Annotated in this window: 42 protein-coding genes (2 of these 42 cut by a window edge); 27 read left to right on the top strand and 15 right to left on the bottom strand. The window is 59.1% G+C overall.

The genetic code is table 11. The annotated features are described in order from the left end of the window. Window positions 1-267, bottom strand: the 5' portion of a protein-coding gene (locus BM275_RS14715; RefSeq protein ID WP_090522079.1) for a primosomal protein N'. Its footprint begins 1,956 nt before the window's first position; 267 of the gene's 2,223 nt are visible here — the first part of the coding sequence; it begins with the start codon at window positions 265-267; its stop codon lies off the left edge, out of view. 192 nt (window positions 268-459) lie between these two features. Here BM275_RS14715 and rpmE point away from each other — a divergent pair, with 192 nt between their 5' ends. The 3 genes from rpmE to BM275_RS14730 all read left to right on the top strand — a co-directional run bounded on the left by rpmE (window position 460) and on the right by BM275_RS14730 (window position 2,905). Then, complete coding sequence (gene rpmE / locus BM275_RS14720) at window positions 460-672, top strand: 50S ribosomal protein L31 (protein WP_014821726.1); 213 nt, start codon at window positions 460-462, stop codon at window positions 670-672. A gap of 20 nt (window positions 673-692) precedes the next feature. Further along, window positions 693-1,487 (top strand): thermonuclease family protein, encoded by a 795-nt coding sequence (locus tag BM275_RS14725; RefSeq protein WP_023446115.1) that lies wholly within the window; start codon window positions 693-695, stop codon window positions 1,485-1,487. 149 nt (window positions 1,488-1,636) lie between these two features. After that, a complete protein-coding gene (locus BM275_RS14730) occupies window positions 1,637-2,905 on the top strand; it encodes a malic enzyme-like NAD(P)-binding protein (protein WP_014821724.1) in 1,269 nt (422 codons plus the stop codon). 63 nt (window positions 2,906-2,968) lie between these two features. Here the strand turns inward: BM275_RS14730 and BM275_RS14735 are convergent, their stop codons facing one another. Next, window positions 2,969-5,401, bottom strand: a complete 2,433-nt coding sequence (locus BM275_RS14735) for a penicillin-binding protein 1A (RefSeq protein WP_090522024.1) — start codon at window positions 5,399-5,401, stop codon at window positions 2,969-2,971. 180 nt (window positions 5,402-5,581) lie between these two features. On the opposite strand from BM275_RS14735, the gene BM275_RS14740 reads away from it, so the two are divergent. From BM275_RS14740 to hemE, 11 genes are all read left to right on the top strand, one after another. Further along, the gene (locus BM275_RS14740; protein ID WP_090522026.1) at window positions 5,582-6,646 is read left to right on the top strand and encodes a pilus assembly protein PilM; all 1,065 of its coding nucleotides are present in this window, start codon (window positions 5,582-5,584) and stop codon (window positions 6,644-6,646) included. Then, complete coding sequence (gene pilN, locus BM275_RS14745; protein WP_014821721.1) at window positions 6,646-7,218, top strand: type 4a pilus biogenesis protein PilN; 573 nt, start codon at window positions 6,646-6,648, stop codon at window positions 7,216-7,218. The genes BM275_RS14740 and pilN overlap by 1 nt, the downstream gene beginning before the upstream one ends. Next, window positions 7,215-7,838 (top strand): type 4a pilus biogenesis protein PilO, encoded by a 624-nt coding sequence (gene pilO / locus BM275_RS14750; protein WP_090522028.1) that lies wholly within the window; start codon window positions 7,215-7,217, stop codon window positions 7,836-7,838. The genes pilN and pilO overlap by 4 nt, the downstream gene beginning before the upstream one ends. Continuing rightward, window positions 7,835-8,362 carry a type 4a pilus biogenesis lipoprotein PilP gene (gene pilP, locus BM275_RS14755; protein ID WP_003301042.1) on the top strand — a complete coding sequence of 176 codons (528 nt, stop codon included), beginning with the start codon at window positions 7,835-7,837 and terminating at the stop codon, window positions 8,360-8,362. Before pilO ends, pilP begins: the two co-directional genes overlap by 4 nt. A gap of 53 nt (window positions 8,363-8,415) precedes the next feature. Continuing rightward, window positions 8,416-10,491 carry a type IV pilus secretin PilQ gene (locus BM275_RS14760; protein ID WP_042926346.1) on the top strand — a complete coding sequence of 692 codons (2,076 nt, stop codon included), beginning with the start codon at window positions 8,416-8,418 and terminating at the stop codon, window positions 10,489-10,491. Between the two features lie 5 nt (window positions 10,492-10,496). Beyond that, window positions 10,497-11,042, top strand: a complete 546-nt coding sequence (gene aroK, locus BM275_RS14765; protein ID WP_031298066.1) for a shikimate kinase AroK — start codon at window positions 10,497-10,499, stop codon at window positions 11,040-11,042. A gap of 23 nt (window positions 11,043-11,065) precedes the next feature. After that, on the top strand, window positions 11,066-12,169 hold the full coding sequence (gene aroB / locus BM275_RS14770; RefSeq protein ID WP_090522030.1) for a 3-dehydroquinate synthase: 1,104 nt from the start codon (window positions 11,066-11,068) through the stop codon (window positions 12,167-12,169). Window positions 12,170-12,179: 10 nt separating this feature from the next. Continuing rightward, the gene (locus BM275_RS14775; protein WP_090522032.1) at window positions 12,180-13,820 is read left to right on the top strand and encodes an AAA family ATPase; all 1,641 of its coding nucleotides are present in this window, start codon (window positions 12,180-12,182) and stop codon (window positions 13,818-13,820) included. Between the two features lie 173 nt (window positions 13,821-13,993). After that, window positions 13,994-18,442 (top strand): glutamate synthase large subunit, encoded by a 4,449-nt coding sequence (gene gltB / locus BM275_RS14780; RefSeq protein ID WP_090522034.1) that lies wholly within the window; start codon window positions 13,994-13,996, stop codon window positions 18,440-18,442. A 107-nt stretch (window positions 18,443-18,549) separates the two neighbouring features. Next, window positions 18,550-19,968: an FAD-dependent oxidoreductase gene (locus tag BM275_RS14785; RefSeq protein ID WP_003283491.1), complete on the top strand. Its 1,419-nt coding sequence runs from the start codon at window positions 18,550-18,552 to the stop codon at window positions 19,966-19,968. Window positions 19,969-20,107: 139 nt separating this feature from the next. After that, window positions 20,108-21,172 (top strand): uroporphyrinogen decarboxylase, encoded by a 1,065-nt coding sequence (gene hemE, locus BM275_RS14790; RefSeq protein WP_023446025.1) that lies wholly within the window; start codon window positions 20,108-20,110, stop codon window positions 21,170-21,172. Between the two features lie 56 nt (window positions 21,173-21,228). Here hemE and BM275_RS14795 read toward each other — a convergent pair whose 3' ends face one another. After that, complete coding sequence (locus BM275_RS14795) at window positions 21,229-22,494, bottom strand: MFS transporter (protein WP_090522080.1); 1,266 nt, start codon at window positions 22,492-22,494, stop codon at window positions 21,229-21,231. Between the two features lie 190 nt (window positions 22,495-22,684). On the opposite strand from BM275_RS14795, the gene BM275_RS14800 reads away from it, so the two are divergent. Then, on the top strand, window positions 22,685-23,584 hold the full coding sequence (locus tag BM275_RS14800) for a LysR family transcriptional regulator (protein ID WP_044315415.1): 900 nt from the start codon (window positions 22,685-22,687) through the stop codon (window positions 23,582-23,584). Between the two features lie 61 nt (window positions 23,585-23,645). Here the strand turns inward: BM275_RS14800 and BM275_RS14805 are convergent, their stop codons facing one another. After that, complete coding sequence (locus tag BM275_RS14805) at window positions 23,646-24,071, bottom strand: hypothetical protein (RefSeq protein ID WP_044315407.1); 426 nt, start codon at window positions 24,069-24,071, stop codon at window positions 23,646-23,648. Window positions 24,072-24,346: 275 nt separating this feature from the next. On the opposite strand from BM275_RS14805, the gene BM275_RS14810 reads away from it, so the two are divergent. Both BM275_RS14810 and BM275_RS14815 read left to right on the top strand, forming a co-directional pair. After that, window positions 24,347-24,835, top strand: coding sequence for a DUF3015 domain-containing protein (locus BM275_RS14810; RefSeq protein ID WP_044315408.1), 489 nt, complete (start codon window positions 24,347-24,349; stop codon window positions 24,833-24,835). 67 nt (window positions 24,836-24,902) lie between these two features. After that, on the top strand, window positions 24,903-26,753 hold the full coding sequence (locus BM275_RS14815) for an Lnb N-terminal periplasmic domain-containing protein (RefSeq protein ID WP_090522036.1): 1,851 nt from the start codon (window positions 24,903-24,905) through the stop codon (window positions 26,751-26,753). A 34-nt stretch (window positions 26,754-26,787) separates the two neighbouring features. On the opposite strand, the gene BM275_RS14820 is transcribed toward BM275_RS14815, so the two are convergent. From BM275_RS14820 to BM275_RS14835, 4 genes are all read right to left on the bottom strand, one after another. Beyond that, window positions 26,788-27,078: a hypothetical protein gene (locus BM275_RS14820; protein WP_090522038.1), complete on the bottom strand. Its 291-nt coding sequence runs from the start codon at window positions 27,076-27,078 to the stop codon at window positions 26,788-26,790. Between the two features lie 109 nt (window positions 27,079-27,187). Beyond that, the gene (gene trxC, locus BM275_RS14825; protein ID WP_041015153.1) at window positions 27,188-27,625 is read right to left on the bottom strand and encodes a thioredoxin TrxC; all 438 of its coding nucleotides are present in this window, start codon (window positions 27,623-27,625) and stop codon (window positions 27,188-27,190) included. A 62-nt stretch (window positions 27,626-27,687) separates the two neighbouring features. Next, the gene (locus BM275_RS14830; RefSeq protein WP_014821707.1) at window positions 27,688-28,965 is read right to left on the bottom strand and encodes a bifunctional O-acetylhomoserine aminocarboxypropyltransferase/cysteine synthase; all 1,278 of its coding nucleotides are present in this window, start codon (window positions 28,963-28,965) and stop codon (window positions 27,688-27,690) included. A 93-nt stretch (window positions 28,966-29,058) separates the two neighbouring features. Then, window positions 29,059-30,849, bottom strand: coding sequence for an SLC13 family permease (locus BM275_RS14835; protein ID WP_090522040.1), 1,791 nt, complete (start codon window positions 30,847-30,849; stop codon window positions 29,059-29,061). A gap of 420 nt (window positions 30,850-31,269) precedes the next feature. Between BM275_RS14835 and BM275_RS14840 the strand changes: the two genes are divergently transcribed. Continuing rightward, window positions 31,270-32,733: a site-specific integrase gene (locus BM275_RS14840; protein ID WP_045632897.1), complete on the top strand. Its 1,464-nt coding sequence runs from the start codon at window positions 31,270-31,272 to the stop codon at window positions 32,731-32,733. Window positions 32,734-32,986: 253 nt separating this feature from the next. Next, window positions 32,987-33,160 (top strand): helix-turn-helix transcriptional regulator, encoded by a 174-nt coding sequence (locus BM275_RS14845; RefSeq protein WP_082065062.1) that lies wholly within the window; start codon window positions 32,987-32,989, stop codon window positions 33,158-33,160. A gap of 260 nt (window positions 33,161-33,420) precedes the next feature. On the opposite strand, the gene BM275_RS14850 is transcribed toward BM275_RS14845, so the two are convergent. Then, on the bottom strand, window positions 33,421-33,747 hold the full coding sequence (locus tag BM275_RS14850) for a hypothetical protein (protein WP_139229576.1): 327 nt from the start codon (window positions 33,745-33,747) through the stop codon (window positions 33,421-33,423). Window positions 33,748-34,594: 847 nt separating this feature from the next. On the opposite strand from BM275_RS14850, the gene BM275_RS14855 reads away from it, so the two are divergent. Beyond that, window positions 34,595-35,269, top strand: coding sequence for a 3'-5' exonuclease (locus BM275_RS14855; RefSeq protein ID WP_045632900.1), 675 nt, complete (start codon window positions 34,595-34,597; stop codon window positions 35,267-35,269). Window positions 35,270-36,083: 814 nt separating this feature from the next. On the opposite strand, the gene BM275_RS22425 is transcribed toward BM275_RS14855, so the two are convergent. From BM275_RS22425 to BM275_RS22335, 6 genes are all read right to left on the bottom strand, one after another. Next, the gene (locus BM275_RS22425) at window positions 36,084-37,145 is read right to left on the bottom strand and encodes an RNaseH domain-containing protein (RefSeq protein ID WP_244153882.1); all 1,062 of its coding nucleotides are present in this window, start codon (window positions 37,143-37,145) and stop codon (window positions 36,084-36,086) included. A gap of 16 nt (window positions 37,146-37,161) precedes the next feature. Continuing rightward, complete coding sequence (locus tag BM275_RS22430; protein ID WP_090522044.1) at window positions 37,162-38,004, bottom strand: hypothetical protein; 843 nt, start codon at window positions 38,002-38,004, stop codon at window positions 37,162-37,164. Next, on the bottom strand, window positions 38,001-41,072 hold the full coding sequence (locus BM275_RS14870; protein ID WP_090522046.1) for an ATP-dependent DNA helicase: 3,072 nt from the start codon (window positions 41,070-41,072) through the stop codon (window positions 38,001-38,003). Before BM275_RS14870 ends, BM275_RS22430 begins: the two co-directional genes overlap by 4 nt. After that, window positions 41,056-42,093 carry a restriction endonuclease-related protein gene (locus tag BM275_RS14875; RefSeq protein ID WP_079329505.1) on the bottom strand — a complete coding sequence of 346 codons (1,038 nt, stop codon included), beginning with the start codon at window positions 42,091-42,093 and terminating at the stop codon, window positions 41,056-41,058. Before BM275_RS14875 ends, BM275_RS14870 begins: the two co-directional genes overlap by 17 nt. Window positions 42,094-42,111: 18 nt before the next feature. After that, complete coding sequence (locus BM275_RS22065) at window positions 42,112-42,945, bottom strand: hypothetical protein (RefSeq protein WP_128121602.1); 834 nt, start codon at window positions 42,943-42,945, stop codon at window positions 42,112-42,114. A gap of 163 nt (window positions 42,946-43,108) precedes the next feature. Then, complete coding sequence (locus tag BM275_RS22335) at window positions 43,109-43,468, bottom strand: hypothetical protein (RefSeq protein WP_176492302.1); 360 nt, start codon at window positions 43,466-43,468, stop codon at window positions 43,109-43,111. A gap of 314 nt (window positions 43,469-43,782) precedes the next feature. Here BM275_RS22335 and BM275_RS14885 point away from each other — a divergent pair, with 314 nt between their 5' ends. The 7 genes from BM275_RS14885 to BM275_RS14915 form a co-directional block, all read left to right on the top strand. Then, window positions 43,783-44,655, top strand: coding sequence for a tetratricopeptide repeat protein (locus BM275_RS14885; protein ID WP_079327642.1), 873 nt, complete (start codon window positions 43,783-43,785; stop codon window positions 44,653-44,655). 65 nt (window positions 44,656-44,720) lie between these two features. Then, a complete protein-coding gene (locus BM275_RS22070) occupies window positions 44,721-45,638 on the top strand; it encodes a hypothetical protein (protein ID WP_139229577.1) in 918 nt (305 codons plus the stop codon). 10 nt (window positions 45,639-45,648) lie between these two features. Continuing rightward, window positions 45,649-46,242 (top strand): hypothetical protein, encoded by a 594-nt coding sequence (locus tag BM275_RS14895; protein ID WP_090522048.1) that lies wholly within the window; start codon window positions 45,649-45,651, stop codon window positions 46,240-46,242. Between the two features lie 139 nt (window positions 46,243-46,381). Further along, complete coding sequence (gene recC / locus BM275_RS14900) at window positions 46,382-49,834, top strand: exodeoxyribonuclease V subunit gamma (protein ID WP_090522051.1); 3,453 nt, start codon at window positions 46,382-46,384, stop codon at window positions 49,832-49,834. Next, window positions 49,831-53,514: an exodeoxyribonuclease V subunit beta gene (gene recB, locus BM275_RS14905; protein WP_090522053.1), complete on the top strand. Its 3,684-nt coding sequence runs from the start codon at window positions 49,831-49,833 to the stop codon at window positions 53,512-53,514. The genes recC and recB overlap by 4 nt, the downstream gene beginning before the upstream one ends. Further along, a complete protein-coding gene (gene recD / locus BM275_RS14910; protein WP_090522055.1) occupies window positions 53,511-55,598 on the top strand; it encodes an exodeoxyribonuclease V subunit alpha in 2,088 nt (695 codons plus the stop codon). Before recB ends, recD begins: the two co-directional genes overlap by 4 nt. A 742-nt stretch (window positions 55,599-56,340) precedes the next feature. Continuing rightward, window positions 56,341-57,671 carry the 5' portion of a DEAD/DEAH box helicase gene (locus tag BM275_RS14915; protein ID WP_090522058.1) on the top strand. The gene runs 2,629 nt beyond the window's last position, so 1,331 of the gene's 3,960 nt are visible here — the first part of the coding sequence; its start codon is at window positions 56,341-56,343; the stop codon falls past the right edge of the window.

Genomic DNA, 57,671 nt, shown 5'->3' on the forward strand with positions numbered 1-57,671 from the left:
CGCGGTCCACAGGCAAAGCTTGAATAGCGGGGCGTGCAGGGGTGGTTTGCTATCCAGCAGTTCCAGGGCCGGCTTGAGCTTCTCCGCCGGCACTTCGCTGTGGTCGCTCAGCTCGACCAGAATGCCGACCACTTCGCGTCGACCGAATGGCACGCGCAGGCGTACGCCTGGTTGAAGAGCGGCGGGTGACACGCCAGCCGGCGGCAGGTAATCGAACAGGCGACGCAGGGGTGAGGGCAGCGCCAGGCGGAGGATGCTGGAAGACACTCGATGATCCTTGGTGATGTGCGGCGATGGTAAACGATGACGCGATTCGGCGTCGTCGCGAGCGCGCCAGCGGCTCAGCGCGTCTGTCGCCCGCGCTTGCATCACCCTAGCGCTCTGGTATGATTCGCGCCCTACTTCGTGCGGTACTCGACATAGGGTCGGGTGGCGGCACACAATCCTAGAGGATTCACCATGAAAGCCGATATCCATCCTAATTACGTCGAAATCGAGGCCACCTGCAGCTGTGGCAACGTCATCAAGACCCGCTCCACGCTGGGCAAGAACCTGAGCCTCGACGTGTGCTCCGAGTGCCACCCGTTCTACACCGGCAAGCAGAAGGTGCTGGATACCGGCGGCCGTATCGATCGCTTCAAGCAGCGTTTCGGTGTGTTCGGCGCCAAGTAAGCTGGCGTACCGGGAATCCAATGGGGTTTTCCGAGCACATGAAAAAGGCGTCCCTGGTGGGCGCCTTTTTCGTTTCCGTCTTCTGGCAAATTCAAGCGCTTGCCTTCTGCCCGTCGCCGGGGCGCTTGTCGACGCTGGAAGTGGCCCAAGTCGTTGACGGCGATACGCTGCGTCTGGTCGATGGTCGCAGCGTGCGGCTGATCGGCATCAACACGCCGGAGCTGGGGCGTGACGGGCGCAAGGCCGAGCCTTTCGCGCTGGCCGCACGGCGCCGACTGCAGGCATTGGTGCAGGCCAGTGACGGGCGGGTCGGTCTGGTCCTGGGCCAGGAGCGGCACGATCGCTATGGGCGCACGCTGGCCCATGCTTATGACGCGCAGGGACGTAATCTCGAAGCCGTGCTGCTTGCCGATGGCCTTGGCTTCATGGTCGCGGTGGCGCCGAATACACGGATGGTGGCCTGTCAGCAGCGGGCCGAGCAGCGGGCGCGGCAAAACGGTCTGGGTGTCTGGCGCGAGCTGAAGCCCGGCTCGCCGCAATCGTTGAGGCGTGGTGGCTTCGCGCTGCTCGAAGGTAGGGTCGAGCGGGTCGAGCGCAATCGTGGCGGCTATTGGCTCGAAATGGATGGTCCGCTGGTGGTGAACATACCGCCGCAGGCGCTTGACGCATTCGATGTCCGGACAATGACCGTACTTGCCGGGAAGCGACTCGAGCTGAGGGGCTGGGTGGTCGACCGCCGCGGACGGGTGGGGGCCGGGCAGGCCCGCTGGATGCTGCGCGTCACCCATCCGGCGATGCTGGAGTTGTCGCGCTGATCGGCTGTTCGTAACGGCGCGTGAATCTACCCGGAAAGTCGTAGCGGCTTGGGCTTGACAGTCAGCCGGCCCGCTGGCTTGTGAGTGCGCTTGTTCTTGGCGTATGCTCGACCGCCTGTCTGTCCCAGTAAAATAAGCGGAAATGCCACATGACTGACCTGAAAACTGCCGCGCTCGAATACCATGCCCAGCCCCGCCCAGGGAAATTGAGCGTCGAGCTGACCAAGCCCACCGCCACTGCTCGTGATCTTTCCTTGGCCTACAGCCCGGGTGTAGCTGAGCCTGTGCGCGAGATCGCTCGCGATGCGGAACTGGCTTACCGCTACACTGGCAAAGGCAACCTGGTGGCTGTTATCTCCGACGGCACCGCTATTCTCGGCTTGGGCAACCTTGGCCCGCTGGCTTCCAAGCCGGTGATGGAAGGCAAGGGCGTGCTGTTCAAGCGTTTCGCTGGCGTCGACGTATTCGACATCGAAGTCGATGCGGAAAGCCCGCAGGCCTTCATTGATACCGTCAAGCGCATCTCGATCACCTTTGGTGGCATCAATCTGGAAGATATCAAGGCGCCGGAGTGCTTCGAGATCGAGCGGGCGCTGATCGAGCAGTGCGATATTCCGGTTTTCCATGACGACCAGCATGGCACCGCCATCGTGACGGCTGCCGGCATGCTCAATGCGCTGGAAATCGCCGGCAAGACTCTCGAGCAGGCCAAGATCGTCTGCCTCGGTGCTGGGGCTGCCGCAACCTCGTGTATGAAGCTGCTGGTCAGCATGGGTGCGAAAATCGAGAACATCTTCATGATCGATCGCAAGGGCGTCATCCACGCCGGTCGTGACGATCTGAACCAGTACAAGGCTGTGTTCGCCCATGAAACCGACAAGCGCACTCTGGACGATGCGCTCGAAGGTGCCGACGTTTTCGTCGGCCTGTCAGGCGCCAACCTGCTGAGTCCGGAAGGTCTCAAGCGCATGGCGGCCAATCCGGTTGTCTTCGCCTGCTCCAATCCTGATCCGGAGATCAGCCCGGAGCTGGCGCATGCGACGCGTTCGGACGTGATCATGGCAACTGGCCGCTCGGACTACCCGAACCAGGTCAACAACGTATTGGGCTTCCCGTTCATCTTCCGTGGCGCGCTGGATGTTCGTGCCAAGCGCATTAACGAGGAGATGAAGATCGCGGCCGCCATTGCGCTGCGCGATCTCGCCAAGTTGCCGGTGCCGGCTGAAGTGGCTGCTGCGTACGGTGTGGATAGTCTGGAATTCGGCCGCGAATACATCATTCCGAAGCCAATGGATCCGCGTCTGATCACGTTGGTGTCTGATGCCGTGGCCAAGGCAGCCATCGAAAGTGGCGTGGCGACATTGCCTTATCCGTCGCATTATCCGCTGCAGTCGGTTAACGACGTTTTCAACGGCTGACCGCGCTGAAAAAACAAACCCCGCCAAGGCGGGGTTTTTTGTTGGCTGGCGAAAATCGGTCGATCAGAACAGATCCAGCGGGGCGGCTTCATCGGCCGGAAGAGGGCTTCCAGGTGCCTGGGTTCCAGAGTCGAATTCACCCATGGGGGGCGGCGAATCCTCGCTCTTGAAGACCTCGAAATAGGCGTCAGGCGTGCTGGGTGTGGCAGAGCGACCGCTGACCGGATCGATGCGCAGCTTGAGCAGCCCGTCCGGCTCCGCTGGCGGGTGCTCGGGCATGTCCTTTAGCACTGCGCTCATGTAGCTCATCCAGATCGGCAGAGCGACCGTGCCGCCATACTCGTTGCGCCCCAGGCTTTGTGGCTGGTCGAAGCCCGCCCATACCGTGGTTACGATGTCGGCGTTATAGCCAGAGAACCAGCTGTCGATGGAGTCGTTGGTGGTGCCGGTTTTGCCTGCGATGTCACCGCGACCCATGGCCAGCGCACGTCGCCCTGTGCCGCGCTTGATAACGTCCTGCAGCATGCTGGTCATGATGTAGGCGGTACGTTCATCGAGTACCTGCTCGGCAAGGCGTGGTTCGGCGTCGAGTGCCTCGTCGTCATTCAGGTCTCTAGTGTCAGGCGCTGCGTAAGCCTTGGCCTCTGTTTCCTCGGTCTCGGTATTCCGCGATGGCACGCGTGCCGGGTTGGCCTCGAAGAGCAGCTTGCCTTCACGGTCTTCTATGCGCTGGATCAGGTACGGCTCGATCTTGTACCCGCCGTTTGCAAAGGTCGTCCAGCCGGTGGCGATCTCCATAGGTGTAAGCGTCGCGGTACCCAATGCCAGAGATAGGTTGCGCGGCAGGTCCTGCGGATTGAAACCGAAGCGGCTGATGTAATCGACCGTGTGGTCGATGCCCATTGTCTGCAGCAGACGAATCGAAACCAGATTCCTCGATTTGTACAGCGCCTCGCGCATGCGGATCGGCCCGAGGAACGTATTGTTGTCGTTCTTCGGGCGCCAGATGCGGTCCATGCCCTGTTCGACAAAGACGATGGGGGAATCGTTGACCAGGCTCGCGGCGGTGTAGCCCGCGTCCAGCGCTGCGCTGTAAATGAACGGTTTGAAGCTTGACCCGGGTTGGCGCTTGGCCTGGATGGCGCGGTTGTAGTTGCTCTGGCCAAACGAGAAACCGCCTGCGAGCGCTTCGATCGAACCATCCTGGGGGTCGAGTGAAACCAGTGCCGCCTGCGCCTGCGGCACCTGGCTGAATACGGCTGTTTCATCATCCTGCCAGCGAATGCGGACCACGTCGCCTAGCTTGACCACGTCGGCTGGGCGCTGTGGCCTTGGCCCCATGCTGTTGATGCCGAGGTAGGGACGGGCCCACTTCATGCTGTCCCAAGCGACTGCGTGCTCGTTTCCGTCGCGCGTCAGCACCAGAATCCCGCTGGTCTCTACCTGCGTCACGACGGCCGGCTGCAGCCCGGAAAGGCTTCGGTACTTGGCCAGCTCGCTGGGCCAGCTATCGCGCGGCAGTTCTGCGAGGCGCGCTTCCGGTCCGCGGTAGCCGTGCCGCTGGTCGTATTCAATCAGTCCGTTGTCGAGTGCGAGGTTGGCAGCAAGCTGCCGCTCGCTGGACACCGTGGTCTTTACCCGGAAGCCATCCGTGTAGGCGGCGCTGCCGAAGCGGCCCACCATCTCGGCGCGCGCCATCTCCGCGATGTAGGCGGCATCCAGCTCGGGGGCTGCGCCGTGGTACCGAGCGGTCTCAGGTTCGGCGAGTGCTTGCCGATAGCTAGTTTCATCCAGTGAGCCAAGTCTGTGCATGCGGCCCAGGATCCAGTCGCGTCGTTCTTTGCTGCGGGTCGGATTAACCAATGGGTTGAATGCGGAAGGTGCCTTCGGCAGGCCGGCGATCATCGCCAGCTGTGCGACGCTAAGCTCCGAAATGGGCTTGCCGTAATACACCTGAGAAGCCGCCTCGATTCCGTAGGCACGATTGCCAAGGTAGATCTTGTTGACGTACAGCTCGAGGATTTCGTTCTTGCTGAGCTCGCGCTCTATCTGCAATGCCAGCAGTATCTCGTTGATCTTGCGCGAGAAACTCCGCTCACTGGTAAGGAAGTAATTCTTCGCCACCTGCATGGTAATGGTGCTGCCGCCGGTCTGAATCTGCCCACTTTTCAATAATTGCGTGGCAGCGCGCATCAGGCCGGTTATGTCGACGCCATAATGATTAGCGAAATTGTCGTCCTCGGCAGCCAGCAGTGCGTGGATGAATTCCTCAGGGATGTCCTCGAAGTGGATCGGTGAGCGTCGCATTTCCCCGAACTCGGCGATCAGCTTGTCATCCGCGCTATAAACCCGCAGCGGAATTTGAAGCTGTATGCTCCGCAGGGAATCGACGGAGGGAAGGTTGGGGCTGAGGTAGAGAAATGCGCCGCTGATGCTCAGCAAGAGTGCGCAAAAGACTGCGAAGCACGACCAGAGAAAAAATTTCAAAAAACGCATCAGGGTTCTTGGAATCCAGGATTTGGGGGAGGAAGACTGCGGCGATGCTGAAAGGGAAAACCGTTCACATTATATGCGGTTTTTTTGCCGGGTAGCCATTTGCGCTTCTGTCAAGGCTGTTATCTAATGTGGATAAACATAATTAATCCGTAAGTTGCGGATAAAGATAGGAAATCGGTCGTGCTAGGGCTCTTCACTAAGAAAGCGAACACGCTGCTTGGGATCGATATCAGTTCGACCTCAGTCAAGCTCCTCGAATTAAGTCGATCAGGTAGTCGCTACCGCGTCGAGGCGTATGCTGTCGAGCCGCTCCCGGCAAACGCCGTAGTTGAAAAGAACATCGCCGAGCTCGAGGGCGTCGGCCAGGCATTGCAGCGGGTGGTTGCCAAGGCCAAGACCGGATGCAAGTCGGCGGTAGTGGCTGTTTCAGGTTCCGCGGTTATCACCAAGATCATCGAGATGGATGCTGGTTTGTCCGACGAAGAGCTCGAGAATCAGCTGAAGATCGAGGCGGACCAGTACATTCCCTATCCGCTGGAAGAAGTGGCGATCGACTTCGAAGTCCAGGGGCCGGCTCCTCGCTCTGCTGGCCGAGCAGAAGTCCTGCTCGCCGCTTGCCGCAAGGAAAACGTCGAAATTCGTGAGGCAGCGCTTGCGCTGGCGGGGCTCACTGCCAAGGTGGTTGACGTCGAAGCCTATGCGCTTGAGCGGTCATACGGGCTACTCGCTCCACAGTTGGGTGCGGCGCATGGAGAGCTGACCGTTGCCGTGGTGGATATCGGTGCCACCATGACTACCCTCAGTGTTCTGCATAACGGTCGTACTATTTATACCCGTGAACAGCTTTTTGGCGGGCGTCAGCTGACGGAGGAAATTCAGCGACGCTACGGCCTTTCACAAGAAGAAGCTGGTCTAGCCAAAAAGCAAGGCGGCCTCCCAGACGACTACGACAGTGAGGTTTTGCTTCCGTTCAAAGAGGCAGTTGTGCAGCAGGTTTCTCGCTCGTTGCAGTTCTTCTTTGCGGCAGGACAGTTCCATGATGTCGACTGCATCCTGTTAGCGGGCGGGACGGCATCGATACCTGGGTTGGATCACATGATTCAGCAGAAGATCGGTACTCAGACTCTAGTTGCGAATCCATTCGCCGATATGGCTTTGAGCAGCAAAGTGAATGCTGGAGCGCTGGCTAGCGATGCGCCGGCCTTGATGATTGCTTGTGGCCTGGCGCTGAGGAGCTTCGACTAATGGCGCAAATCAACTTACTTCCGTGGCGTGAACAGCTGCGTGAAGAACGAAAGCAGCGTTTCCTGGCGTCTCTGGTCGGTGTGCTGGTCATAGCGGCTGGTCTGGTCTTTCTTGGAGATCGTTATTTCCAAGCTGCAATTGAGCAGCAGAGTGCGCGCAACGAGTTTGTCAAAAAGGAAATTGCGGTTCTTGATGCTCGTATTAAAGAAATCAAGGAATTGAAAGAGCGTCGTCAGCAACTACTGGAGCGGATGAAAATCATCCAGGACTTGCAAGGTAATCGACCTATTATCGGGCGAGTTTTTGATCAGCTTGTAAGAACTCTGCCGGATGGAGTGTATTTCACTTCGGTAAAAATGACCGGAAAGAACATTGCGATCATTGGTGCCGCCGAGTCGAACAATCGTGTCTCCAACCTTATGCGCAATCTTGATGCCTCTGATTGGCTCGAAGCGCCGAATCTGAACGAGGTGAAGGCCGTCACCGCCGGTGCCGTGGATCAGGAAAATGTGTTCCAGCTGACGGTTCAGCAAACGCAGCCGGTTGCCGCTACGGAAGGAGCAAAGCCATGAGTCTGGCTGAATCGTTAGATAGTTTTCGCAAGATAGACTTCGCAGATCTCGATCTTAATAACCTCGGTTCTTGGCCTGCGCCGGTCAAGTTCATTGCTGGCGTTATGCTTCTCGCAGCGGTGCTTGCTCTAGGTTATTACTTTCATTTGCAGGATATGCAACTGCAATTGGAACAGCAGCGCGCTCAGGAAGAAACCTTGAAGCAGCAGTTCTCGACCAAAGCCTTCCAGGCCGCCAATTTGGAAGCTTATAAAGCGCAAATGGCCGAGATGGAAACGTCGTTTGGTGCGTTATTGCGGCAACTGCCAAGCGATACCGAGGTCCCTGGGCTTCTGGAAGACATCACTCGAACGGGTCTCGGTAGTGGGCTGGAGTTTGAGGAAATCAAGTTGCAGCCAGAGGTGGCTCAGCAGTTTTATATCGAGTTGCCTATAAATATTAAGGTCGTTGGGGAATATCACGATCTGGCAACTTTCGTGAGTGGTGTGGCAAGCCTTCCGCGTATCGTCACGCTACATGATTTCGAGATCAAGACTGAAAAGAACGAAGCTACATCAAAATTGCGTATGAACATCGTCGCTAAGACTTATCGTTATAACGACAAGGGGCTGCAGAAATGAATCGCGCAAGACTTACTGCGTTGGGCTTAAGTCTGGTTGCGCTGACTGGCTGCGGCAGCAGCAACGACTTCGGTGATCTGCAGCAATATATGAATGAGGTCAGGGCGAAGCCGAAAGGGACAATTGAGCCGCTACCGGCATTCATTCCCTACGAAGCCTTTACCTATAGCGCTGCCGCCCTGCGACATCCGTTTCAGCCCCCCGTCAAGCTTGATTTAACCCAGCGGCAAAAGGGCTCAAAAGATATCCAGCCCGATGAGTCGCGAGTTAAGCAGTTTCTTGAGGGGTTCAATATCGAGAACTTCACGATGGTAGGCACGTTAGCCAATGGTGGGGGGCGGTACGCCTTGATCAAGGGCGGCGACGGGGTTCATCGCGTCAAGATTGGTGACTATTTGGGGCGCAACCATGGCCGTATCGTCGAGATCAGCGATGCGGGAGTGGATGTAGTGGAAATCGTACCTGATGGAGAGGGTGGGTGGCTCGAGCGCCCGCGCAGTCTGACCTTGAAAGAGCGCACCTAGCGCGGGGCAAAAGCATGGAAAACCTTTACCGGTCTGCACAACGGAAGCAATTTATGAACACTACCCTTTCACGCCTAGGTATCTCTTTGCTGGCGGCGTTTATTTCTCCAGCCCTGCTGGCGGCCAACCTGAACGCCCTCGATGTCGCTGCGCTGCCTGGCGACCGTGTTGAATTGAAGCTTGCGTTCGACGAACCGGTGGCTACACCACGTGGTTATACCCTCGATCAGCCTGCGCGGATCGCGCTCGACCTGCCCGGCGTATCCAATAAGCTCGGAGCGAAGAATCGCGAGCTAGGAGTTGGCAATGCGCGGAGCGTGACCGTCGTTGAAGCCCAAGGCCGTACCCGACTGATCGTTAATCTCAATACTCTGGTGCCCTACTCCACTCGCGTAGATGGTAACAATCTCTTTGTGGTATTGGGCGAAAGTTCGGGTGCTGTACGTGCCCCAGCTGTTTCAGCTGCGCCCGTTGCTCCAGTGGCTGCGCCTGCCAAGTCGATGGCTGTAGGTAAGGCGATCGAGAACATCGATTTCCGTCGGGGTGAAGACGGTGCCGGAAACGTCGTTATTACGCTCTCTGACCCATCGGTAGGCTCGACCATTGAGGAGCAGGGCGGAAAGATTCGTGTCCTCTTCGACAAGGCTCAACTGCCAGAGGCGCTGCGTGTTCGTCTTGATGTTCAGGATTTCGCTACGCCCGTGAAATTTGTCGATTCGTCCGCTCAGGCTGGTGGAGCTAGTGTCGCCATCGAGCCGACCGGTCGATACGATTATCTGGCGTACCAGACAGACAACAAACTGACCATCAGCATCAAGCCTCTGACCGAGGATGAAGCCGAGAAGCGCAAGGCTGAGCGTTTTGCTTATTCGGGCGAGAAACTCTCGCTCAACTTTCAGGATATCGACGTTCGTTCTGTACTGCAGCTGATCGCTGACTTCACCGATCTGAACTTGGTGGCGAGCGATACCGTCGCTGGCAACATAACCCTGCGTCTGCAAAACGTGCCTTGGGACCAGGCTCTGGATCTGGTGCTTAAAACCAAAGGTCTGGATAAGCGCCAGGTTGGTAACGTGCTACTGGTCGCGCCTGCCGACGAAATTGCTGCCCGTGAGCGTCAGGAGCTTGAGTCACAGCGGCAGATCGCCGAGCTTGCTCCACTTCGTCGCGAGGTCGTTCAGGTCAATTACGCAAAGGCTGCCGATATTGCGCGGCTGTTTCAGTCGGTGACCAATTCCGAGGGGCAGGCAGACGAGCGTGGATCGCTCGCGGTTGATGACCGTACGAACAACATCATTGCCTACCAGACTCAGGAGCGTTTGGACGAACTTCGGCGCATCGTGGCGCAGCTGGATATTCCAGTCCGACAGGTCATGATCGAGGCTCGAATCGTCGAGGCGAACGTAGATTATGACAAGGCGCTGGGCGTACGTTGGGGTGGGACGCAGCTGTTCGCTAACGGTCGGGGCGCTGTTTACGGCAGCGACGATTTTGGCGATGAGGCTGGTGAAAGTGGCGAAGATGGCAACGGTAATTATCCGTTCGTTGACCTCGGCGTAGCGAATCGGACTGCCGGAATCGGAATTGGCTATATCACGGATAATCTGATTCTTGATCTCGAGCTTTCGGCGATGGAAAAGTCGGGTAATGGCGAAGTGGTTTCTCAGCCAAAGGTCATGACGGCTGATAAGGAAACGGCAAAGATTCTCAAGGGGTCGGAGATTCCTTATCAAGAGGCGAGTTCAAGCGGTGCTACTTCCACAACCTTCGTGGAGGCCGCGCTTTCGCTGGAGGTGACGCCCCAGATTACCCCTGATAACCGGATCATCATGGAGGTGAAAGTCACCAAGGACGAGCCGGACTTTGCAAACGACGTCAACGGCACTCCGACCATCCGCAAGAATGAAGTGAACGCGAAAATCCTTGTGAATGACGGCGAGACTGTCGTTATTGGTGGGGTTTTCTCCAACACGCAAAGCCGGTCGGTGGATAAAGTTCCGTTCCTGGGTGATCTGCCTTATCTTGGGCGTATGTTTAGAAGGGACGTCGTGGCAGACTCAAAATCCGAGTTGCTGATATTCTTGACTCCCAAGATTCTCAATCACCAAGCTGTTGCTGTGAGTCGCTGACCTCATTGAAGAACACTATCCTCGTAGGCCCGATGGGTGCTGGCAAAAGCACCATCGGGCGTTTGCTTGCCAAAGAGCTTCGTCTCCCATTCAAGGATTCCGATAAGGAGATCGAACAACGGACCGGTGCCAGCATTCCACTGATCTTTGACGTGGAGGGTGAGGGCGGCTTTCGTGAGCGGGAGCGGGCGGTGATCGCCGATCTCTGCCAGCTCGAGGGAGTGGTGCTGGCCACTGGCGGTGGTGCGGTGTTGCGAGAGGATAATCGGCAGGCCCTTCGTGCGGGTGGGCAAGTCGTCTATCTTTGCACGTCGGTCGACCAGCAGCTCGAACGCACCGCCCGCGACCGCAACCGGCCGCTATTGCAGGCTAGTGATCCCCGCAGCGTTCTGTCCGCTCTCATGGCCATTCGCGATCCGCTATATCGCTCGATAGCGGACGTCATCATCGAAACCGACGAACGTCCGCCGCGGATGGTTGTGACGGAAATTCTCGACCGGCTCGCGTCTTTACCGCCTCGTGAAAGCCGGGATGAATCTGCGCTATCCTAGACCCCTTTATTGTTGGGGGCCCCATGCAGACTCTTCAGGTCGATCTCGGTGAGCGTAGCTATCCCATTCATATTGGCGAGCGGTTGATTGATCGCGCCGAGCTGTTTTCCGACAGGATCCGCGGGCGGCAGGTGGCCGTTGTCACTAATGAAACTGTTGCGCCGCTGTATCTCGATCGACTGACTCAGACCCTTTCCGACTACACCGTTACTCCGGTGATTCTTCCCGACGGGGAGGAACACAAGAATTGGCAAACCCTGCAGCTGATCTTCGACGCTCTGCTCGGAGCTAGGCACGATCGCAATACCACGGTCATCGCGCTGGGTGGCGGCGTCATTGGCGATATGGCGGGCTATGCAGCGTCCAGCTATCAGCGTGGCGTGGACTTCATTCAGGTTCCCACCACGCTATTGTCGCAAGTGGACTCTTCGGTCGGCGGCAAGACCGGTATCAATCACCCTCTAGGCAAAAACATGATCGGGGCGTTCTATCAGCCCCGAGCGGTCATCATTGACACCGCGACCTTGAAGACATTGCCGCCTCGTGAGCTTTCTGCGGGGCTGGCTGAGGTGATCAAGTATGGGCTTATCTGCGACGAGCCCTTCCTTGGCTGGCTTGAGGCAAATGTTGATCGACTTCGAGCGCTTGATCCTGTGGTGCTGACGGAGGCGATCCATCGCTCCTGCGCTGCAAAGGCCAAGGTGGTGAACGCTGATGAGCGCGAGTCCGGCGTGCGCGCGATTCTCAATCTAGGTCACACATTTGGCCACGCGATAGAAACACATATGGGCTATGGCGTCTGGTTGCATGGTGAGGCCGTGTCGGCGGGAACCGTGATGGCGTTGGAGATGTCTTGTCAGCTGGGCTGGATCACGCGGATGGAGCGTGACCGGGCCATCAGGTTGCTGCAGCGCGCGGCGCTTCCGGTCGTGCCCCCTGCGCAGATGAAGCCGCAGGACTTTCTCGAGCACATGGCCGTCGACAAGAAGGTTCTGGACGGTCGGCTACGCCTCGTTTTGCTGCGGCGAATGGGCGAGGCTGTTGTGACCGGGGACTTCCCTCGCGACGTGCTGGAAACCACCTTGAGCGCCAGTTACGGTGCAATGACGGAACACCTTGGAGCATAAGAAAATTTCCATGACCAGTTTGTCTGCGGACGACGCGTTTCTGAATCACTATGGCTTCAGCCATGACCCGTTTGCTGCTCGCGTTCCGGGCTTCAAGTTCTTCCCCGCTCAGCGCAAGCCGGTGCTTGGGCAGCTTCATCATCTGGCGCGCTACAGCCAGTTGCTGCTGCTGGTTACCGGGCCGGAGGGAAGTGGAAAAACCCTTTTGCGTCAGGCATTGGTTGCCAGTAGCAACAAGCAGGCGGTTCAGAGCGTAGTCATTACCCCTCAGGCTACGATGGATGCGAGCGCGCTGTTGGCACAGATCGCTCAAGCACTGAACAGCCAGGAGGCCGATTTCGACGGCGTGATGGCCCAGGTCATCCAGCTGGCGTTGACAGGTCAGGAAGTCTATCTATTGGTCGACGACGCCGAGCAGTTGACGGGTGCTGCGGTGGAAACCCTTCTGCGTCTAGCTGCGGGCACCCCTGAGGCCAGGCCGCATGTGTTCCTGTTCGGTGAGTCTGCGCTTGGCGGGCGGCTCGAGGCCTTGAGTGATGGCGAGGAGCGCTACCATGCCATCGCGCTGCAGCCGTATGAAGAGGACGAAACCAGGGAGTACCTGGCATTGCGGCTGGAGGGTGCCGGTAGCGGCCTAGAGTGTCTGAGCGAAGAGCAGATTGGTCGTATCCATGAGCAGTCTGGTGGTTGGCCGGGGGCGATCAATCAGTTGGCCCGAGACGAGCTCATCGCCGCGATGCAGAGCAAGCGCGGTCGGCGGAAATCGGGCGGTATCGGATTTCCGCTACCCAAAAAACATTTGGTCGCTGTAGTCGCAGTCCTTGTTCTTATAGCGGTCGGCTTTCTTTTCTTGCGTGGCGGCGATTCCGAGCGCCCTTCGGCCCCCGAAGTGACCTCCCTGCCGCTCGATGCTTCGCCTGTCTCGGGGCCGGCTGCTGAGACCGCGGAGCAGGACCCGGCTGCCATCGAGTTCGATGGACAAGAGCGGCCGTTGTCCCTGCCACTGGGTGGCGACGCACAGCCGGTGGTGCGCGAGCCGCTGGCAGCCGCTGCTGGTGGCGAGAGCGAGGACGAGAATGGCGGGCCCACCGCGAATGCCGCAATCCCTACAATTCCTGCACCTGCACCTGCACCTGCACCTGCACCTGCACCTGCACCAGCACCAGCACCAGCACCAGCACCAGCACCAGCACCAGCACCAGCACCAGCACCAGCACCAGCACCAGCACCGAGCGAGCGTGTTCAGCCCGCACCCGCTCCGCAAGTTGCTGCTCCGGCTCCCGCTCCGGCGCCAGCGTCACGCCAAGTGCGGCCGAATGCCGCAGAGCGTGCGCCTGCTGCAGCAACTGCCTCGGGCTCAACCAATAGCACTTGGTATGCGAGTCAGCCGGGAAGCAATTATCTGGTCCAGATTCTGGGGACTCGTGTCGAGAAGAACGCTCAAGCGATCGTCCAGCAGCATGGCGGTAACTACCGATACTTCGCCAAAGTGCATGAAGGCAAGCCGCTCTACGTCGTGACTTACGGCAACTTCGCGAATCGTGCTGCTGCGGTCGCAGCGGTCAAGACGCTGCCCGTCTCGTTGCAGGCTGGCAAGCCGTGGGTACGAAATTTGGCAGGCGTGCAACAGGAAATCAAACAGACTCGATAGAAAAATGCCCCAAAAAAGTGCGCAATGCACCTTTTTGGGGCTTGCAAAAATAAATTGTGTCGCTCTAGCTGGCTTTGTAAACTGCTCCCCCTTTTGCCCACGTGAATGACGGGGTGAGTCTCTGCCCGTCAATAAGGGGTTGATTTACAACGCATTTAGCTGGTGGAGTGCCTATGAGAGCAGGTCTTTTTCGTCCTGAAGAGTTCAAGGATAACTGCGGCTTCGGTCTGATTGCCCACATGCAGGGCGAGGCTAGCCATCACCTGCTAAAGACTGCCATTCAGTCCCTGACCTGCATGACTCACCGCGGTGGCATCAACGCTGACGGCAAAACCGGTGACGGTTGCGGTCTGCTGATGCAGAAGCCCGACGCATTTCTGCGTGCCCAGGCTCTGGAGCATTTCAACGCCGAGCTGCCTGCGCAGTATGCCGTCGGGATGATCTTTCTGGATCAGGACGACAGCAAGGCGGACCAGGCCCGCGCTCGTCTCAGTGAAGAGATTATTGCCCAAGGTCTGACGCTGGTCGGCTGGCGTGAAGTGCCGGTCGATACCAGCGTGCTGGGCCAGCTTGCTCTTGAGCGTCTGCCGCGGATCGAGCAGGTCTTTGTCTCCGGCGATGGCTTGGACGAACGCGAGTTCGGCATCAAGCTGTTCTTCGCACGCCGCCGCGCCGAAGTCGCGCTCGCCGACGACAGCGCCTTCTACGTTTGCAGCCTCTCCGACAAGGACATCATCTACAAGGGCCTGATGATGCCCGCCGACCTGGCGCAGTTTTATCCTGACCTGGGCGATGAGCGTCTCGCCACTGCGATCTGCGTATTCCACCAGCGTTTCTCCACCAACACCATGCCGCAATGGCGCCTGGCTCAGCCGTTCCGTTTCCTCGCGCACAACGGTGAGATCAATACCATCACCGGCAACCGTAACTGGGCGCAGGCACGTCGCCTGAAGTTCGCCAACGAGCTGCTGCCCGACCTGGAAAGCCTGTCGCCGCTGATCAATCGCACCGGCTCGGACTCTTCCAGCATGGACAACATGCTTGAGCTCTTGGTCACCGGCGGAATGGATCTGTTCCGTGGCCTGCGTATGATCATTCCGCCGGCGTGGCAGAACGTCGAGACCATGGACCCCGATCTGCGGGCGTTCTATGAATTCAACTCCATGCACATGGAACCCTGGGATGGTCCGGCTGGCGTGGTGCTGACCGACGGTCGCCATGCAGTCTGCCTGCTCGACCGCAACGGCCTGCGCCCGGCACGCTGGGTGACCACCAAGAACGGCTACATTACCCTCGCCTCCGAAGTTGGCGTCTGGGATTACAAACCGGAAGACGTCCTGGCCAAGGGCCGTGTCGGGCCGGGGCAGATCCTCGCCGTGGACACCCACACCGGCAAGGTGCTGCACACCGACGACATCGACAATCGCCTCAAGGCACAGCAGCCCTACAAGAAGTGGCTGCGCCAAAACGCCCTGCGCATCCAGTCGACCCTGGACGACAACGACCATGGTTCGGCCTTCTACGATGCCGACCAGCTCAAGCAGTACATGAAAATGTACCAGGTCACCTTCGAGGAGCGTGACCAGGTACTGCGTCCGTTGGCCGAGCAAGGCCAGGAAGCGGTCGGCTCGATGGGTGACGATACGCCCATGGCGGTCCTGTCGCGTCGTGTGCGCTCGCCCTACGACTACTTCCGCCAGCAGTTCGCGCAGGTCACCAATCCGCCGATCGACCCGCTGCGCGAAGCCATCGTCATGTCGCTGGAAACCTGCCTGGGTGCCGAGCGCAATGTCTTCGAGGAAACCGCCGAGCACGCCAACCGCGCGATTCTGACCACTCCGGTGATCTCGCCGGCGAAGTGGCGGACGATAATGAACCTGGAGCGTCCGGGATTCGAGCGTCTGGTCATCGACCTGAACTACGACGAGGCCGTCGGCCTCGAGGCGGCGATTCGCAATATTGCCGATCAGGCCGAGGAAGCCGTACGTGGCGGCAAGGTCCTGCTGGTCCTCAGCGATCGTCATATCGCGCCAGGCAAGCTGCCGGTGCATGCTTCGCTGGCCGTGGGCGCGGTTCACCATCGTCTGGTGGAAACCGGCCTGCGCTGCAGCTGCAACATCTTGGTGGAAACCGCCACGGCCCGTGATCCGCACCATTTCGCGGTACTGATCGGCTTCGGCGCGACTGCGGTCTACCCGTTCCTTGCTTTCGAAGTGCTGGGCGACCTGATCCGCACTGGCGAAGTGCTGGGCGACCTCTATGAGGTGTTCAAGCACTATCGCAAGGGCATCTCCAAGGGGCTGATGAAGATCATCTCCAAGATGGGCATCTCGACCATCGCCTCCTACCGCGGCGCGCAGCTGTTCGAAGCTGTTGGCTTGGCTGAAGAAGTCGTGGACCTCAGCTTCCGCGGCGTGGCCAGCCGTATCAAGGGCGCGCGCTTCGAGGATCTGGAGGCCGAGCAGAAGGCCCTCGCCGCCGAAGCGTGGAGCAGCCGCAAGCCGATTCAGCAGGGTGGCCTGCTGAAGTTCGTCTACGGTGGCGAATACCACGCGTACAACCCGGATGTAGTCAGCGCGCTTCAGGTGGCGGTGCAGAGCGGCGATTACAGCCGCTTCAAGGAATACACCGCGTTGGTCGACCAGCGTCCGGTGGCCATGCTCCGCGACTTGCTCAAGGTCAAGGTGGCTGAGCAGCCGCTGGTGCTGGAAGAGGTCGAGCCGCTTGAGGCGATTCTCAAGCGGTTTGATTCCGCTGGTATTTCGCTGGGCGCCCTGTCGCCGGAAGCCCACGAAGCGATCGCCGCGGCGATGAACCGCATCGGCGCGCGCTCGAACTCTGGTGAGGGCGGTGAAGACCCGGCTCGCTACGGCACCGAGCGCAGCTCGAAGATCAAGCAGGTAGCGACCGGCCGCTTCGGTGTCACGCCGGAATACCTGGTCAATGCCGAAGTACTGCAGATCAAGGTCGCCCAGGGCGCCAAGCCTGGCGAAGGCGGCCAGTTGCCTGGCGGCAAGGTCAATGGCCTGATCGCGCGGCTGCGCTATGCAGTACCGGGCGTCACACTGATCTCTCCGCCGCCGCACCACGACATCTACTCCATCGAGGATCTGGCCCAGCTGATCTTCGACCTCAAGCAGGTCAACCCGCAGGCGCTGGTTTCGGTCAAGCTGGTGGCCGAGCCGGGCGTCGGCACCATCGCCGCCGGTGTGGCCAAGGCCTATGCCGACCTCATCACCATCTCCGGCTACGACGGTGGCACCGGCGCTTCGCCGCTGACCTCCATTCGCTATGCCGGCTCGCCGTGGGAGCTCGGCTTGGCCGAAACCCACCAGACCCTGCGCGGCAACGACCTGCGCGGCAAGGTCCGGGTGCAGACCGATGGCGGTCTGAAGACTGGCCTCGACGTGATCAAGGCCGCGATCCTCGGCGCCGAAAGCTTTGGCTTCGGTACTGCGCCTATGATCGCCTTGGGCTGCAAGTACCTGCGCATCTGCCACCTGAACAACTGCGCCACCGGCGTTGCCACGCAGAACGAGCAGCTGCGCAAGGATCACTTCATCGGCACCGTTGACATGGTGGTCAACTTCTTCCAGTTCGTCGCCGAAGAAACCCGCGAGTGGCTGGCCAAGCTGGGCGTGCGTAGCCTGGGCGAGCTGATCGGGCGTACCGATCTGCTCGAAGTGCTGCCGGGTGAAACGGCCAAGCAGAACAACCTGGATCTGTCGCCCCTGCTCGGCAGCAGCAACATCGCCGCCGACAAGCCGCAATTCTGCTTGGTCGAGAAGAACCCGCCGTTCGACCAGGGCCTGCTGGCCGAAGAAATGGTCAAGCTCGCCAAAGGCGCCATCGATGCCAAGAGCGGTGGTGAGTTCGAACTGGAAATCTGTAACTGCGACCGCTCCATTGGTGCCCGTGTCTCCGGCGAGATCGCTCGCCAGCATGGCAACCAGGGCATGGCCGTTGCGCCGATCACCTTCCGCTTCAAGGGCACTGCCGGCCAGAGCTTCGGCGTCTGGAACGCCGGTGGCCTCAATCTCTATCTGGAAGGCGATGCCAACGATTACGTCGGCAAGGGCATGACCGGCGGCAAGCTGGTGGTCACGCCGCCGCAGGGCGCCAGCTATCGGTCCCAGGATTCGGCGATCATTGGCAACACCTGTCTGTACGGCGCTACCGGCGGCAAGCTGTTCGCTGCAGGTACCGCGGGTGAGCGTTTCGCGGTGCGCAACTCTGGCGCCCACGCAGTTGTCGAGGGTACTGGCGACCATTGCTGCGAGTACATGACCGGTGGCTTCGTCTGCGTGCTTGGCAAGACCGGACACAACTTTGGCTCGGGCATGACCGGTGGTTTCGCCTATGTGCTGGACATGGACAACAGTTTCGTGGACCGGGTGAACAACGAGCTGGTCAACCTGCAGCGCATCACCGGCGAGGCGATGGAAGCCTATCGCAGCCATCTGCAGGACGTGCTGCGCGAATACGTTGCTGAAACCGCGAGTGAGTGGGGGGCTGAGCTGCTGGATAATCTCGACGACTACCTGCGTCGGTTCTGGCTGGTCAAGCCCAAGGCGGCCAACCTGGCTTCGCTGCTGTCGAGCACCCGGGCCAACCCGCAATAACAATAAGCCGCTTCAGGCGGCGGCCCCAGCCAACGCGGGGCCGCTGCTCACCCTGATTGTCTTGCAGCCGTATGTATTGCCTACGGTTGCTGTTGAGAGGTTTTGAAATGACTGAACGTCTGAATAACGACTTCCAGTTCATCGAGGTCGGGCGCAAGGATCCGAAGAAGAAGCTGCTGCGCCAGCGCAAGAAGGAGTTCGTCGAGATCTACGAACCCTTCAAGCCGCAGCAGGCCTGCGAACAGGCCCACCGCTGCCTGGGTTGCGGCAACCCCTATTGCGAGTGGAAGTGCCCGGTCCACAACTACATTCCCAACTGGCTCAAGCTGGTCTCCGAGGGCAACATCCTCGCGGCCGCCGAACTGGCGCACCAGACCAACACCCTGCCGGAAGTCTGCGGTCGCGTCTGCCCGCAGGATCGTCTCTGCGAGGGCGCCTGCACCCTGAATGATGGCTTTGGTGCGGTGACCATCGGCTCGGTGGAGAAGTACATCGCCGATACCGCCTTCGCCATGGGCTGGCGGCCCGACATGTCCAAGGTCAAGCCGACCGGCAAGAAAGTCGCGATCATCGGTGCCGGCCCGGCAGGGCTGGGCTGTGCCGATATTCTCGTGCGCAACGGCGTAACCCCGGTGGTGTTCGACAAGAACCCCGAGATCGGCGGTCTGCTGACCTTCGGCATTCCCGAATTCAAGCTGGAAAAGACCGTACTCAGCCGTCGTCGCGAAATCTTCGGCGGCATGGGCATCGAGTTTCGTCTTAACACCGAGGTAGGCAAGGACATCACCATCGACCAGCTGCTGGCCGATTACGACGCCGTGTTCATGGGCATGGGCACCTACACCTACATGAAGGGTGGTTTCCCGGGTGAAGACCTGCCGGGCGTGTACGACGCGCTGGATTTCCTCATCGCCAACGTCAACCGCAACCTCGGCTTCGAGAAGTCTGCCGAAGACTTCATCGACATGAAGGGCAAGAAGGTCGTGGTGCTGGGCGGCGGTGATACCGCGATGGACTGCAACCGCACTTCCATTCGCCAGGGTGCGAAGAGCGTGACCTGCGCCTACCGTCGTGATGCGGCGAACATGCCGGGCTCGCGCCGCGAAGTGAAGAACGCCAAGGAAGAGGGCGTGAAATTCCTCTTCAACCGCCAACCCATCGCCATCGTCGGCGAAGGCAAGGTTGAGGGTGTAAAGGTGGTCGAGACGCGTCTCGGCGCGCCGGATGCGCGCGGTCGCCGCAGCCCCGAGCCGATCCCGGGTTCCGAGCAGGTGCTGCCGGCCGATGCCGTGGTCATCGCCTTTGGTTTTCGTCCGAGCCCGGCACCGTGGTTCGAAGCCCAGGGCATCCAGATCGACAACCAGGGCCGCGTCGTAGCACCCGAGGTGGGTCAGTTCAAGCACCAGACCAGCAACCCGAAGATCTTCGCCGGCGGCGACATGGTCCGCGGCTCCGATCTGGTGGTGACGGCGATCTTCGAAGGTCGTCAGGCTGCTGAAGGCATCATGGATTATCTCGGCGTCTGATTGGGCGTTGCCGGGCATCGAAGGGCGCCCGGAGTGGCCTGATTTGAATCAAGCCCATAGCTAAATGGCACGGCGCTCGCCGTGCCTTTTTTTTTCTGCTTTGCGACAATGCACGGCACTTTTACGCTGGAACCCTGCCATGACCGTCTTGAAGAACGACCGCTTCCTTCGTGCCCTGCTCAAGCAGCCTGTCGACGTCACCCCGGTGTGGATGATGCGCCAGGCCGGCCGCTATCTGCCCGAGTACCGGGCCAGCCGCGCCAAGGCCGGTGACTTCATGAGCCTGTGCATGAATCCCGAACTCGCTTGCGAGGTGACGCTGCAGCCGCTGGATCGCTATCCGCTGGATGCCGCGATCCTCTTCTCCGACATCCTCACCGTGCCGGACGCCATGGGTTTGGGGCTGTACTTCGAGACCGGCGAGGGACCGCGCTTCAAGAAGGTGGTGAGCACCGTTGCGGACATCGAGGCGCTGCCGATTCCCGATCCGGAGAAGGACCTGGGCTATGTGATGGACGCAGTGCGTACCATTCGCCGTGAACTCAATGGCCGCGTGCCGCTGATCGGGTTCTCCGGCAGCCCCTGGACCCTGGCGACCTACATGGTCGAGGGCGGCTCGTCGAAGGATTTCCGTAAGTCCAAGGCGATGCTCTACGAGAACCCGCAGGCGATGCACGCCCTGCTGGACAAGCTGGCGCAGTCGGTCACCAGCTACCTCAATGGCCAGATCCTCGCCGGTGCCCAGGCGGTGCAGATCTTCGATTCCTGGGGTGGCAGCCTGTCGGCCGCGGCCTATCAGGAGTTCTCCCTGGCCTACATGCGCAAGATCGTCGATGGCCTGATTCGCGAACATGACGGCCGCCGCGTGCCGGTCATCATGTTCACCAAGGGCGGCGGCCTCTGGCTGGAATCGATGGCCGACTCGGGCGTCGAAGCGCTGGGGCTGGACTGGACCTGCGATATCGGCGAGGCACGCCGCCGCGTCGGCGGCAAGGTCGCACTGCAGGGCAACATGGACCCGAGCGTGCTCTATGCCAAGCCCGACGCCATCCGCGCGGAGGTGGCGCGCATTCTGGCCAGTTTCGGCCATGGCGAAGGCCACGTGTTCAACCTGGGCCACGGCATCACGCCGGAAGTCGATCCCGCTCATGCCGGCGCCTTCATCGAGTCGGTCCACGAGCTGTCGGCGCAGTACCACGGCTGATTGTCAGCGGCTCCAGGAAAACGCCCCGCATTTGCGGGGCGTTTTGCTTTACCGGCTCAGTGAGCCGCTTGCAGCTCCGGCAGTGGGCGCAGGCGCGCCAGGTGCAGGGCCACGGCGAGGGCGATCAGCAACAGCGAGGCCATGAACAGACCTACGCCGTCCCAGCCGGCAGCGTGCCAGAAGACCCCGCCCAGCGTGCCGGCGATGCTCGAGCCCAGGTAGTAGCTGAACAGATAGAGCGAAGACGCCTGGCCGCGAGCCTGTTGGGCGCGGCGGCCGATCCAGCTGCTGGCCACCGAATGGGCGCCAAAGAAACCGAAGGTGAACAGCAGCATGCCCAGCAATACCAGCGGCAGTCTGTCGAACAGGGTCAGGGCCACGCCTGCCAACATGAGGGCGATTACCAGCCAGAACACTCGGCGCCGGCCGAAGCGATCAGCGAGCGCGCCCACCTGTGCCGAACTGTAGATGCCCGACAGATAGAGCACCGCCAGCAGGCCGATCATGGTCTGGCTGAGGTGGAACGGCTCGGCAATCAGCCGATAGCCGATGTAGTTGTATAGCGTGACGAAGCTGCCCATCAGCAGGAACCCCTGCAGGAACAGCCACGGCAGGCCGGCATCGCGAAAATGCAGCGTGTAGCCCTGCAGCAAGCCGCGTAGGCGCAACGGGCGTGGGTGGAAGTGCCGCGACTCCGGCAGGAAGCGCCAGAGCAACAGCGCCGCCAGTAGCGCCAGACCGCCCATCACTCCGAGCACGCTGTGCCACGACAGGTAGTCCACCAGCACGCCGCTCAGCAAGCGTCCGCTCATGCCGCCGATGGCATTGCCGCCGATATACAGCCCCATCGCCAGGCCGAGGTGGTGCGGGTGGATCTCTTCGCTCAAGTAGGTCATGGCCACCGCAGCCACTCCGCTGAGCGCCAAGCCAACCAGCGCGCGCATCAGCAGTACGCCTTCCCAGCTGGGTGCGAGTGCACTGCCGACGGTGAACACGGCGGCAGCGAGCAGGGAGACGACCAGCACCTGCTTGCGGCCGATGGCATCGGAGATCGGTCCGGTGATCAGCAATCCGACGGCCAGTGTCAGGGTCGAGAGCGAAAGGATCAGGCTGCTCTGCGCTGCGTTGATGCCGAACGCCTGCGACAGCATGGGCATCATCGGCTGCACGCAGTACAGCAGGGCGAAGGTGGCGAAGCCGCCAGCGAACAGGGCCAGGGCAGTGCGCGCGAAGCGCTGCGTGCCTTTCTCGGTATGGCTGATGGGCGCGCCAGGCGCAGGTATCTCTGCTGACGCGCCACTGGCGCCGTGCGTACTGCTCACGATGAAGACCTCTGTCCGATTCGCTTTTTCCGGCCAAAAGCGGCTCGTTACGCCTGTGATCATTTTTTCGATCGGCGGGCGCGATTGCTGTTGTTCGGGTTTATGGGCGAAATGATAGGAAGCTTTGTTTAAGCTATCCAATATATTATTCGACCCTATTGATATGTTTTACGAATCGTTTGGAGCGCACGTGGAACTGAGACATCTACGCTATTTCGTGGCGGTGGCCGAAGAGCTGCACTTCGGTCGAGCAGCCGAACTGCTGCGCATCTCTCAGCCGCCGCTTAGCCAGCAGATCCAGGCTCTGGAACAGGAGCTGGGCGTGCGCCTGTTCGACCGCACCAACCGCCGGGTGTCGCTGACCGACGCGGGGCGGCTGTTTCTCGACGAGACCCGGCGCACGCTGGCTCAGGTGGACAAGTCGGTCGATGTGGTGCGGCGTGCCGAGCAGGGTGAGATCGGCGAGCTGCAGGTCGGCTTCACCTCGTCAGCGCCCTTTACGTCGATTCTGCCGCGGGCGATTCTGGCCTTTCGCCAGGCCTTCCCGGCGGTGCACCTCGCGCTGCAGGAGATGACCAGCAAGCAGGTGATCGACGCGGTGCAGGACGAGACGCTGCAGGTCGGCATGATCCGTCCCTTTGCCTTGCCGCCGGGCCTGCAGACCGTCGAGCTGTTCAGCGAGCCACTGGTAGCGCTGATGCATACGGGGCATTCGCTTGCCGAAGCAGGGGAGGAGGGCCTGGCTCTGGCGGAGCTGGCCGACGAGCCCTTCGTATTCTTTCCGCGCAGCTACGGCACCGGGCTCTACGATCAGTTGCTCAATCTGGCGCGACAGGCGGGATTCAGCCCGCGAATCGCGCAGGAAGCGAACGAGGCTCTGACAATTATCGGACTGGTCGCGGCGGGATTGGGCGTGTCGGTGCTGCCGGCATCCTTTCGCCGTATCCGTATCGACGGAGTGCGCTTCCGCACCCTGTCGGATCAGGACGCCACCACAGCTGTGTGGCTGGTCAAGCGCCGCCAGGAGCAGTCGCCGCTGGCGCAGGCCTTCATGGATCTGGTGACGCGCGAGGCGCTTTCGGGCAGTTGAAGCACCCCTCAGCGGCTGGCGCGAAGCCGGTTGCGGGCCTGGGCCGTTGCCGGCCAAGCAATCAGTTGAAGTCGTACTTCGCTTCGATCTTGCGCTTTTGCAGGGTGTAGTGGGTCAGATCGATCTGGTTCTGCGCCAATTGATCTTCCAGCGCGTCCATCTCGCTGTTTTCCAGCTTGCTGACGTGCTGCTTGGTCGCGTGATAGTTGATCGTTTCCGCTGCGCTGTGCCCGCTTACCGGGTCCCACAGGATGGACAGGGGCCAGAACAGCAAGTTGACCACGCCGAAACCGTACTCCCGACCGTAGAACGAGCCACCGCCGGGTAGCAGGCCGAGTGCCGTCCCGAGGGCGGGGCTTTTCTCTTCGACCGCCAGCCCGGCGGCTTCATAGTGGCGAAGTTCGGATTTCTGATATGAATTCAGGCCGCTCGCGCAGCCGGTAGAGGCGAGAATCGTACCGGCGAGAATGATAGGGGTTAGTTTCACGACAGCTCCTTGTAATTGCGGACATGCGCGCTCCTTGACGCGCGGTCGCGGAAACTATCATGAAAGATGGCGATATGACATGTCGCTGCACAGCTAATGCTGACGCGTTGGTATTTGGCTGGGCGGTATGGCTATGTGGTAGGCGGAAAGGTCTCGGCGGCTTTAGCTTGAACTGTTCAGCGGTGCGGGCCTTTTTAGCTTGACACTGTCCACTGCCCTGCCAAAGCTACAGCGCAGCCGGCGAGGGCGCCGGTTATCCACCAAAGAGAACGATCATGAAACGGATTCTGCTAGCGTCCCTGCTCCTTACCGCTTCCGCCAGTGCCTTCGCCACCGCTCCGGGTGGGCCGGGTTGCGGCTGGGGCAACATGCTGTTCGAAGGTCAGCGCGGTCTGCCGTCGCACCTAGTGGCTTCGATCACCAACGGGACATCCGGTAATGCCACCTTCGGCATGACCTCCGGTACCAATGGTTGCTCCACTGATGGGGCGTTGCAGTACAACGGCAAACCGATGCTGGTGCTCGGCAGCATCATGACCGAACTGTCTGAAGACATGGCCATGGGCGAAGGTGAGGCGCTGACGACCTATGCCGTCGTGCTGGGCATCAAGCCTGAGGATCGCGCACATTTCGCCAGCGTCACCCAGGCGCACTTCGACGAAATCTTCAGCTCCGCCGATGTGACCGCCGAACAGGTCCATGCTGCTACCCTGGCGGTGCTCAAAGCGGATGCTCGTCTGGCTCAGTACGTCGAGCAGGCCTGAGTTTCACGCGCCTACCATTGTGCCCGCTCCGGCGGGCACTTTCATATCCGCTTGCCATTGGCCGAATATGCTTCGACCCCTGCTATTGCTGGCGCTATGTAGCCTAAGCGCCGTCGTGCTGGCTTCTCCACCCCCTGTTTCTGCCTTGCATCGGCTTGCCGACGAGGCCTACTGGCATTCGCTTGGTCACTACGAGCGCGGCAAGCTTGGCGGCTGGCGAAGCTATGTCGATGATGATGACTTCTTCCTGGCCGAGGGCGGCGAACAAGATCCGGCGGCTGAGCTCGCGGCGACGCTCGCCGCCCTTTATGCTCCCGCGGATCAGGGTGACCCGCATGCTCAATGTGTCTACCCCGCGCGCACCCGTTGGTTACGCGAGCAGTTGAGCCTGACCGATCTGCCAGCGGTCGAGTGCTCCGAATTCACAATCTGGTTCGCCGAAGTCGCGCCGCACAGGGCCGTGCTGGTCTTCCCAGCGGCCTATCTCAATAGCCCATCATCAATGTTCGGTCATACGCTGCTGCGTATCGATCAGGCCAACATCGATACACAGGGTAGCCCCCTGCTGAGTTCCGCGCTCAATTTCGGGGCCTTCATCGAAGGGTTAGATAACAGCATCCTCTATGCCTGGAAGGGCCTGATGGGAGGCTATCCCGGATTGTTTTCGCTGCTGCCGTATCGCGAGAAGATCGGCGAGTACAGCCGCCTAGAGAATCGTGATCTGTGGGAATACCGGCTGAATCTGACGCCGGATGAGACGGGGCGGATGCTTGAGCATGTCTGGGAGCTCAAGCAGATACGCTTCGATTACTTCTTCTTTGACGAGAATTGCTCGTACCGCCTGCTTGAATTGCTGGAAATCGCCCGGCCCGGGCTCAGGCTGACTGCGCAGTTTCCGTTAACTGCAATACCGGCCGACACCGTGCGCGCCGTGATCGATGCAGGGCTTGTCGAGGGTATCGATTACCGCCCTTCGCGTGAGCGAGAATTGCTGGCTCGCACCGAGCCACTCGAAACCGAGGAACTAACCTGGGTTCGCCAACTGGCCGACGATCCACAGGTGCTTAAGCAGAGCGACTATCTCAAGCTGCCGGCAGAACGCCGCGCCTTGATTCAGGATGGCGCTTACCGCCTGGTTCGCTATCGCGTCACCGGAGAGGAGCGCGATGCGGCCAATGCCGCTCAAAGCTATCGTCTGCTGCAGGCAATCAATCGTAATCCGCCGCCTCGCCTGGAGGTCGAGCGGCCGGTTCTGCCTGAATATGGCCATGAGTCACGCACGCTGCAGTTCGGCCTCGGCAGCCACGGTGATCGAGCCTTCGCCGAGTATGGGCTGCGCATGGCCTATCACGATCTGCTCGACAATCTCGAAGGCTTTCCGATGGGCGCGCAGATTGAAATCGCCCAGCTGCGGATGCGTCAGTACGAAGGCAACCGCTGGACGCTGCAACGGCTGGACCTGGCCGGAATTCGTTCGTTGACGCCCGTTACGCCGTTGCTGAGGCCCTGGTCCTGGCAGGTCGCCGCGGGGTTGGAACGCGTGCCGGAGGCTGATCAGGATCGACTGGTGGGGCATCTCAACGGCGGCGGTGGCTTCACGTGGCAGTTTGGAGACGGTCTGCTCGGCTTTGCTTTGGCTACGGCCCGGCTTGAGCACAACCCGGATTTCGGCGCGGCCATCAGTCCGGCCGCGGGTTTCGATAGCGGACTGCTCTGGCGGAATAGAGCGGGAAATCTGCTCCTTGAAGCGCGCGGCGACTATTTCCACAACGGCGAAGTGCGCCGACGCATCAGCTTCGCTCAGCAGTTCGAACTGTATGACGATATCGGCCTGCGTCTGGGCCTGGAGCGTAGCTTCAGCCATCGCGCCGAGGCCGAAACTGAAGTCCAGTTACAACTGCGCTGGTACTACTACTGAGGGGCCCTGCCTGCTTGCAGGGCGAGCTATCAGGTCAGGGCTGTTTGTAATGGGCAGGGGTTTCGCCTTTCTCCTGCTTGGGCACACGGGTAGCGCGGATGTCGGTGATGCCCATGACTTCGGCCTGCTCAAGTAACTGTGCTTCGTCAGCACCCGCTTTAGGCATCACCAGACTGTTCTCGGCGTCGCCATTGTGTAGCTCGATGAGATGGCGAGCCGCTTCGCCCTGAGACAGGCTGTCCGCATCGGCGTCATAGGTCTCGGCGCGCGGATCGTTCTGGTAGATGTAGTTAATTTCGAATGTATGCGAAGGCTTGTCGAACATAAGGCGCTCCTGTTGAGTCACTGATGTTCAGTGGACTCGACGGCGTCGACAATCGTTCCGGTATACGCGCTGCGTGCACATTTCAGCGGAACTTCCTCCTTGCGGTGACTTACTTCACGCCGTGCTGCGCCAGCCACGCCATCAGCTGCGGCAACGGCATGGCGCCGCTCTGTCTGGCGACCTCACGGCCGTTGCGGAACAGGATCAGGCTGGGAATCGAGCGGATGCCAAGTTGCGTCGACAGCTGTGCATTGGCCTCGCTGTCGAGCTTGGCCAGGCGGCAGCGGCCCTGGAGCTGACTGGCAGCCTGCGCAAAGGTCGGGGCGAAACTGCGGCAGGGCCCGCACCAGCTGGCCCAGACATCTATCAGTAGCGGCAGGTCGCCCTTGATCTGGTTGGCGAACTGGCTCTGTTGCAAGTCGAACGGAGCGTTTGGCAACGCCTCGGCCTTGCACCGACCGCAGCGCGGTGCGTCGTGCAGCCGGTCCGCGGGGATACGATTGAGGCTGGCGCAGTGCGCGCAGGGGACGATCAGTGATTCGGTCATGACGAGGCTCCACGGCGGTATGCCATTAATGTGGAGCCTCGGTGGCGGATATCAAGCGCGAGTCAGCCCTTGGACGCGCTCAGCGCCTGGGCCAGATCGGCGAGGATGTCGTCGATGTGCTCGATACCGATGGATAGCCGGATCAGGTCCTGTGACACACCGGCGCGGGCCAGTTCCTCGGCATTCAGCTGGCGGTGCGTGGTGCTGGCTGGATGGCAGGCCAGGGACTTGGCGTCGCCGATGTTCACCAGCCGCACCACCAGCTTGAGCGCGTCGATAAAGCGCGCGCCGGCTTCCATGCCGCCCTCGATACCGAAGCAGAGGATCGACGCCGGCATGCCTCCCATATAACGGCGAGCCAGTTCGTGCTCGGGGTGATCCGGTAGCCCGGCGTATTTGACCCAGGCCACTTGCGGATGGGCCTGCAGGAACTCGGCGACCTTCAGTGCATTCTCGCAATGGCGTTCCATGCGCAGCGCCAGGGTTTCCAGCCCCTGCAGGATCAGGAACGAATTGAATGGCGAAATGGCCGCGCCCATGTTGCGCAGCGGCACCACGCGGCAGCGGCCGATGAAGGCGGCGGGACCGAACGCTTCGGTGTAGGTGACGCCGTGGTAGGACACATCGGGCGTGTTCAGCAGCGCGAAGCGCTCCTTGTGCTGCGCCCAGGGAAACTTGCCGGAGTCGACCACGATCCCGCCGATGCTGGTGCCGTGGCCGCCCATGTACTTGGTCAGCGAGTGCACGACGATGTCCGCGCCATGCTCGAAGGGGCGGCAGAGCATCGGCGTGGCGACGGTGTTGTCAACGATCAGCGGCACGCCGTGGCGGTGTGCGGCTTCGGCCAGGGCGGCTAGGTCGATGATGTTGCCCGCCGGGTTGCCGATGGATTCGCAGAACACCGCCTTGGTGCGTTCGTCTATCAGCGCTTCCAGGGCGGCGATGTCATCGTGGGCGGCGAAGCGTACTTCGATGCCCTGGCGCGGCAGGGTATGGGCGAACAGGTTGTAGGTACCGCCGTAGAGCTTGGCGACCGAGACGATGTTGTCGCCGACCTCGGCGATGGTCTGGATGGCGTAGGTGATTGCCGCCATTCCCGAGGCAACGGCCAGTGCCGCCACCCCGCCTTCCAGTGCCGCGACGCGCTGCTCGAGCACGTCGGTGGTGGGATTCATGATGCGTGTATAGATGTTGCCCGGCACCTTCAGATCGAACAGGTCGGCGCCGTGCTGGGTGTCGTCGAAGGCATAGGAAGTGGTCTGGTAGATCGGTACCGCCACCGCCCGGGTGGTCGGGTCCGGGCTGTAGCCTGCATGGATGGCGAGAGTTTCCAGTTTCATGGTGCGCTCCTTGTTCTTGTTCGTCGGGGGCAAAGGCCCGAGAGCATGAAACTGAACGCCTGGACGGTCAATGATCCAGGGCAAGCCTTATCGTCAGAGCGGCGTGAGCGGCCAGAACAGCGGAATCACCAGCGTCGCCACGACCCACAACAGCAGGTTCAGTGGTATGCCCACCTTGAGGAAGTCGGTGAAGCGGTAGCCACCGGCGTTGTAGACGAAGGTGTTGGTCTGATAGCCGATCGGCGTGGCGAAACTGGCGCTGGCGGCGAACATCACGGCGACCACGAACGCGCGCGGGTCGACTCCCAGATGCTGGGCCAGGCCGATTGCGATCGGAGTGATCAGTACGGCCACCGCGTTGTTCGACAGCATCTCGGTGAGCATCGAGGTCAGCAGGTAGATGAACGACAGCATGAACAGCGGGCCGGCCCAGGGGGTAATGGCCGTTACGTTCTGCACGACCAGCTGTACCAGGCCAACTTTGTCCATGGCGATGCTGATTGCCAGCATGCCGAAGATCAGGCTGAGGATCTTCCAGTCGACTGCCTTGTAGGCGTCCTCGACGTCCAGACAGCGCGTCGCCAACACCGCGGCCGCACCAATGATCGCCAGGCCTTCGATCGGCATCACGCCAAAGGCTGCCAACACCATGACCGCCAGGGTGGCGATGATCGCGATCGGTGCCTTGTCGCGGCGAAAGGCGCGCTCCTGTATCGCGTTGAGGCTGATCAGCTCGCCGTTGTCGGCGAAACGCTTGATCTGCGCGGGCGTGCCCTCGACCAGCATCACATCGCCGAACTGCAGCTGGAAATCGTCGAAGTTGCCCTGAATGTTCTCGTCCTGCCGGTGCACGGCCAAGACGCTGATGCCGTAGCGCGCGGATAGGTCGAGGTCGCGCATCGGTCGGTGGCTGTAGCGCGAGCCGCGGCCGACGATGGCTTCGGCAAGGATCACGTCTTCGCTGCTGATGGTTTCGAAGGCGTCGCCCCGGTTAAAGGTCAGGTGGCCGCTTTCGCGCAGCTCCACCACGTCCTTGACCTGGCCATGGATCATCAGTAGGTCGCCGGCGGTCAGGGTGAAGTCATGTTCCGGACGGCTGAACAGCTGCGCGTTGCGATTCACCTGCAGAACCTGCAGCCCGCTGCCGCCGTTTAGGTTGGCCTCGGCGATGGTCTTGCCGATCACCGGCGAGTTCAGCGGCACACGCAGCTCGGTCATGAAGTTGCGATCAAGGCGTGGGCCGAGCAGCTTGGACAGGGTGTCGCGTTCCGGCAGCAGATGCTTGCCGATGGTCAGCAAATAGAGCATGCCGGCTGCGGCCAAGATCAGTCCCGCCGCGGTGATCTCGAACATGCCGAAGGGCGCAAGGCCGGCCTTGCGCGCCACACCGTCGACGAGGATGTTGGTCGAGGTGCCGATCATGGTCAGCGTGCCGCCGAGAATCGTCGCGTACGACAGTGGAATCAGCAGTTTCGAGGGGGTTGTGCCGGCACGCTTGGCCAGGGAAATCGCCACCGGCGTGAGGATTGCCACCACCGGCGTATTGTTCAGGCAGGCGGAAATCACCAGCGCGGTAATCGTCAGGCCGAACAAGACTCGTGCAGGGCTGGTGCCCACCAGATTACCCAGCCAGTTGCCCAGCGCATCGATGCATCCGGTTCGCTCCAGCGCCGCCGAGATGATGAACATGCAGGCAATGGTGACGGGCGCCGAGTTGGACAGCACGCCCAGCACCTCACCAGGTGTCAGCAACTGCGTTGCCAGCAGCACCGCCACGGCGATCGCCACGACGATATCGGGACTCCAGCTCTCCCTCACGAACGCCACCAATACCCAGAGCAGCAAAGCGCAGACGAACAACAGCGGCAGCGATTCTGGAAGCATGGACGTCCTTAAGGGTGGCGACTGAGGCACGTCGGAACAACGGGCCCGCGGCGCAAGATAGAGACGTCAGCTTAGAGAGTCCAGAAACCTTTCCTGCTGTTTATATACGATCTGGTTATTAACGGCGGATGGGCACGGCTGGAGAGCAATGAGCTGAAAAAAGAAGGATCGCCGATTGAACAGTGATAAACGAAAAAGCCGCGCGGTGCGCGGCTTTGAAGGTGGTGGGCCCACACGGACTCGAACCGTGGACCAAAGGATTATGAGGCAGTAAAAAGCACGTTTCTGGTCGTTTCCCAGCGTCTCCCGAAAAAAGCCGATTTAGCGCGTTACCCTAAATTCAAGGGGTTAGGTGTTTCTCCTTGGTTCCGGGTGTGGCCTGTCATGCCCTAAGAAACGGTACGCAAAGCGGTACTCAAAATGGCAGTGGAATCGGGCAAAACGAGCAGTAGGAAGTATCTGACGGATGTGGCGCTGAAGGCTCTGAAGCCTGGTCAGACGGCCACTGATTCGTTACCAGGACGTGGTAGTGGATCGATCTTATTCACCTGTCGCGACTCCGGGGCTGTAGAGGCGTACTACCGCCGTCGTGATGGAGGGGGGCAGAAGATAAAACTAGGTGTCTTCAAGAAAACACCAAAGAACCCGGGTCTCTCGCTTACTGAACTTCGCGAGCAAGCGGTGCGTTACGCAAAGATCGCTGCAGAGCATGGTGACATCAAGGCTTACCTAGCCAGATGTGCTGCTGAGGAAGAGGCTGTGCAAGCCGAACGCCAGCGTCAGCTGCATGAGCAGCAGCGACTTGCTGCAATAGAGGCTTCAAAAGGCACTTTGTCTGAATTGTTTCGGGATTACATCGAAGACCGTCGCCGTGATGGAGTTTCAGCTGCGCAGATCAAGGAGTTCGAGCGTGTGCTGTCTAAGGATCTGGAAGGCGAGAAAGTTGTAGCCGTAAGCAAGGAAGGCCAAGAGGAACGGCTCAACATCATGAATATGAAGGCCAAGGATGTCAGGCCGGAGCATGTGAATCTTCTGCTGAAACCAATCTGGGATAGGGGAGCTGGGCGTCAGACGGGCAAGGTTCGTTCGTTTCTCGTGGCTGCTTTCAATTTTGGCCTGAAAGCTGAGCATCATATCGACCGAAGCAGTAATAAAAGCTACGGACTTCAGATGAATCCTGCGGACCCAGTGACTGTCCCGAACACTTCAAAGCCTGGCGAGCGCGCTCTGACTGATAAGGAGCTGAGGCAATTTTGGCACACCATTACCAAGGTCGATTCGGTTGGTGCAATTATGGCGCGTGTCTTCCATTTTGCTTTTGCTACTGCAGGGCAGCGCCCCCTCCAGTTTATCCGTGAGCCCTGGACCAGCTACAACTTTCAAAAGAAGTACTTGAAGATCATCGATAGCAAAGGACGTGGCAGTAAAAAACGTGCTCACTTCGTTCCCTTAAGCAGTAGGGCCTTGCAGGTCCTTGAACAGGTTCGTGCCTTGCAGTCTCCAGGGGCTATATACCCCTGGAGTGTTGGTGGACAAAAGCCGATTCACGCGTCCAGCCTGTCTCATGCGGTGGCCGAGTGGTTTGCGACTGAGCATGCAAAGCTGGACTGCCAGCCCGTTCCGAAATTTACACCGCGTGATATCCGGCGCACGTGCACGCAGTTCATGCAGCGCAACGACATCAAGGATTTCGATAGTGACGCGCTGCAATCACACGGGCAAACAGGTGTTGTCGTTACACACTACCGCAATAACCCTGAAGCGAAATTGGCCCAGATGCGCCCAACCATGGAGGCTTTCGATGCTGCGCTGAGTCGTCTGCTCGATAGTTCTGATGAGGATGAGCATCAAGCTGAACAGCTGGATTTGTTCGAGATTGGATAAACGTTCTAAAAGTCAAGTATTTTGTTGCGTGACTTGAGGTGCTGTGAAAATATACAGGGGTGGTGGTTATGCGGAGCCGCCAGATTTGCCGCTATGCTGTTGTCTACTTGATGCGTAGCGGAACTGGAGAAGTAGAACTAATGCCTTGGAAGGCACGATCCGTCTGAGCAATTACCAATGGGGAAAACAACACCACTGCTGTACCTATGCCTGCCTTTTTATCTCTCGATACGGGAGGTGGCTTATGTCTGAGATGATTCTCTTGGACTTCAATGCCGTTAGCCGTAAGGTCGGATTGAGCCGCAAGACCATCTACTGCCGGATTCGGGAGGGCGACTTCCCGAGGCAAGTCAAGATAGGCCGTGCAAGTCGCTGGCTTCAGCACGAAGTCGATGATTGGATAACAAGCGCTGCTGCAGCGAGATAGCAAAGAGGCCGGTCAAATGACCGGCATTTTTTGCTCACAAGGACCATAGGATTACCAGTCCTGTTGTCTTGCTCATTTAGGCAGATCCTTGGTCGCGAGGGTCGTGCTGCGATTATCTGAATTATGAGCTAGCGATAATTATTGCTGAGCCCTAATACGAATAATCGTAGCGATTCTTGCGTCGGCGTGGCCATCGCGTAACTGCAGCAGGACTTGCATAGTCGCATGCCCTCGGCGTCGGCGTCGGCGTCGGCATTGCGCTAATGCGCCTGCAGGAGGCCATGGCCGTATCGGACGTATTGACGCTGCAAGCGTCGCACAGCGTGCGCTTCGTCACTCGGAGCCGCCTCCGCCTCCGCCTCCATCTCCAGCAGATCGCCCTCTGCCCAAGCCGTGGCTCGGAGTAAATCGTCGGGCAGCTCAACAATTAAGTCATCGCTGTCATCACCGGCATCGATATAGGTCAGTCTCCAGCCTATCGTTAGCGCCTTCAAAGTAGGAATTCGCTCGTTGTCTTCTGATTCAATACTCGAAAGCATCCGATACCGACCCTTTCGTGACGCCTGACTACGGTTCATCGTGCTCAAACCAACCGCGCTCCTATTTCATCTGCGTAACCCTTTGTCAGACGTATTTTTAGAATTCGCAAGTATCGCATTTCTAAAATTAGATACCTTCATGGTCATTTTAAAAATAACTAGTTCCGCCGGCCAAGGGCTTTTGCTTGGCTGTACGTAGGCAAGTGTGTGGCACCGCAAGGCTACCGGTTACTCTGTAACTTTGATCGGCGGGGCTGTTTTACAGGGTTTAGCGCGGATGCATTGTATGCGGGTCTGTCTATTGACTTGTGCCTGGTAAAGAGCAGCCACAATGATTTACGCATCTGTCGGTATTCGTCTGCTTGCTAACGCCTGGGTTACTGTGTGAGGCATCGGTTCCAGTATCAATGGATATTGATATCGAATAATCCTGCAAGATATAGAGCGTAGCCAATAGCACCGCTCCGAAATGAATAATGTAATGGACGATGTTGGCGATTTTGTAGATTCGAGAGTCTGTATTTTGGCTCATTTTCCCCAGTCCTTTTAAAATGTGCTTACATTGAGGTGGTTATTGATCACTCCAATTATAATTTTTAGCTGATGCTTAGCAATATTTCTCATTTATGCTTATTGACAAAAAGCCACTTTTTTATGTGTGTATGTGGTTGCCTATGCGGAAAGCTATCAAAGATCTTGTTTATGTTGATGCTTGGAAACTTTAAACAGGTGATGCTAATGATTAGGTTTTTGAAATTCAGAAAGTTAGCGCGAATAGGCGCTTCCCCGGTTTGTTATAGCCGCGAGTGGCGGTTTACACAGGGACGAGTAGTGACTATGAAATGAGCACAGAGGGTGTGCGCGATGCAATTACTTATTAAGAGGGGTGGGTGTCATGCAGGTAAAGCGTTGGGGGCAGCTTGATGCCCTTCGTCAACAACTTGGTGAAAGTCGCTGGTTACTTTGCGTGGATCTAGAAGCGACCTGTGATGACTACCCAGTCGGGCTAGACGAGGCGGCCCGGAACGCCCATGTGTTGGAAGTCCAGCGCCATGAGATGGAGACAATTGAAGTTGGTATCACGCTGTTGGATGTTCAGTTGGAGTACAGGATTGTTGATCATTTTGGACAGTTCGTCCGGCCGCTGCTTCGCCCCAAGTTAACTGAGTTTTGCACGGGGCTGACCGGCATATCTCAATCTGATGTCGACACTGCGGAGCGTTTCGCGGCGGTACAAGATCAGCTTGGTGACTGGCTGGCGCCGCGAGATACAGAAGGCTGGCGCTGGTGCTCTTGGGGAGATTACGACCGGAAGCAGCTGAAGGAGGACGCTATCAGAGCAGGGGTAGATGTATTGCTGGATCCAGCGCGTCATATCAATTTAAAGAAATGCTTTTGGAAGATTTTCGCTTGCCGTGCGCTAGGGCTGAAGTGTGCAGTGGAGAGCATAGGCCTTTCCTGGGAGGGCAAGCATCACAGGGCCATCGACGATGCGCGCAATCTGGCACGGTTAGCGCAGCTGCTGCTAAATAGTGACGCCCAGCGACACGGGCGTCATGGAATGGACTGACCATTGCGAAGGGCGACGATGGTGCAGTAACAGCGTTTCGATGGAAACGGATTGTGTCTATCAAAGGGTGTTTCCATGCAGAACGGTGCAGATGCGAGTGGTGGTTCCACGGAAACGTGTTGTGACTGCAAATGGTTGTTTCCATGGAAACAGGGTAGCTGCGGGTGATTGTTCCTACGGAAACGTGTTGTGACTGAGGATGGTTGTTTCCATGGAAACATGGGGTAGCTGCGAGCGACTGGTTCCGCGGAAACGTGTTGTGACTGTGAATGGTTGTTTCCATGGAACACGGGGTAGCTTCGAGTCGCGGGTGCCGCGGAAAAGTGTTGTGTCTGTGAATGGTTGTTTCCATGGAAACACGGGTAGCTTCGAGTGGGCGGGCACCGCGGAAAAGTGTTGGGACTGTGAATGGCTGTTTCCATGGAAACACGGGGTTACTGCGAGTGGCGGTTCCCACGGACAAGGGTTGTGACTGCGAAATGGTTGTTGTTTCCATGGAAACACGGGATAGCTTCAAGTAGCGGCTTCTACGGGGACCAGTTGCATCTATGAATGGGTGTTTCCATGGAAACACGATGCGCCATAAGGCACACCCTTCGCCGTTCAGATGAAATCCTCTCCCTGCTACGTTCCCTGTAACCTATCTCTTAGTTTTCGTGTGGTTATATGTGAGCAGAATCGAGACATTTGAATGGCAGACTAGGGTTCGTCTGGTCAATATGAACCAAAATCCAGTGCATATGGAGCACAACTTAAGACCGAGTGCTAACAAGTGACTATTTGACCGGCTTCAGTGCCCCACACATTAGATTCCCTAATTTCCATACCGGTTCGCTTCAGACTTGCGTCGCATTTCCAAAATTGGATGGTCTGCCGCTACTTGTTTGCCCAAGTGCATGGGCCCAGGCAGACGCAGGTAGCCGTCCCACAGTGAAGGGTTCCTGCACAGCAAGGCGACCTGTTCAGCGATCACTGTCGCAGTGCTAAATGCCCCGGGCGTTATGATCGTGATTTCTGTTACGCCCAACTGCTGCCATGGATCTCGCAGGTCTCGTTCTGATACGTCGTATCTTGTGTTCTCGCGCTGTGAGCGAACGCTGCCGTACTGCTTAGACGGTGACACGAAATAAAATACCGAGGCGCTCTCGCAAGATTGAAAAGCTCCCACCTTCGTCCCGATGTAGTGAGCCGAGTTGGGAGACAAGGTGTGGTTGCCGCTGATCTGTGCTACCTGGTGATCGGCTCGAATGCGGACGACAGCGGCATCTGATGGGACGGGAGGAAGACCCTCCCCGGGGCCATCTTTCAATGCTCCATAGAAGGTTCTTAGATTGGCATCGAGGCAGACGATCAACGAGTCGTTCGAATTGATCTTGCAGTCCAGCAAGGATTGGGTGACCAATGCCTTCAATTGGTCAGGCTTGAGCAGAGTGTCCGTCCCGTGGATGGCGGCCAAGCCCTCGCCGTAGCTGAACCATTTGCCATTGGAATCCAGGCAAGATTCGAACCAGAAAACCTCTGGTTTATTCCCGCCCAACACCGTCCGGGTGATAACCGGCAGATAGATGGCCGGGCCTTTATCCTGAATTCTATCCAGCAAAATCGACAGCACCGTTGTGCTCGCCGGCATCGATTTTACTTTGGGCGTCGGAACGGGGAGGTGCCCGCTTAGTCGAATCGCTTCGATGATCGAGTTGGTAGCTTTGAAATCACGATCATCCGCTTTGGTCTTCCGCCTCTTAGCTTGTGCATCAGGGTCGATATGCATGATGAACTGGGTCGCGATGCCGTGCTTTGCCAGTACCCTTCGAATGACGTGCTTGGGGTCTAGCCCTGCTTCCTGAGAGGCAGCGGACGTACTGGTCTCAACGATCATTACCTTTGCGCCATTTTCAGAAGCCTGCTTGCTCGCGGGCACCACATGGTTCATTAGCCATGAAGGTCAGCAGCTTCTCGACAGGGTGCTCGTACGTAGTTTCCCAGCCTTCGACCGTCTTCTTGGTTTTGAGCTTCGCTTTGACGATCAGGTCGCCGGTTTTGACCCAGGCATGTTTTTTCTTGCCTACAAGGTTGGGCATCACCTGGGTCAGTTTCACACGTAGCTGGATGTAGGGCTGCGGCCGACCGTGCAGCAAGACAAGAGTCGGCTCGATAGCATGCAGTGCACTGGCATATCGGACATCATTTTCGGAAACGATAGGGTCATCCCATGCAAGCAAGCTGGAATCAGCTGCCTGGTACAGCTTGATGGGCATCGCCGCCTGCATGGGCTTTTGTATGAGGGCTTGCCCCACCAGCCAAGGAATGACCGTATACGCGAGCGATGAAATGTCTCCAGGCGTGACTAGGTGACTTGTATCCAGCGGCACCACGTCGGTGACGATCAACTTTCCTTCAATGCCGACCAGTTGCTCGTTCCAAATCCTAAGGACGTCCATCGACCATAGGTGGAGCACCTCGTTGATAGTGTCGACTGACAGCGGATAGAGCATGATAATCGCCGAGACACCGCCCCCTTTTTGGGGGAATAGGTCCACCTTTACGGGGCCCCGGGAAAGAACTGCAAGCATCTCCTCCAATCCTGTCGTAGGCAGGCCCGGATGTGGCTTTTTAACCAGCCCCTGAAGCGCTTGCCACGCGTCGAGATACTGGGGGCCGATTACCACACGGTAGGCTTGCCCCAATTGGGTCGCATCAAATTTGAATAGGCTGGTGCGTAGCTCAAGGGCCTTCATCTCGCGTCCTTTCTTGATTCATTGATGTATTTCAGAAGTGCTGATGCGACGCCGGCATGGTGACGTTCGAACTGATCCCAATCCCCATCTTTCTTGAGTTGATGGACGCTCTCGTTGAGCATCTCGTGCCAAGGCTTGAGGCCATTCAGAAACGCGGCATCAGCGAAGTAACAAGTTACCGGAGTACCTCCTCGACGCCCCCGTCCGATGAGTTGAGTGAGGCTCACCAGGATGTTCATGATGGTGTAATGACGGATGTTATCCGGTTGCTGGCTAAACGCCGGGCGTGCGGTACGAATACTTTGTAGGAGAGCATTGGAATGCTTTCGCTCCTGCATCATCAGCAAGCCAGGGCTGCTGTAGAAGGCAACCGCTTTCCCCGTCTCGTAGCAGATATGGGCAAGGTTGTTGTTTGGGCTGTCCGAAGAGGGCAGTGGACGGACGCAGATCACTACGGCGCCAATCGCCGAAAGACCATCGGCGTTTACGATGTTGTGGCCGCGCGCCATAGGGCCAAGCGCACTGACCAGCAACGTCTTGTCCTTATGCCGGCCGCTGGTGAATTCCGCCAGGTCGTCGTAGACAAGTGTTTGCTGTGCTTCGAGTGAGGATGGCTTGTACTCGCTCTGTCGTCCTCGCACCCAGCCTACCAATTGGCCTGGGCCACCCTGCATTTTCGCGAGGGTCATGGCCAGCACTTCAGCATCCGTGTCGCTGTTGGTGACCAAGAGCAGGCGAGCGCGCTCTTGGGTCTTTGGGTCGTTTGCCAGACTCTGGAGACGGGCTTTCGCCCAGGGCCATATTTCTTTGGCAAATTTCGATACCAGGAACTTGCGCTCCGCAAAGGCGGCACCAGAGATGGCGGTCGTTTGGTTGACATTCTCGAAGGTGATCTGGCCAGCTGCATCCGGAACGTCGATGAAGTCTTTGGCTCGAAGGTCGTAAGCACTGGCTCCGGGAAAATATGCAGTGGCAGAGAACCCTATGAACAACCGTTTCACACCGGCATAGCCCAGAGCGCTGACATCCGGAAGTGAAAGTAGGGTGCTGTGCGGATCACCGCGCATGGCGACGACGTTCAGGGTCGAGTCATTGTCGCTACTGTCTTTCCGCTTGAAACCAAACACGGCCCGCTGCAAGGGGCCGTTGGGGGTAGGGCTCAACGGCTCTGGCCCTGCAATGCTCCTTCGAACCTCATAAGCGTTTGGGACCTCGGCGTTGACGAAGCCAGAAAGCTCAACCTGGAGGTTTCGCAGGTGTGTTTCGATGACCAGCAGCGTGCCACGCAAGATCAACGATGCTTTTAGGCGGATCTGGTCATGCTCTTTCAGCGGTGCAGGAAGCAGACCACTGTCGGACAATGCCTTGATGAGATGACCAAGGTTGACCGCCAGGGTTTCAAGCTTGTGTTCGCCATCGTTTGAGCGCCAGCAGGCAAGGTGGTGACTTAGCCTTTCCAGGTGGGGTGGTATGCGGTTCGTGTTGTTGAACAGCTGTTCCAGCTCCTCGCGATTGATTCCCAGCTTTTCGGTAATGAAGGTGTCGTCGGCATCTGACCAGGTTGTTTCCTTCTTTGGCCACTCGAAATATTTTTCCTGCTGAAGGTTCATGAGCTGGCTCACACTGAGCGTGCAATAGGTTAGCGCCCAGTTCACCCGGTACAGACTGCTTCGATCAATCCCAAGTATGTTTGACCGGCCAACAACGGTATTGAACAGGCGCAAGAGAGGGCTATTGTCACCCTGGTTGCCAAGCTTCAGCTCGATGACACTGCTGTCTATGGCAGACTTCAGCAGACCGTCGATTTCGTCGACGAGAAACACCGGGGCAGTCCGGAGCAGCAACTCGATCAGGCTGCGCGGTCCAGGAAACTGGTCGGCGTCGGACAGCGGAATGCGCGTAGTGCCCGACAATAGGGCATGATGGTTGATCACCACAATGTCGGCTTCAAGAGCTTCTGACAACATTCTGGTCCGACCACATTTGAAGAGAAAAGGACAGTGGTTAAGCCGTTTTGAATGCTCAAGTCGGCCTTCCTCCTGGGTCGATACCCGAACGTTGAAGCAAGGCTCTTTACCGGGTTCGACGTCGAGGAGGTCGGACGCGTAAGCATCCAGCAGGCAGGCATAGTCGTACGCGGACGCAGTATTGCTCTGCGCGAACTGGATCTGTGCACGCTCATAGACCCGCGTCGCTGAGTGCAATGGTGCAACCTTCAGATCAGCCGCTGCCACAGCTAGCGACTGCCTGAGAATACGTACGGTGTTTTCCAGTTCGACTAGCGTCGGTACCGCAATCACGACTCTGTGACCTCGGCGAGCCGCGTCAATCGACATCATCACCATGGCAACGCTTTTGCCGGTTCCAGTGGGGGCATTCACGCGGTAAAAATTGCCCGAGTCTGCTGCGCGTTTGGGTTCTGATCCCCAAATGTTGGTCAGGGAGGCTTCGTGTTGGCTGTGGAGATTGGGCGTTGCATCGAGTTGCTGGGCGAGTTCGCGTAGTGAGCCAAGCTCCCACTCGATTTCCTGCACAGCGGGCGATGAGGGGATATGGATGTGGCAGTCAGCGACTTCGAGGACGCTCCGCTCGCTTTCAGGTACAACGAAAACCCTGACCTGATCTCCAGCGATATGCTTGAGGACTACGTCCCCAGACTCTGGGAGCTGGGCATAGACCGGTGTCGCACGCCCATACTTGAGTGCCTCGAAGTATTCCCTGATGAGCTGGTCGGCATTCAGGTGCGGTGATATGCGATAGCAATCCTGTTCGTGGAGCTCGTCACTCAGCTTGCTCGCGTCGATCAACTCAAAGGGGCTGCGTTCACCTTTGATAATCGCCTCGGCGCTCATCAGGAAACGCTTGGGTTGGGCTACAAGTGAGGGCCTGAGCCGCAAGCTCTCGGCTATCAGCAGCTGATCAGCGTCCTGAAGCGCGCACCAGGTGCTCCAGCCGCGTGTTCGGCCCGCGCAGAGAGCTGCTGCATCGGCCAGCATGGGTTCACTGCCCACATATCGCGCAGCCAGGGCGAGGAAAAGCGTTGTACTAATGTCAGAAAGGGGCTGCATGTTTTTGTGCCTCCCTTACGCACTGGCTCTGCGTGAAGACCGCAACCCCTGCAGGGCAGCGTTGGCGGAGCAGGGGAATGTTCTGCATCTGGTAATCCGGGATTACGATCCAGCGAGGCTTGCTCGAAGGGATTGATTCGATGTGTTTGGCCAGCTCGTAGGACGATATCCAGACCTTGGCATCAATATCTTGGTAAGCGTGGCCAAGACGGATACGCAGATCCGTTCGATCCACATCAGGCCACAGCTGCACCTCCAAACCTTTCGCCACGAGCGCGCTTGCGAGCGCAACCTCAAGCAGTCCAGGTTGGAGCGTGAATTTCCATAATGGCGGTTTGAGCATCAGCCGGTCTTCGACGGGGTGTCCCAGAAGGATGCTGTTGTCTACACGGTTGATCAGTCTCGAACCATCACGAACAAAAAGACTCTTTTTGTCCTGGCACCAAGCAGAGTCGCAACTGACCTGGTGCCGCTGAGCATTCATCGGCCATTTGCATTCGGGACATAGATACAGAAGCCCGTTATGGTGCAGGTGAGGGGGGATGGGCTCGTAGAACTCGCTTAGAGAAAGATTGAGTGGAACGAAGGATTCTTGGGCCTGGAAGGGCACGATCACGCCATGCTCAATCAGAAACAACCGGAAGTTTCGATAGTGTGTCTCACCGTCAGCCCGAAGGCGGCACGCTTGCTTGACCCGGTTTACGCTGGCCTGGACTTGCTCCCACAGCTCCCTTACGTCGAGCTCAAGCAGCATCTCATTGCAGGTTTGCGTGGCGATGTTGGAATACAGTAAGGGGCCTGAGTAGTCGGCCCTGATAGCCGAAGACAGCCAGTCCTCAAGGGGAACGCTTAGCTTGCGCTCCAATTCTATGGCTGACATTGGGTAGCCAACAGGCTCAAGACGCCAGAGCAGCGCGCAAGCCCGCTGCAGCAAGGGAAACGCCAGTGCCCTGTTCTTACTGCTGAGTGATGCGCCTTGAGCGAGGAGTTGTAGCAAATGCTCAGGTTGTTGTTTATCCATGCACTGTTCTCCACTGCGTCAACTTTGGTCTTTAAGTGGGCCGAATGTGAGCAGCTTTAGGCCATAACCTGAGTATTCAGGGGCTACCCATCCAGTGGGTGCGATATCGCATTTGATTTTGGCCTCTAGCAGGATCAATAGGTCGAAATAGTCGCTTATCGACATATCGCAATTGCCTTCTATTACGAGGATTGCATCGACCGTAGTAGTGAGTCTTGTATGCCCAGCCTGCGCTAGTAATGAATCTATAGCTGCATTTGGTGTTGAGCCCCAGCTAGTTGCTGCTTGACCAATGCAGTGTTCAGGCAGCTGCCATGTGGGGTAACTATTCCAGTTCAACCCTGGGATGCTTTGCATCTCTCTTGCTAAGTACAGGCTTGCCCAGAAGTCACACAGAGCTTGCTCAGTGCACCATAGATAGCTGCGATAACCCGGATATGCTTGTGCCATGCATGGGGCTAAATGATGGACGTGGATGATGGCTGCTAGTCGATCTAGGTGACTCGCGGGAGGTAGCTGGTCTGGAGATGAGCAGAAAAAATGAAGCTCATCAAATTGCTGTTCAGGCCAAGGTTCGTCTAGTCCGTGAGCAGAAAAACGATGCCTGTCGAGACAGGTGATGCTTTCGGGGAAATAAGCCTTGGGCAGTTCAAGTATTTGGTCTGCTAGTCGCTGAGCTTCGGCTTGTGTTTCTGCGATCAAGGCGATATCGAAACTTACCGAGTATTGTTCCCGTAGATTGAGAGCTTTCTGGTGCGTTTCTGTCTTAGCGCTTTCGGTATCGTCACCTTGGTTTAAAAGGTGGTACAGATAGTCGCTAGGCTGCATGCGCTTGCGATGCGCGTTGTTCATCTTTAGCGCACCTGCACGGGGCCGTTTGCGCACTTGTAACCGGGGTATTGGGCTTCTGCCGTGACGCGAGCCATCTCGGAGCTGACGGCCTGTACCGTGATTGTAAAGTTAGCGCGTGGGCCCGCATTGGGTGTCACGCGTTGCAGGAAGGCAAAGTAAGTCTTCATAGCTGAGTCTCCATGGTCAGATGACAGGAGACAGAATGGGTTGGGTATGCGACAGCCTGTGTCGCATTCAACCTTGTTCGTACAGTGCCGCCATCCGATGCGCCGATAAGGCCATCATCCAGAAGTGCTTGTTGGACAACCTCCAGTACCTCTGGCTTCACCTGACCTGGTTCCAGGACAACGAAGCGGGTGTTGCTGATGACCTTGCCTGAGCAGTCTTGGCTAGGCCGGTTTCCTTTCAACAGTGATGTCGCGTAATCCCGAAGGGGCGCCAGATTTTCTACCTGCGCCGCCATTCCGAATCTAGCAGCGTGCTCCATGATCATGACGAGGTTCATCGCATCTGTTGGCAGCATGCTCAGTCGCGATAGCGATTTCTCTGCCCACCACAGTTTTGCTTTGCCCTTGGGCCTGCTGTGCACATGGGGGAATTTCTATTCGAGTTCGCTGAGGTCACGTTGAATGGTGCGTTTATCAACCTGGACGCCTTGGTTGGCTACTCGTTGGTGAATGGCATTGCTATCGAGAGCGCTGTCCTTGCTAGGGAGAAGGCCAAGGATGAGCTCATGGCGGAGTAGCTGTTCCACACTTCCATCCCTACTTGTGTGCGACACAGGCTGTCGCATGGCTGTTGAAAATGGTCAGACACGATCATCGATGAGGCAGCAGCATGAGCAAATCTGCGGAAGTCTTCAATCTCATGGATAACCTTCTTCCGCTGGCTGAAGACGTCGATCTAGCTGGGCCTGACGAGTTGCAACGCCTTTACGCTGGCGTTGGAATGCCATCGCTGAGAGCGAAGGAGCTAAGCGGGCAGGCGGGTGTTACCTATCACGAGATCAAAGCAGCCAATCCGCTTCTTGGATTGGTTGATCCGATCAGGATTCGAAATCGCTATGTGGAGCTGCGTGAGCAGGCTCTGTTGGGCGATGCGGATGCGCTCAATGATCTAGGGTGGTTTTGGCTCAATGGTCTGCGGCTGAAGCCGAACCCTGCGCTGGCCAGGCGGTTATTCAAGGTTGCGGCAGTGATGGGAGCCTCAGAGGCTCTATTCAACCTCGCCGAGCTGGCCTTTTATGGCAAGGGGCTGGTGGTCAATCCGGGCTTGGCCATCGACTATTACGAGCAGGCTTTCGAAGCAGGGATTCCCTGTGCTGCGCAAGCATTAGGGAGCTTGTATGAGCGTGGGGACGAGGGTGTCATCGTCGATCATGGCAAAGCCATCAGTTGGTACAAGCGTGGAGCGGCCGAGCAGGACTTGATGGCGTGCTTCTCACTTGGCAGGTTGGCTCTGGATGAGACATCACCCGAGTATGATCCAGCACTTGGCTTGTATTGGCTGCAGTGGGCGGCCATGAGGGGGCTGGTGCTGGCGACTGAGCGACTTGCTGAATTTTACTTTTCTACCTTCGAGTCTCCACCGGATCCAGATGGGCTGCTGTTTCGTTTCTGGCGGGATCTGGCGATCAGCCAGGGAAGCTTGTGGGCCAGAGAGTTGCGTGCATCGGATGTTGCTATTCAACAGGTATGCAAAAACTCATAGCATGCTGGCTTTATGCCCCTACAGGGATATCAATAGGTGCTGGGGTTAGGACTAAGAGGAAGGGAATGAGTCTGACTGGGAATCAAAAGGCCTTTGCACGATACCTGGCTGATTTATGGGGCAGGCCAGAGGCACTGGGGGAGATGCGTGGTTTGTTCCCAGTGGGAGATGCTTCGGAGTCAGGGCTGCTGCATAGCTTTCGCATTAGCAAACATCAGAGCTGGAAGCCTTGGAAAGGGCGTATTGCCTCAGCGGTTCATCATTGGTGGTGTCATTCGCTTCAGGAGGCCTTTCTCCATTACTCCTGGCCTGATAGCCCTAAGCCTAATTCGTCCCAATGCATTGCTGCCCGTTTACGGCAAGCGCTAGCTGTGCGTGATCAAGCAACTGCCCGCGATGCATGCCTGGCTATATTCCACTGGGGGGGCGTCGCGCGTCGCCCTGGTGATAAATCTCTGGCTTGGGTCGAGGATCAGTACCTAAAAAAAACGCTATGCCAATCAATCATGCATGCAGTCCAACTGCTTCAACCTGGATCTGCTCAAGGGCTTGCTGCATTCGATGGCAAGGAACTCCTGATGAATTCCGCTATGACAAAGGTCTACGCGGCTGCCGACCCTGACCACATCATTATCTACGACGGCCGCGTTGGTGCTGCACTTGGATTGCTCGCCCGTTATTCACTCATGCGTTCTGGCGTACCTAGCGTCCCTGCTGATTTATCCTTTCGGTGGGGGGCCGGACAAGGCGACACGACGAATAGAGATCCATCGCTGGGGGCGTTCAAGTTTCGCAAGCTCAATGCCGCTCAGTGCCAGCTATGGGCGGGACAGGTGTTGCTTGCAGGAGAGTTGCTGCAGCAGGTGATGGCCTACAACCCAAGCATTGGCTCCATTGCAGAGCTTGAGAAAGCCCTCTTCATGATCGGTTACAACGTAGATACAGATCTCCCCCCTCTGCCGCTTCCCCGGGTTTCCCCATAAGGAGATTTAAATGGAGCTTTATCGGGCGATTCCTGCCAGCCAAGTGGGGAGGGCGGAAAAAGGTCTTCGTCGTCACTCAACGATGCGAATACCCAGCAATGTTCCCTACGTGGTCGACAACCTCTGGGAGTCTCTTCGGCCGAGAAATATGCCGTCCCGCCGGCATGCAATTTACGCCAGCCCAACCCCTGAACTCGCTTTGCTGAATGCCAGTGCTCCGCTGGCTGATGGTGATGAATACGTTGCCTGCAGGGTTGTTGTAGAACCACAGAAAATCCGTATTGCTCAGCTTCAGGTGACCGATGCGCGCTACCACAGCGACATTCGCTTGATTAGCAAGTGGATCAGTCAGCATGGGCAGGAGTTGGCTGAGCTTTCGTTGGATCAAAAGCAGAGGCTTGCACCGCTCTTTATGCCGGGCCTGCATCGACGTGAGCTGACCGAGCTGTGGAAGGCTCATCCGTTGGTGGCCGCGCTTTGTACCTATGCGACGCAGCACTCTTCGTTCTGGTCCTCCGCATCTGACAGCCCTCGGTCTTCGGATGGCGAGCTGTTCTTTGAGTTGGTCGATGACGCCGATACCTACCGGCTTGAAGTCATTTGAAGTTGCCGGAGCGTTTCTCCAATCGCTGCCTCAGTTCAACGACGTCACTTTGCTTCTTCCGTGAAATATCCCGTGCGACACAGGGTGTCGCATGCGTTGATTAGCTTTCACTCCAGCGTACCTAGAGGGATGTGTGTCTATGCAGGAGCTTCAGCCTGGTCTTGTTGTCATCCATGGCAATCATCTAGAAGAACTGCGAGCCCTTGCAGTGCAGTGGATGCGCAGCCACCCGCTACATCCGCTGGAGAACGAGGTGCTGCTGGTGCAAAGCAACGGTATCGCCCAGTGGCTGAAACTGGCGCTGGCCGAAGACCCGCACAAGGGTGGCTGCGGCATTGCTGCGGCGCTGGATGTGCAGTTGCCTGCGCGCTTTCTGTGGCAGGTGTATCGCGGGGTGCTGGGGGCGCAGACCACGCCGCAGTCCTCGCCGCTGGACAAGGCAGCGCTGAGCTGGCGGCTGATGCGCCTGCTGCCCAGCTTGCTCACGAACCCGGTTTTCGCAAGCCTGCAGCGCTTTTTGGAAAAGGACGATGAACAGCGCAAGCTGCACCAACTGTGCGAGCGGTTGGCGGACTTGTTCGACCAATACCAGGTGTACCGCGCCGATTGGCTCGAAGACTGGGCTGCCGGGCGGGATCAACTTCAACACATCAAGGGCACTGTGCAGCCATTGGATGCGCCGAACCTGTGGCAGGCGCAGCTATGGCGCGAGGTATTGGCCGACGTTGGCGAGGGCGCGCTCGAGCAAAGCCGCGCCGGGGTTCACAAACGCTTCGTCGCCCACCTGCGCAGCGCTGCCCAGGCGCCAAAGGGGCTGCCACGCAGGGTTGTGGTGTTCGGCATTTCCTCGATGCCTGCGCAGGTGCTCGAAGCCCTGAAAGAGCTTTCCCGCTACAGCCAGGTGCTGCTGTGCGTGCACAACCCTTGCCGGCACCACTGGGGCGATATCGTTGCCGACAAAGACTTGCTGGCGCACCACTACCGCCGCCAACCTGCCCGTGAGGTTGCCGCAGCTGCGAATGAGCACGGCCAACCCTTGCTCGCCGCCTGGGGTAAGCAGGGGCGCGACTACATCAACCTGCTCGACTACCACGACGAGCCCGGCAGCTATCGCCACCTGCTCGATGGCCTCAATGGCGGGCGTATCGACCTGTTCACCGAACCGGATACGGCAACCCTGCTAGGCCAGCTGCAAAGCGATATTCTTGAGCTGCGCCCGTTGCCGGAAACCCGCGAAGCCTGGGGGGCGGTAGACGCTACCGCCGACCGCTCGCTGCGTTTTCACGTGGTGCACAGCATGCAGCGCGAAGTGGAGGTGCTGCACGACCAACTGCTCGCCCGCTTCAGCGCCGACAAGCAGTTGAGCCCACGGGATGTGATCGTGATGGTGCCGGACATCAACGCCTACACCCCTCACATCGAGGCAGTGTTCGGCCAGGTGCCAAGGAGTGATTCGCGCTACCTGCCGTTTACCGTGGCCGACCAAGGCCAGCGCGGCCGCCAGCCGCTGCTGATTGCCCTGGAACACCTGCTCAAGCTGCCCCATAGCCGCTTCGCTGCCAGCGACATTCTTGACCTGCTGGACGTACCGGCCTTGCGCGCGCGTTTCACGATCAACGAAGCCGACGTACCCACACTGCAACGCTGGATCGACGGTGCCGGTGTGCGCTGGGGGCTCGATGCCGAGCAGCGCGAAAGCCTGGGCATGCCGGCGGGCCTCGAGCAGAACACCTGGCGCTTCGGAATGCGACGCATGCTGCTGGGCTACGCTGCTGGGCGAGCGCCTCAGCTCAACGGCATCGAACCCTACGACGAAGTGTCGGGGCTGGAAGCTGCCCTGGCCGGGCCGCTGCTGACCTTGCTCGACCACCTGGAAGTGGCCCTTCAGGAACTCCAGCAACCGGCCACGCCGGTGCAATGGGCAGAGCGCCTGCAAGCCTTGTTGAAGGTGTTCTTCCGCCCGGTAAACGATACAGAGGAACTGCTGGTCAACCAATTGCTCAAGCTGCTCGAAGGTTGGCTGCGCACCTGCGAGGTGGCGCAGTTCGCGCAGCCACTGCCGCTGAGCGTGGTGCACGAGGCCTGGCTCAGCGGTATCGAAGATAGCGGCCTGTCGCAGCGCTTCCTGGCCGGCGCGGTGAACTTCTGCACCCTGATGCCTATGCGGGCGATTCCGTTCAAGGTGGTGTGCCTGCTGGGCATGAATGATGGCGATTACCCGCGCCAGCAATCACCGGTCGATTTCGACCTGATGCGCAACGACTACCGCCCTGGCGATAGGTCGCGACGTGAAGATGACCGCTACCTGTTGCTGGAGGCCGTGCTGTCGGCGCGAAAACAACTGTATGTGAGCTGGGTGGGCCGCAACATCCGCGACAACAGCGAGCGTGTGCCCTCGGTGCTGATTGGCCAATTGCGCGACCACCTGGCCAGCGGCTGGCGCTCGGCCAACGGCCAGCCATTGCTGCCAGCGCTGACCCAGGAGCACCCGCTGCAACCCTTCAGCGCCGCCTACTTCGCCAACGAGCCGGGGCCTGATGGCTTGTTCACCTACTCCAGCGAGTGGCGCGAGGTGCATGACGAATACAGCTCGCAGCCAGCAGGGGAGCGCCTGCCCGCGCTGGTGCAGGACACGCCATTGAGCCTGCGGCAACTTTCCGAGTTCGTGCGCGACCCGGTGGGCGCTTTCTTCAGCCAGCGGTTGAAGGTCAAATTCGACGACGACGAGTTGGTAAACCGCGATGACGAAGCCTTCCAGCTCGATGGCCTGGAAAACTGGCAGCACCAGGACAGGCTTACCCAGGCGCTGAAGCGCTGGGTCGAGGAGGCTTACGACCCCGAACAGGCCGTGACCGAACTGGGCCTGCAAGTGCAACGCCTGCAACGCGAGGGCGCCTTGCCACTGGGCGGCTTCGGCACCTTGAGCGCCTCGGCGCTGGTGGAGCCGATGCCGGGCCTGCTGGCGCGCTACCACGCCCAACTGCAAGCCTGGCCTGAGCTTGAAGAGGGCCAGAGCGCCGCAACCATCGAAGCCACTGACGAGCGTCCCGGCCTCAAGGATTGGCTGGGTGGCATTCGCCGCAACGCGTTGGATGAGCGAGCCTACCTGCAACTGGACAGCAAGAAGCTGTGCAGCGACGACAGCCTGCGTTGGCAGCACCTGGTGCGGCCTTGGTTGCGGCACTTGGCGTTGCAGTTGAACGGGCCTGCCTGCACGACCATTTTGGTGGGTTTGAATGGCGATGTGGTGTTCCGGCCAGTGCCTGAAACCCAGGCCCGGGATCAGCTGCAAGCGCTGCTCCAGGCCTGGGTGGCGGGCATGCAAGAGCCGCTGCCGGTGGCCTGCGAAAGCGCCTTCGCCTGGTTGGCAGCGGGTGGGGAAAGCAGCGATTCGGCCTACGACAAAGCGCGCGATATCTATGAAGGCGGCTACATGAAAAAGGGTGAAGTGGAGCGCTCGTTCGCCCAACGGCGTGCCTACGAGGACTTCGACCAACTGTGCGCGAGCGGCCAGTTCGTGGCCTGGGCCCAGCGCCTGTATGGCGGCTTGTTCGGCCACTTCACCTCGACCGACGCAGGAAGCGACCAATGACAGCGGTTAACCTCAACCCCCTCGATTTCCCACTGCATGGCAGCCGCTTGATCGAAGCGAGTGCCGGCACCGGCAAAACCTTCACCATCGCCTTGCTGTACGTGCGGCTGGTACTGGGCCATGGGGGCGATGCTGCGTTCAAGCAAGCGCTGACGCCGCCGCAAATTCTGGTGGTGACCTTCACCGACGCCGCCACCCAAGAGCTGCGCGACCGCATTCGCGCACGCTTGAACGAGGCTGCCCAGTGCTTTCAGGCACCTGATGATCGTCACGACCCGCTGCTGGTGAAACTGCGCAACGGTTACCCCGCCGATCAGTGGCCGGCCTGTGCTCGTCGGTTGCAGTTGGCCAGCGAGTGGATGGACGAAGCCGCGGTTTCGACCATTCATGGCTGGTGCTACCGGATGCTGCGCGAGCACGCCTTCGACAGCGGCAGCCTGTTTACCCAGACACTGGAAACCGACCAGCGCGAGTTGCTCGATGAAGTGGTCAGGGACTACTGGCGCCAGCAGTTCTATGGCCTGCCGCCTGAGGTTGCCAGGGTGGTGACGGATAGCTTCAAAAGCCCCACCGAGCTACGCGAAGCGCTGACGCCGCTGCTGTCGCGTAGCGATGCCGAGTTTCAGCAGGCAGGGATGTCGATCACAGCGCCCGCGCACCTGGATGCTTTGCTTCAGGGGCCTGCTGACTGGGCTGCGCAGTGCGTCGCGCTCGAAGCGCAGGCAAGGGCGGCCTGGGCCAACGACATCGTGGCTCTGGAGGCGTTGCTGCACAGCGCGCGCAACGCACTGAACGGCAAGTCCTACCCCACCAAAACCCCCGAAACTTTTGATCAAATGCTTGGCGATATCGCCGCCTGGAGCCAGGGAGGCGAAGCCAGTAGCCACGTTCGCAAATGCGGGCAAGCCCGCTTCAAGCTGAACAAAGGCGGTGCCATCGGTACGCACCCAGCGTTTCGAGCCATCGATGCTTGGGTCGACCATGAGGAGTCGAAGCAGGACATCCGCGCGCAGTTGCTGCTGCATGCTCTGCGTGAAGTGCAGGGCGCCTTCGAGGAAGAAAAGCTGCGCCGGGCGCAGATCGGTTTCGACGACTTGCTCAACCGCCTTGGCCGTGCCCTGGAAGGCCCCTCTGGCCCGCGCCTGGCGCAGACCATTCGCCAGCAGTACCCGGTGGCCCTGATCGACGAGTTCCAGGACACCGACCCGGTTCAGTACGGCATCTTCGACAAAATCTACTGCATTGGAGAAAACCTGCCCGACTGCGGCCTGTTCATGATCGGCGACCCGAAACAGGCAATCTATTCGTTCCGTGGCGCCGACATCTACACCTACCTCAAGGCGCGTGAGGCTACCAAGGGCCGGCATTACACCCTGGGCACCAACTACCGCTCCACCCAAGCGATGGTCGATGCCGCCAACCATTGTTTCAAGTTCGCCGAAGCCCACCCCCGAGCAGCGTTCCGGTTTGCCGAGGAGGGGAAGGAGAACCCGGTGCCGTTCGAAGGTGTTGATGCCAAAGGCCGCAGCGATACGTTGGAGATCGAGGGTGAAAAGCAGAAGGCCCTGACCCTCTGGCAGCTGCAAACCAACGGAGTAATCAACAACGCCACTTACCTGCGCGAGGCCTCCGAGGTATGCGCCTCGGCGATTCAGGCCTGGCTCGACCGCAGTGCAGAAAAACCCTCGGGCCTGCGCAACAGCGATGGCCAACTCACTGCACTCAAGCCTGCCGATATCGCCATTCTGGTACGCAGCCGCAAGGAAGCCGAAGCTATTCGCAAGGCCCTTGCGCGTCGCAAACTGGCCAGCGTTTATCTGTCTGACCGCGACTCAGTATTCGAAAGCGAAGAAGCCACCGACCTGCTGTGCATCCTGCGGGCCTGCGCCCAGCCCACCAGCGACCGCTTGCTGCGTGCGGCATTGGCCACCCGCAGCGTGGGCATTTCCTGGCAGGACCTGGAGCAGTTGAACCAGAACGAGCTGTGCTGGGAAGCGCATGTGCAGTGGTTCCGCGACTTCCGCGTGCTGTGGCAGCAACAAGGCGTGCTGCCCATGCTGCGCAGGCTGCTTGCAACCTTCAAGGTGCCGGCCCGTTTGCTGGCTGAAGAACAGGGCGAGCGCCGCCTGACCAACCTGCTGCACCTGGCCGAATGGCTGCAGCGCAGCGCCGCCGAACTCGATGGCGAGCACGCGCTGATTCGCCATCTGGCCGAGCAGATCAAGGAGCAGAGCGAGGAAGAAATTCTGCGCCTGGAAAGCGACTCGGACCTGATCAAAGTGGTGACCGTGCACAAGTCCAAGGGCCTGGAGTACCCCTTGGTGATGTTGCCGTTCGCGTGCAGCGCCAGGGCGGTGGATGGCCGTAGCAAGGCGCCGCCGATGTTCCATGAACGACAGGATGAGCATTACAGCCTGGTGCTTGAACTGGCCAAGGGCGACCCGGCAAAGCCTGCGCAGAAACGCGCTGACGATGAGCGCATGGGCGAGGAAATGCGCCTGCTGTATGTCGCCCTGACCCGCGCCCGCTACGCCACCTGGATCTGCGTGGCGCCCCAGGGGTTCAAGACCGGAGGCTCGTCGATAGACCTGCACAAGTCGGGCTTGGGCTACTTGCTGGCAGGCGAAGGCACGGTTGCCCCTGATTGGTTGGCTGAAGTGGTGGACGCCTTCGCGAAGGGCTGCGACGACATCGCGGTGTGCAAGGCCCCTGCGCAAACCGAGGGTGTCCATGTGGCACCTGCGCGCCCGACGGTAAGCGAGGCCTTGCGCCCGCTGCATGCGCTGGCGACCAACTGGTGGATCGCCAGCTACTCTGCCTTGGCCATCGCCGACGACCGTGCGCGGATGGGCGCCGAGTCGCCGGTTGCCCCTGAGCCTGCCACCGCGCTGGAAGCCAACCTGCAAGAGCAGGACGACGAGCAGAACCCGCCTGCCGGCGTTGGTATTCACGCCTTCCCCCGAGGGGCGGGGCCGGGCACTTTCCTGCACGGGCTGTTCGAGTGGGCCGGCGATGAGGGCTTCGGCAACGCTGCCAGCGACGAGCAAGCCCTGCACGACGCCGTGGCCCGGCGCTGCAACCTGCGCGGCTGGGAGCGCTGGATCGACCCGCTGTCGGCTTGGTTGAGCCATTACCTCAAGGCCCCACTGCGCTTCAACGGCACCCAGTGCACGCTAGCCGGGTTGAGCACCTATCAGGTCGAGATGGAGTTCTGGTTCTCCAGCCGCAACGTGAACGTCGAACGCCTCGATGCCTTGGTACGCGAACACACCCTCGGCGGTACGCCGCGACTGATACTGGCGCCCAACCAGTTGAACGGCATGTTCAAAGGCTTCATCGACCTGACCTTCGAGCACGAGGGCCGCTACTACGTGGCGGACTACAAATCCAACTGGCTGGGCAGCACCGATAGCGCCTATGTCGCTGAGGCCATGGCCGAAACCATGCTGGACAAACGCTACGATCTGCAGCTGTGCCTGTACCTGTTGGCCCTGCATCGCCAGCTCAAGCTGCGCCTGCCCGGCTACGACTACGAGCAGCACATGGGCGGGGCGCTGTACCTGTTCATTCGTGGGCACCAGGCGCCCACCCATGGCCTGCACTTCGAGCGGCCACCGCAGCAACTGATCGAGCAGCTTGACCAACTCTTCATGGGCCAGTTCGAGGAGGCCAGCGCATGAGCCAGACCCTCAAGCAACTGAGCAGCAGCCAGGGCGATACCGAGCAGGTGGCGGTGTTCATTGGCGCCGCCAGCAACAGCGAGCTCTTGCAGCAAGTCGATACCTGGGTGGCGCGTGGCTGGTTGCGCGCGCTGGATCGTGCCTTGGCGAAATTCATTCTTGAACAAGACCCTCAGGCCCAGGCCAGCGTGCTGCTGGCCGCCGCGATGACCAGCCACCAACTGGGCCGTGGCCATGCCTGCCTGGACCTTACCGCCACCCTGGCAGCGCCGGATTTCGTGCTGTCGTTGCCACCAGAAGGCGAGGAGGGCAGTACGCTGCCGTCGCAATGGTTGCAGGGCCTGGACGCTACGCAGTGGCTCCAGGCTCTGGCCGCCAGCACCCTGGTCGAGGACCGTGACGCCCGCCAGGACGCCCCCGAACGGCCCTTGGTGCTGGTGGGGCAGCGCCTTTACTTGCGCCGCTACTGGAACTACGAGTGCAGCATCGCCCAAGCCTTAAGCGCACGCTTGAGCGTGGCGCCGGTCACACCAGATAACTTCGCTAGCCGTCTCGATGAACTGTTTCCCGCCCGTTCCGAAGCCGAGCGCGCGCAAGGCAGCAACTGGCAGAAAATTGCCTGCGCGCTGGCGGCCCGTGGCAACTTCAGCGTCATCACTGGCGGCCCGGGCACCGGCAAGACCACCTCGGTGGTGCGCCTGCTGGGGTTGCTGCAAACCCCGGCGGTCGAGAGCGGCAAGCCGCTGCGCATCCGCCTGGCGGCGCCGACCGGCAAGGCGGCGGCGCGGTTGTCCGAGTCCATTGGCAAGGAGGTTCGGGTGTTGCCGGTGAGTGATGCGGTGCGCGCCGAGATCCCGACGGATGTGTCCACCTTGCACCGCTTGCTGGGCAGCCGACCGAACTCGCGCAACTTCATTCACCAGCGCGATAAACCGCTGGAGCTGGATGTACTGGTGGTCGATGAAGCCTCGATGATCGACCTGGAAATGATGGCCTGCGTGCTGGATGCCTTGCCCCAGGCAGCGCGCTTGATTCTGCTAGGCGACAAGGACCAGTTGGCCTCGGTGGAAGCCGGTTCGGTGATGGGCGACTTGTGCCGCGAGGCTGAAAAAGGCGACTACAACGCGCAAACCGCCCAGTGGCTGAGCACCCACAGCGGTGAGGCGCTGGTTGACCCTGAGTTGCAGATGGCCGAAGGCGCGGGTGCCCCGCTGGCGCAGCAGACCGTGATGTTGCGCCGCTCTTGGCGTTTCGACCCGCAGAAGGGTATCGGGCGCCTGGCCAAGCTGATCAACAACAAGCAGGCGGGCGAAGCACGGCGTGCGCTCGAACAGCCCTCGGAGCAACTTTTCAACCTGCTGGTGCGTGGCGAGCAGGATGCGGCGCTTAGCGACCTGGCCATCGATGGCAACCGTAATGCGCCCGGCTACCGGCATTACCTGGTGCAACTGCGCGACTTGCGCCCTGTGGCTGATACACAGTGGGACAGCGAGCTATGGGCCGGTTGGGCAGGCAAGGTGTTGTCTGCATTCGACCAGTTCCGCCTGCTCTGCGCATTGCGCCGGGGGCCTTGGGGCGTCGAAGGGCTTAACCAGCGTGTGGCTACGCAATTGCGTCGCCGCGGCTTGCTGGACAGCGACCACGGCTGGTACGAAGGGCGTCCGGTGCTGGTGACGCGCAATGACTACAGCTTGAACCTGATGAACGGCGATATCGGCATCGCGCTATGGGTGCCGGGGCCGGACGGTGCGCTGGCCCTGCGCGTGGCCTTCCCGCGCAACGACGGCAGTGGCGGCGTGCGCTTCGTGATGCCGAGCCGGTTGGTGGAGGTGGAGACGGTGTTCGCCATGACGGTGCACAAGTCCCAGGGCTCGGAGTTCAACCACACCGCGCTGGTGTTGCCTGATGCGCTGAACCCGGTGTTGACCAAGGAGCTGCTGTACACCGCCATCACCCGCGCCAGGGAATGGTTCAGCCTGGCCGAGACTCACCCGGGTGTGTTCGAAGGCGCGGTGGGCCGCAACGTGCAGCGCACCAGCGGCTTGGCGTTGCAACTGCATGAGGCGCTGGCTCAACGCATCTGAGTGGGCGAATTCAGGCATTTGTAGCCGGGTTACTGGCCTGGGCCGTGACCTTTGCCATGTCAGAGCTTACGGCCTGGACGGTGATGGTGAAGTTGACCTGAGGGCCGGCGGCGCTGCAGGAGGCCAACCCGCTGGGGGTATCGCGGCTGGTGGATGGCGAATACCGCCGCTAGGGCCTGAATAGACACAATCGTTGCGGTTCGTCGCCCCGACAAGCCAGCTCCCAGGCAAGTCCAACCTGTAGGAACCGGTTTGCTGCATCAGTGGACGCCTGCTTAAGAGGGGGTAGACAAAATCAAGAGGTAAGTCGACGAGCCAGCATGCGAGCCTTTGGCAGCCGTGCCCATGCTGCACTCATATTGATGTTCATCTCAATCAGATGAACCTCACTCAACATCGAATGGTACTGTGGAGAGCAGCAGTTCAAGTGCAAGTGACTCAAGGTCACAGGTAAGGTCAATTCGACCGGCGCTGAAAAATTTGGCAACCCCTACACCACCCTGCGAGTTTGTGTGATTGGGTTCACTTACCTACCCGAGGTCAGTCCCGAAATGCTCGGCGCTGAGCTGGAAGACCGCTACTGCTACGAGGTCAGCGTGCTGGGGGAGAAATGCTATGCAGGGAGTCGATTTCTAACGCCGTCAAATAGATGGATATCGGAGGTGCCCCTTCTGAGAGTTTCTATGGATTGGCACATTGAAATGAATAACGAAGTTTCAACAAGTAAGGGGCTGTATTTGTGATGAATTTGTATGTCGCGCTTGACCCTAATAACCGAAGGATGAGTCAGGTTGTAGCCGATCTTCAGCGCCGCCATCAGACATTCAAAAGTTTCTGCAACGGTCGCGATGGAGCAGAAGTTTTATTTGAGCTGATTTTTCCAAACAACATGCCAATTACGGGCTATGTTTCTAATCGACAGCGGGACAAGCAGAACCCCCGATACGCACAGATGGCGGTTCGGGTTAACGCCGTTGGGCGGGATTGGCCCTTTCGGGAAGGATGCGCCTTCATCGCCACGGGACGTTGGCCCACTGAAAACCCTTCGCCGATTTTTATCATCAACGGCTTCATCGAAACTGCGGATCTGCCTGCTCGATCTTTCGAGCGCGAATTCACTGCATTTGCGGTGCATGACAGCTTGCAATCCATGCAGGGCCAGCCGCGCATTCAGCGCGTCAATAATCTACTCACGCCGCAATTGCTGGCCGACTTGCCGCAAATCACGCAGCAAACAGAAAAGCAGTTGACCGAGTGGACTGATTTTCTTCGATGGAAAGAAAGCCTCATTCGCCACAAGGCGCGTGGTTTGCGCTACGTCAGCCGTGAATGGCGTGACGAACAGTTGGTTTTTTCCTTGATTGCACAGAATACACAGGCTTTGCAAAAAGACCGTAAGGCCTTGGGACGGGATGATCTGGTGGCATTTCAGGTAGGGCAATCCAAAGAGCCTTGGGTGTTCGGGTTGCCTGAAAGGGAGGAGCGCCGCCTTCCCCGGCTGGGGCAGGCTGGCAAACTCTTGGAAACTGCTTCGTTACCGCAAAATAGGAAATTTCCCAAGGAAGAAAACTTGCCGGAATGTCCTTGGCCTGCGCCTGTGTTTGCCGAAATGATCGTCTCACTGACTGAAGACGACGCAAATGATCTCGCCAACGCTGAGGAACCAGATGCCTTGCGCGAGCGCATCCTGAGTCGGATTCCGGAGTCTGGTTTTCTGTCTATCTCAACGGCGGGCGACATGAGCCTGATCAAGCGCCATCAACAGGCGCTTCGTCAGTTGCAAGAACAGGGGGGCTATGCCCCGTATCTAACGGATTATCTGTTCGAAGCTGCGCAGGTTTCCGTGCCGCCGCGCCTGGAGCCGGTGACGAAGTGGACCAACGACAAGCTCAACCCGGCCCAGAAAGAAGCTGTGGTAAAGATTCTTTCTGCGCCGGATTTGTGCTTGGTTCAAGGGCCTCCGGGCACGGGTAAGACCACGGTGATTGCGGAAGCCATCGTGCAACTGGTGCGGCGCGGGCAGCGGGTGCTGCTGGCATCTCAAGCGCATACCGCCGTTGACAACGCGCTGGA

Origin of the sequence: Stutzerimonas kunmingensis (assembly GCF_900114065.1) — a bacterium.
Classification (GTDB): domain Bacteria; phylum Pseudomonadota; class Gammaproteobacteria; order Pseudomonadales; family Pseudomonadaceae; genus Stutzerimonas; species Stutzerimonas kunmingensis.

What these genes read in the sequence shown, in the direction of transcription:
- rpmE (WP_014821726.1), top strand. Translation starts at nt 460, where the DNA reads ATGAAAGCCGATATCCATCCTAATTACGTCGAAATCGAGGCCACCTGC.
- BM275_RS14725 (WP_023446115.1), top strand. Translation starts at nt 693, where the DNA reads ATGGGGTTTTCCGAGCACATGAAAAAGGCGTCCCTGGTGGGCGCCTTT.
- BM275_RS14730 (WP_014821724.1), top strand. Translation starts at nt 1,637, where the DNA reads ATGACTGACCTGAAAACTGCCGCGCTCGAATACCATGCCCAGCCCCGC.
- BM275_RS14735 (WP_090522024.1), bottom strand. Translation starts at nt 5,401, where the DNA reads ATGCGTTTTTTGAAATTTTTTCTCTGGTCGTGCTTCGCAGTCTTTTGC.
- pilN (WP_014821721.1), top strand. Translation starts at nt 6,646, where the DNA reads ATGGCGCAAATCAACTTACTTCCGTGGCGTGAACAGCTGCGTGAAGAA.
- pilO (WP_090522028.1), top strand. Translation starts at nt 7,215, where the DNA reads ATGAGTCTGGCTGAATCGTTAGATAGTTTTCGCAAGATAGACTTCGCA.
- pilP (WP_003301042.1), top strand. Translation starts at nt 7,835, where the DNA reads ATGAATCGCGCAAGACTTACTGCGTTGGGCTTAAGTCTGGTTGCGCTG.
- BM275_RS14760 (WP_042926346.1), top strand. Translation starts at nt 8,416, where the DNA reads ATGAACACTACCCTTTCACGCCTAGGTATCTCTTTGCTGGCGGCGTTT.
- aroB (WP_090522030.1), top strand. Translation starts at nt 11,066, where the DNA reads ATGCAGACTCTTCAGGTCGATCTCGGTGAGCGTAGCTATCCCATTCAT.
- BM275_RS14775 (WP_090522032.1), top strand. Translation starts at nt 12,180, where the DNA reads ATGACCAGTTTGTCTGCGGACGACGCGTTTCTGAATCACTATGGCTTC.
- gltB (WP_090522034.1), top strand. Translation starts at nt 13,994, where the DNA reads ATGAGAGCAGGTCTTTTTCGTCCTGAAGAGTTCAAGGATAACTGCGGC.
- BM275_RS14785 (WP_003283491.1), top strand. Translation starts at nt 18,550, where the DNA reads ATGACTGAACGTCTGAATAACGACTTCCAGTTCATCGAGGTCGGGCGC.
- hemE (WP_023446025.1), top strand. Translation starts at nt 20,108, where the DNA reads ATGACCGTCTTGAAGAACGACCGCTTCCTTCGTGCCCTGCTCAAGCAG.
- BM275_RS14810 (WP_044315408.1), top strand. Translation starts at nt 24,347, where the DNA reads ATGAAACGGATTCTGCTAGCGTCCCTGCTCCTTACCGCTTCCGCCAGT.
- BM275_RS14815 (WP_090522036.1), top strand. Translation starts at nt 24,903, where the DNA reads ATGCTTCGACCCCTGCTATTGCTGGCGCTATGTAGCCTAAGCGCCGTC.
- BM275_RS14820 (WP_090522038.1), bottom strand. Translation starts at nt 27,078, where the DNA reads ATGTTCGACAAGCCTTCGCATACATTCGAAATTAACTACATCTACCAG.
- trxC (WP_041015153.1), bottom strand. Translation starts at nt 27,625, where the DNA reads ATGACCGAATCACTGATCGTCCCCTGCGCGCACTGCGCCAGCCTCAAT.
- BM275_RS14830 (WP_014821707.1), bottom strand. Translation starts at nt 28,965, where the DNA reads ATGAAACTGGAAACTCTCGCCATCCATGCAGGCTACAGCCCGGACCCG.
- BM275_RS14835 (WP_090522040.1), bottom strand. Translation starts at nt 30,849, where the DNA reads ATGCTTCCAGAATCGCTGCCGCTGTTGTTCGTCTGCGCTTTGCTGCTC.
- BM275_RS14840 (WP_045632897.1), top strand. Translation starts at nt 31,270, where the DNA reads ATGGCAGTGGAATCGGGCAAAACGAGCAGTAGGAAGTATCTGACGGAT.
- BM275_RS14845 (WP_082065062.1), top strand. Translation starts at nt 32,987, where the DNA reads ATGATTCTCTTGGACTTCAATGCCGTTAGCCGTAAGGTCGGATTGAGC.
- BM275_RS14855 (WP_045632900.1), top strand. Translation starts at nt 34,595, where the DNA reads ATGCAGGTAAAGCGTTGGGGGCAGCTTGATGCCCTTCGTCAACAACTT.
- BM275_RS22425 (WP_244153882.1), bottom strand. Translation starts at nt 37,145, where the DNA reads ATGATCGTTGAGACCAGTACGTCCGCTGCCTCTCAGGAAGCAGGGCTA.
- BM275_RS22430 (WP_090522044.1), bottom strand. Translation starts at nt 38,004, where the DNA reads ATGAAGGCCCTTGAGCTACGCACCAGCCTATTCAAATTTGATGCGACC.
- BM275_RS14870 (WP_090522046.1), bottom strand. Translation starts at nt 41,072, where the DNA reads ATGCAGCCCCTTTCTGACATTAGTACAACGCTTTTCCTCGCCCTGGCT.
- BM275_RS14875 (WP_079329505.1), bottom strand. Translation starts at nt 42,093, where the DNA reads ATGGATAAACAACAACCTGAGCATTTGCTACAACTCCTCGCTCAAGGC.
- BM275_RS22065 (WP_128121602.1), bottom strand. Translation starts at nt 42,945, where the DNA reads ATGAACAACGCGCATCGCAAGCGCATGCAGCCTAGCGACTATCTGTAC.
- BM275_RS22335 (WP_176492302.1), bottom strand. Translation starts at nt 43,468, where the DNA reads ATGCTGCCAACAGATGCGATGAACCTCGTCATGATCATGGAGCACGCT.
- BM275_RS14885 (WP_079327642.1), top strand. Translation starts at nt 43,783, where the DNA reads ATGAGCAAATCTGCGGAAGTCTTCAATCTCATGGATAACCTTCTTCCG.
- BM275_RS22070 (WP_139229577.1), top strand. Translation starts at nt 44,721, where the DNA reads ATGAGTCTGACTGGGAATCAAAAGGCCTTTGCACGATACCTGGCTGAT.
- BM275_RS14895 (WP_090522048.1), top strand. Translation starts at nt 45,649, where the DNA reads ATGGAGCTTTATCGGGCGATTCCTGCCAGCCAAGTGGGGAGGGCGGAA.
- recC (WP_090522051.1), top strand. Translation starts at nt 46,382, where the DNA reads ATGCAGGAGCTTCAGCCTGGTCTTGTTGTCATCCATGGCAATCATCTA.
- recB (WP_090522053.1), top strand. Translation starts at nt 49,831, where the DNA reads ATGACAGCGGTTAACCTCAACCCCCTCGATTTCCCACTGCATGGCAGC.
- recD (WP_090522055.1), top strand. Translation starts at nt 53,511, where the DNA reads ATGAGCCAGACCCTCAAGCAACTGAGCAGCAGCCAGGGCGATACCGAG.